The sequence below is a fragment of the Nocardioides ginkgobilobae genome (genome assembly GCF_054781275.1).
Window position 1 is genome coordinate 1 of record NZ_BAAGUS010000007.1, and the last position, 56,914, is coordinate 56,914.

55 protein-coding genes (1 of these 55 cut by a window edge) are annotated in these 56,914 nt (G+C 72.7%); 25 read left to right on the forward strand and 30 right to left on the reverse strand.

Annotated elements, in window-relative coordinates:
- Positions 1–254 precede the first annotated feature (254 nt).
- A complete protein-coding gene (locus tag ACYVID_RS08490; protein ID WP_460736282.1) occupies positions 255–1,328 on the reverse strand; it encodes a mannose-1-phosphate guanylyltransferase in 1,074 nt (357 codons plus the stop codon).
- Positions 1,329–1,362: 34 nt separating this feature from the next.
- Here ACYVID_RS08490 and ACYVID_RS08495 point away from each other — a divergent pair, with 34 nt between their 5' ends.
- A complete protein-coding gene (locus tag ACYVID_RS08495) occupies positions 1,363–2,055 on the forward strand; it encodes a TIGR03089 family protein (protein WP_460736283.1) in 693 nt (230 codons plus the stop codon).
- 8 nt (positions 2,056–2,063) lie between these two features.
- Here ACYVID_RS08495 and ACYVID_RS08500 read toward each other — a convergent pair whose 3' ends face one another.
- The 8 genes from ACYVID_RS08500 to ACYVID_RS08535 all read right to left on the reverse strand — a co-directional run bounded on the left by ACYVID_RS08500 (position 2,064) and on the right by ACYVID_RS08535 (position 12,352).
- Positions 2,064–4,847 carry an FG-GAP-like repeat-containing protein gene (locus ACYVID_RS08500; RefSeq protein WP_460736284.1) on the reverse strand — a complete coding sequence of 928 codons (2,784 nt, stop codon included), beginning with the start codon at positions 4,845–4,847 and terminating at the stop codon, positions 2,064–2,066.
- Positions 4,848–5,003: 156 nt separating this feature from the next.
- Positions 5,004–5,822, reverse strand: coding sequence for an ABC transporter ATP-binding protein (locus tag ACYVID_RS08505; protein ID WP_460736285.1), 819 nt, complete (start codon positions 5,820–5,822; stop codon positions 5,004–5,006).
- Positions 5,819–6,721 carry an ABC transporter permease gene (locus ACYVID_RS08510; RefSeq protein WP_460736286.1) on the reverse strand — a complete coding sequence of 301 codons (903 nt, stop codon included), beginning with the start codon at positions 6,719–6,721 and terminating at the stop codon, positions 5,819–5,821. The genes ACYVID_RS08505 and ACYVID_RS08510 overlap by 4 nt, the downstream gene beginning before the upstream one ends.
- Positions 6,714–8,744 carry a glycosyltransferase gene (locus tag ACYVID_RS08515; RefSeq protein WP_460736287.1) on the reverse strand — a complete coding sequence of 677 codons (2,031 nt, stop codon included), beginning with the start codon at positions 8,742–8,744 and terminating at the stop codon, positions 6,714–6,716. The genes ACYVID_RS08510 and ACYVID_RS08515 overlap by 8 nt, the downstream gene beginning before the upstream one ends.
- A complete protein-coding gene (gene glf / locus ACYVID_RS08520) occupies positions 8,741–9,925 on the reverse strand; it encodes a UDP-galactopyranose mutase (protein ID WP_460736288.1) in 1,185 nt (394 codons plus the stop codon). The genes ACYVID_RS08515 and glf overlap by 4 nt, the downstream gene beginning before the upstream one ends.
- Before the next feature lie 6 nt (positions 9,926–9,931).
- Positions 9,932–10,843, reverse strand: coding sequence for a glycosyltransferase family 2 protein (locus ACYVID_RS08525; RefSeq protein ID WP_460736289.1), 912 nt, complete (start codon positions 10,841–10,843; stop codon positions 9,932–9,934).
- The gene (locus tag ACYVID_RS08530; RefSeq protein ID WP_460736290.1) at positions 10,840–11,766 is read right to left on the reverse strand and encodes a glycosyltransferase family 2 protein; all 927 of its coding nucleotides are present in this window, start codon (positions 11,764–11,766) and stop codon (positions 10,840–10,842) included. The genes ACYVID_RS08525 and ACYVID_RS08530 overlap by 4 nt, the downstream gene beginning before the upstream one ends.
- A 10-nt stretch (positions 11,767–11,776) precedes the next feature.
- A complete protein-coding gene (locus ACYVID_RS08535; protein ID WP_460736291.1) occupies positions 11,777–12,352 on the reverse strand; it encodes a GNAT family N-acetyltransferase in 576 nt (191 codons plus the stop codon).
- A 52-nt stretch (positions 12,353–12,404) separates the two neighbouring features.
- Here ACYVID_RS08535 and ACYVID_RS08540 point away from each other — a divergent pair, with 52 nt between their 5' ends.
- Entirely contained in the window at positions 12,405–12,977 is a 573-nt protein-coding gene (locus tag ACYVID_RS08540) for an isochorismatase family protein (protein ID WP_460736292.1), read from the forward strand.
- 127 nt (positions 12,978–13,104) lie between these two features.
- Here ACYVID_RS08540 and ACYVID_RS08545 read toward each other — a convergent pair whose 3' ends face one another.
- The 3 genes from ACYVID_RS08545 to ACYVID_RS08555 form a co-directional block, all read right to left on the reverse strand.
- A complete protein-coding gene (locus tag ACYVID_RS08545) occupies positions 13,105–14,577 on the reverse strand; it encodes an HNH endonuclease signature motif containing protein (protein ID WP_460736293.1) in 1,473 nt (490 codons plus the stop codon).
- A gap of 342 nt (positions 14,578–14,919) precedes the next feature.
- A complete protein-coding gene (locus ACYVID_RS08550; protein WP_460736294.1) occupies positions 14,920–16,368 on the reverse strand; it encodes an LCP family protein in 1,449 nt (482 codons plus the stop codon).
- Between the two features lie 118 nt (positions 16,369–16,486).
- Entirely contained in the window at positions 16,487–16,936 is a 450-nt protein-coding gene (locus tag ACYVID_RS08555) for an acyl-CoA thioesterase (protein WP_300639001.1), read from the reverse strand.
- Between the two features lie 80 nt (positions 16,937–17,016).
- On the opposite strand from ACYVID_RS08555, the gene ACYVID_RS08560 reads away from it, so the two are divergent.
- Both ACYVID_RS08560 and ACYVID_RS08565 read left to right on the forward strand, forming a co-directional pair.
- The gene (locus ACYVID_RS08560; RefSeq protein ID WP_460736295.1) at positions 17,017–18,249 is read left to right on the forward strand and encodes an LCP family protein; all 1,233 of its coding nucleotides are present in this window, start codon (positions 17,017–17,019) and stop codon (positions 18,247–18,249) included.
- 21 nt (positions 18,250–18,270) lie between these two features.
- Positions 18,271–19,143 carry a crotonase/enoyl-CoA hydratase family protein gene (locus ACYVID_RS08565; protein WP_300638996.1) on the forward strand — a complete coding sequence of 291 codons (873 nt, stop codon included), beginning with the start codon at positions 18,271–18,273 and terminating at the stop codon, positions 19,141–19,143.
- An 18-nt stretch (positions 19,144–19,161) separates the two neighbouring features.
- Here the strand turns inward: ACYVID_RS08565 and ACYVID_RS08570 are convergent, their stop codons facing one another.
- The 9 genes from ACYVID_RS08570 to ACYVID_RS08610 all read right to left on the reverse strand — a co-directional run bounded on the left by ACYVID_RS08570 (position 19,162) and on the right by ACYVID_RS08610 (position 26,742).
- Positions 19,162–19,947, reverse strand: coding sequence for a sigma-70 family RNA polymerase sigma factor (locus ACYVID_RS08570; RefSeq protein WP_460736296.1), 786 nt, complete (start codon positions 19,945–19,947; stop codon positions 19,162–19,164).
- Positions 19,948–20,011: 64 nt separating this feature from the next.
- A complete protein-coding gene (gene dps / locus ACYVID_RS08575) occupies positions 20,012–20,560 on the reverse strand; it encodes a DNA starvation/stationary phase protection protein Dps (protein WP_300638991.1) in 549 nt (182 codons plus the stop codon).
- Positions 20,561–20,757: 197 nt separating this feature from the next.
- Positions 20,758–21,963 (reverse strand): heparan-alpha-glucosaminide N-acetyltransferase domain-containing protein, encoded by a 1,206-nt coding sequence (locus ACYVID_RS08580; RefSeq protein WP_460736297.1) that lies wholly within the window; start codon positions 21,961–21,963, stop codon positions 20,758–20,760.
- A 24-nt stretch (positions 21,964–21,987) separates the two neighbouring features.
- Positions 21,988–22,503 (reverse strand): 5-(carboxyamino)imidazole ribonucleotide mutase, encoded by a 516-nt coding sequence (purE, locus tag ACYVID_RS08585; RefSeq protein ID WP_300638984.1) that lies wholly within the window; start codon positions 22,501–22,503, stop codon positions 21,988–21,990.
- 4 nt (positions 22,504–22,507) lie between these two features.
- Complete coding sequence (locus tag ACYVID_RS08590; RefSeq protein WP_460736298.1) at positions 22,508–23,665, reverse strand: 5-(carboxyamino)imidazole ribonucleotide synthase; 1,158 nt, start codon at positions 23,663–23,665, stop codon at positions 22,508–22,510.
- 49 nt (positions 23,666–23,714) lie between these two features.
- Entirely contained in the window at positions 23,715–24,026 is a 312-nt protein-coding gene (locus ACYVID_RS08595) for a winged helix-turn-helix domain-containing protein (RefSeq protein ID WP_460736299.1), read from the reverse strand.
- A 297-nt stretch (positions 24,027–24,323) separates the two neighbouring features.
- Complete coding sequence (locus tag ACYVID_RS08600) at positions 24,324–25,370, reverse strand: adenylate/guanylate cyclase domain-containing protein (protein ID WP_460736300.1); 1,047 nt, start codon at positions 25,368–25,370, stop codon at positions 24,324–24,326.
- On the reverse strand, positions 25,354–25,869 hold the full coding sequence (locus ACYVID_RS08605) for a PH domain-containing protein (protein WP_300638973.1): 516 nt from the start codon (positions 25,867–25,869) through the stop codon (positions 25,354–25,356). Before ACYVID_RS08605 ends, ACYVID_RS08600 begins: the two co-directional genes overlap by 17 nt.
- Before the next feature lie 57 nt (positions 25,870–25,926).
- Positions 25,927–26,742: a biotin--[acetyl-CoA-carboxylase] ligase gene (locus ACYVID_RS08610; RefSeq protein ID WP_460736301.1), complete on the reverse strand. Its 816-nt coding sequence runs from the start codon at positions 26,740–26,742 to the stop codon at positions 25,927–25,929.
- Between the two features lie 53 nt (positions 26,743–26,795).
- On the opposite strand from ACYVID_RS08610, the gene ACYVID_RS08615 reads away from it, so the two are divergent.
- The 4 genes from ACYVID_RS08615 (at position 26,796) to ACYVID_RS08630 (ending at position 31,037) form a co-directional block, all read left to right on the forward strand.
- Positions 26,796–28,403, forward strand: a complete 1,608-nt coding sequence (locus tag ACYVID_RS08615; protein WP_460736302.1) for an acyl-CoA carboxylase subunit beta — start codon at positions 26,796–26,798, stop codon at positions 28,401–28,403.
- Positions 28,403–28,642, forward strand: coding sequence for an acyl-CoA carboxylase subunit epsilon (locus ACYVID_RS08620; RefSeq protein ID WP_460736303.1), 240 nt, complete (start codon positions 28,403–28,405; stop codon positions 28,640–28,642). Before ACYVID_RS08615 ends, ACYVID_RS08620 begins: the two co-directional genes overlap by 1 nt.
- A gap of 164 nt (positions 28,643–28,806) precedes the next feature.
- Entirely contained in the window at positions 28,807–30,312 is a 1,506-nt protein-coding gene (locus tag ACYVID_RS08625) for a glycosyltransferase family 2 protein (RefSeq protein ID WP_460736304.1), read from the forward strand.
- On the forward strand, positions 30,309–31,037 hold the full coding sequence (locus tag ACYVID_RS08630) for a hypothetical protein (protein WP_460736305.1): 729 nt from the start codon (positions 30,309–30,311) through the stop codon (positions 31,035–31,037). The genes ACYVID_RS08625 and ACYVID_RS08630 overlap by 4 nt, the downstream gene beginning before the upstream one ends.
- A gap of 1 nt (position 31,038) precedes the next feature.
- Here the strand turns inward: ACYVID_RS08630 and ACYVID_RS08635 are convergent, their stop codons facing one another.
- The gene (locus ACYVID_RS08635; RefSeq protein WP_460736306.1) at positions 31,039–32,067 is read right to left on the reverse strand and encodes a response regulator transcription factor; all 1,029 of its coding nucleotides are present in this window, start codon (positions 32,065–32,067) and stop codon (positions 31,039–31,041) included.
- Positions 32,068–32,095: 28 nt separating this feature from the next.
- Complete coding sequence (locus ACYVID_RS08640) at positions 32,096–33,097, reverse strand: glycoside hydrolase family 6 protein (RefSeq protein ID WP_460736307.1); 1,002 nt, start codon at positions 33,095–33,097, stop codon at positions 32,096–32,098.
- Between the two features lie 17 nt (positions 33,098–33,114).
- On the opposite strand from ACYVID_RS08640, the gene ACYVID_RS08645 reads away from it, so the two are divergent.
- A complete protein-coding gene (locus ACYVID_RS08645; RefSeq protein WP_460736308.1) occupies positions 33,115–33,729 on the forward strand; it encodes a Maf family protein in 615 nt (204 codons plus the stop codon).
- Between the two features lie 18 nt (positions 33,730–33,747).
- On the opposite strand, the gene ACYVID_RS08650 is transcribed toward ACYVID_RS08645, so the two are convergent.
- Together ACYVID_RS08650 and ACYVID_RS08655 are read right to left on the reverse strand one after the other, a co-directional pair.
- Positions 33,748–34,944, reverse strand: a complete 1,197-nt coding sequence (locus ACYVID_RS08650; protein WP_460736309.1) for an acyl-CoA dehydrogenase family protein — start codon at positions 34,942–34,944, stop codon at positions 33,748–33,750.
- Positions 34,945–34,976: 32 nt separating this feature from the next.
- The gene (locus ACYVID_RS08655) at positions 34,977–35,477 is read right to left on the reverse strand and encodes a hypothetical protein (RefSeq protein ID WP_460736310.1); all 501 of its coding nucleotides are present in this window, start codon (positions 35,475–35,477) and stop codon (positions 34,977–34,979) included.
- A 186-nt stretch (positions 35,478–35,663) separates the two neighbouring features.
- Here ACYVID_RS08655 and ACYVID_RS08660 point away from each other — a divergent pair, with 186 nt between their 5' ends.
- The 8 genes from ACYVID_RS08660 (at position 35,664) to ACYVID_RS08695 (ending at position 43,972) form a co-directional block, all read left to right on the forward strand.
- Positions 35,664–37,457, forward strand: a complete 1,794-nt coding sequence (locus tag ACYVID_RS08660) for an acetyl/propionyl/methylcrotonyl-CoA carboxylase subunit alpha (protein WP_460736311.1) — start codon at positions 35,664–35,666, stop codon at positions 37,455–37,457.
- Positions 37,458–37,568: 111 nt separating this feature from the next.
- The gene (locus tag ACYVID_RS08665) at positions 37,569–38,711 is read left to right on the forward strand and encodes a hypothetical protein (protein ID WP_460736312.1); all 1,143 of its coding nucleotides are present in this window, start codon (positions 37,569–37,571) and stop codon (positions 38,709–38,711) included.
- Positions 38,708–39,361, forward strand: a complete 654-nt coding sequence (locus tag ACYVID_RS08670) for a hypothetical protein (protein WP_460736313.1) — start codon at positions 38,708–38,710, stop codon at positions 39,359–39,361. The genes ACYVID_RS08665 and ACYVID_RS08670 overlap by 4 nt, the downstream gene beginning before the upstream one ends.
- Complete coding sequence (locus ACYVID_RS08675) at positions 39,358–40,551, forward strand: hypothetical protein (RefSeq protein ID WP_460736314.1); 1,194 nt, start codon at positions 39,358–39,360, stop codon at positions 40,549–40,551. Before ACYVID_RS08670 ends, ACYVID_RS08675 begins: the two co-directional genes overlap by 4 nt.
- Positions 40,552–40,561: 10 nt before the next feature.
- The gene (locus ACYVID_RS08680; RefSeq protein ID WP_460736315.1) at positions 40,562–41,044 is read left to right on the forward strand and encodes a PH domain-containing protein; all 483 of its coding nucleotides are present in this window, start codon (positions 40,562–40,564) and stop codon (positions 41,042–41,044) included.
- Positions 41,041–42,543 (forward strand): PH domain-containing protein, encoded by a 1,503-nt coding sequence (locus tag ACYVID_RS08685; RefSeq protein ID WP_460736316.1) that lies wholly within the window; start codon positions 41,041–41,043, stop codon positions 42,541–42,543. The genes ACYVID_RS08680 and ACYVID_RS08685 overlap by 4 nt, the downstream gene beginning before the upstream one ends.
- Positions 42,544–42,554: 11 nt before the next feature.
- Positions 42,555–42,797 carry a biotin/lipoyl-containing protein gene (locus ACYVID_RS08690; protein WP_460736317.1) on the forward strand — a complete coding sequence of 81 codons (243 nt, stop codon included), beginning with the start codon at positions 42,555–42,557 and terminating at the stop codon, positions 42,795–42,797.
- Positions 42,798–42,808: 11 nt separating this feature from the next.
- Entirely contained in the window at positions 42,809–43,972 is a 1,164-nt protein-coding gene (locus ACYVID_RS08695; protein ID WP_460736432.1) for a benzoate/H(+) symporter BenE family transporter, read from the forward strand.
- Here the strand turns inward: ACYVID_RS08695 and ACYVID_RS08700 are convergent.
- Both ACYVID_RS08700 and ACYVID_RS08705 read right to left on the reverse strand, forming a co-directional pair.
- Positions 43,953–45,182, reverse strand: a complete 1,230-nt coding sequence (locus ACYVID_RS08700) for a SpoIID/LytB domain-containing protein (protein ID WP_460736318.1) — start codon at positions 45,180–45,182, stop codon at positions 43,953–43,955. The genes ACYVID_RS08695 and ACYVID_RS08700 overlap by 20 nt on opposite strands.
- An 88-nt stretch (positions 45,183–45,270) precedes the next feature.
- A complete protein-coding gene (locus tag ACYVID_RS08705; RefSeq protein WP_460736319.1) occupies positions 45,271–46,413 on the reverse strand; it encodes a SpoIID/LytB domain-containing protein in 1,143 nt (380 codons plus the stop codon).
- Positions 46,414–46,420: 7 nt separating this feature from the next.
- Here ACYVID_RS08705 and ACYVID_RS08710 point away from each other — a divergent pair, with 7 nt between their 5' ends.
- Entirely contained in the window at positions 46,421–46,597 is a 177-nt protein-coding gene (locus tag ACYVID_RS08710; protein WP_460736320.1) for a hypothetical protein, read from the forward strand.
- A gap of 28 nt (positions 46,598–46,625) precedes the next feature.
- Here ACYVID_RS08710 and ACYVID_RS08715 read toward each other — a convergent pair whose 3' ends face one another.
- A complete protein-coding gene (locus ACYVID_RS08715) occupies positions 46,626–47,975 on the reverse strand; it encodes an MFS transporter (RefSeq protein WP_460736321.1) in 1,350 nt (449 codons plus the stop codon).
- Positions 47,976–48,052: 77 nt separating this feature from the next.
- Here ACYVID_RS08715 and ACYVID_RS08720 point away from each other — a divergent pair, with 77 nt between their 5' ends.
- A complete protein-coding gene (locus tag ACYVID_RS08720) occupies positions 48,053–48,700 on the forward strand; it encodes a hypothetical protein (RefSeq protein ID WP_460736322.1) in 648 nt (215 codons plus the stop codon).
- 81 nt (positions 48,701–48,781) lie between these two features.
- Here the strand turns inward: ACYVID_RS08720 and ACYVID_RS08725 are convergent, their stop codons facing one another.
- Together ACYVID_RS08725 and lpdA are read right to left on the reverse strand one after the other, a co-directional pair.
- The gene (locus tag ACYVID_RS08725) at positions 48,782–50,176 is read right to left on the reverse strand and encodes an NAD(P)H-quinone dehydrogenase (protein ID WP_460736323.1); all 1,395 of its coding nucleotides are present in this window, start codon (positions 50,174–50,176) and stop codon (positions 48,782–48,784) included.
- A gap of 127 nt (positions 50,177–50,303) precedes the next feature.
- The gene (lpdA, locus tag ACYVID_RS08730) at positions 50,304–51,704 is read right to left on the reverse strand and encodes a dihydrolipoyl dehydrogenase (RefSeq protein WP_300638907.1); all 1,401 of its coding nucleotides are present in this window, start codon (positions 51,702–51,704) and stop codon (positions 50,304–50,306) included.
- A 45-nt stretch (positions 51,705–51,749) separates the two neighbouring features.
- Between lpdA and ACYVID_RS08735 the strand changes: the two genes are divergently transcribed.
- The 6 genes from ACYVID_RS08735 to ACYVID_RS08760 all read left to right on the forward strand — a co-directional run.
- Positions 51,750–52,202 (forward strand): gamma-glutamylcyclotransferase, encoded by a 453-nt coding sequence (locus ACYVID_RS08735; RefSeq protein WP_460736324.1) that lies wholly within the window; start codon positions 51,750–51,752, stop codon positions 52,200–52,202.
- An 18-nt stretch (positions 52,203–52,220) separates the two neighbouring features.
- The gene (locus ACYVID_RS08740; protein WP_460736325.1) at positions 52,221–53,024 is read left to right on the forward strand and encodes a purine-nucleoside phosphorylase; all 804 of its coding nucleotides are present in this window, start codon (positions 52,221–52,223) and stop codon (positions 53,022–53,024) included.
- Positions 53,025–53,046: 22 nt separating this feature from the next.
- Positions 53,047–53,724, forward strand: coding sequence for a TetR family transcriptional regulator (locus tag ACYVID_RS08745; RefSeq protein WP_460736326.1), 678 nt, complete (start codon positions 53,047–53,049; stop codon positions 53,722–53,724).
- Complete coding sequence (locus ACYVID_RS08750; RefSeq protein WP_460736327.1) at positions 53,721–54,359, forward strand: biliverdin-producing heme oxygenase; 639 nt, start codon at positions 53,721–53,723, stop codon at positions 54,357–54,359. The genes ACYVID_RS08745 and ACYVID_RS08750 overlap by 4 nt, the downstream gene beginning before the upstream one ends.
- A 37-nt stretch (positions 54,360–54,396) precedes the next feature.
- Positions 54,397–56,067: a phospho-sugar mutase gene (locus tag ACYVID_RS08755; protein ID WP_460736328.1), complete on the forward strand. Its 1,671-nt coding sequence runs from the start codon at positions 54,397–54,399 to the stop codon at positions 56,065–56,067.
- Positions 56,068–56,461: 394 nt separating this feature from the next.
- On the forward strand, positions 56,462–56,914 hold the 5' end (the start) of the coding sequence (locus ACYVID_RS08760; RefSeq protein ID WP_460736329.1) for an HNH endonuclease signature motif containing protein. The gene runs 1,083 nt beyond the window's last position; the window shows 453 of its 1,536 coding nt (coding positions 1–453); the start codon lies at positions 56,462–56,464; its stop codon lies beyond the right edge, outside the window.

Here is a 56,914-nt window from a genome sequence, read left to right on the forward strand (position 1 = left end):
CTCGCAGCACCCCGGCGTCTCTGAACCTCCGCAAGAGCGCAGGCTTCATGTCCTGCAGCAGCGCCCATCGCGGATCAGTCACGAATCAACGGTATGTCCGAACCGCACCCACGTCCGCTCATCGGCAGATGAGTGCGTCGGCCGTGGCGCCCGCGACGTCGTCCACTCAGGTCGCGTGGATCGACGCGGAGCCTGTGGTCCACCAGGCGGACCACAGGCTCCGCGATCTCGAGCCGGCGCACCCTGACCGTCGCCTAGACGAGGTCGTCGCGCCCGGACTCCTTGAGCCCGGCGACGACGGCCTTGACGTCCTGGGCGCGGGCGCGGGTGGTGACGAGCAGCGCGTCGGGGGTGTCGACGACCACGACGTCCTGGAGGCCGACGACCGCGACGGTGCGTCCGCCGGTGACGACGAGGCCGGAGGCGTCGACGACACGGACCGCGTCGTCGTCGCCGAGGACGACGAGGGGCTGCTCGCCGTCACGGCCGAGCAGCTCGGCGAGGGAGTCGAAGTCGCCGATGTCGTCCCAGTCGAAGGCGGCGGGGACGGTCGCGACCCGGCCGGCCTCGGCGGCGGGCTCGGCGACGGCGTGGTCGAGGGCGATCCTCGGCAGCGACGGCCAGACCCGCTCGAGGGAGCCGGGGTCGGCGGCGATCGCGCGCAGGGACTCCGCGAAGCGGGGGTGCCACTGCGCCAGCAGGTCGAGCAGCACCTTGGGCCGGACGACGAACATGCCGGCGTTCCAGCGGTAGCCGCCCTCGGCGAGGTAGCCCGTGGCCACCTCGACGCTGGGCTTCTCCACGAACGCCGCGACGTGCTGGGCGCCCGGGTGGCCGGGCAGCGCGTCGCCGGAGCGGATGTAGCCGAACGCCGAGGAGGGGAAGGTCGGCTCGATGCCGAGCGTGACCAGCCAGCCCTCGCGGGCCACGTCGACGGCCGTGCGGACGGCCGCCCCGAACGCCTCGGCGTCCGTGATGACGTGGTCGGCGGCGAAGGAACCCATCACCGCGTCGGGGTCGCGGCGCTCCAGCAGCGCGGCGGCCAGCCCGATCGCGGCCATCGAGTCGCGGGCGGACGGCTCGGCGAGGATCGCCCCGTCGGGGAGGTCACCGAGCTGCTCGGCGACCGCGGCGGCGTGGGCGGCACCGGTCACGACCACGATCCGCTCCCCCGCGAGCGGCGCGAGCCGGTCGTGGGTCTCCTGCAGCAGCGAGCGGCCGGTCCCCCGCAGGTCGCGCAGGAACTTGGGCGAGCCGGCCCGCGACAGCGGCCACAGCCGGGTCCCCGCACCGCCCGCGGGCACCACGGCCCAGAAGTCCTCGATCACAGCCGTCACCCTAGGCGTGCATAGGGTCGAGCCCGTGACCACCTTCGCCGACCTGCTGGCCCAGGGACTGCGCCGCGACCCGGGCCGCCCGTTCGTGACGTTCTACGACGCCGCCACCGGCGAGCGGACCGAGCTCTCGCTGACGACGTACGCCAACTGGGTGGCCAAGGCCGCCAACCTGCTGGTCGAGGAGTTCGACCTCGAGCAGGACGACGTGCTGCTGGTGGACCTGCCGTGCCACTGGCTGGGTCCGGTGTTCCTGGGGGCGGCGTGGACCGTCGGTCTGGAGGTGGCGTACGCCGGTGACGACGGCGCGACGCCGGACGCGGTCGTCTGCGGTCCGCAGGGCCTGGCGGCCTGGGCGGACCGGGCCGACGAGGTCGCCGTCGTCGCCTCCGCGCTGCACCCGCTGGGCCTGCGCTTCCCCGATGGCGTGCCGCCGGGCGTGCACGACCTCGGGGTGGAGGTCTGGTCCCAGCCCGACACGTTCCTCGGCCTCCCGGCCGTCGGCCCCTCGGAGCCGGACTGGGAAGCGGCCGCCTCCGGGAGTCTCCTCACCGAGGGCGGCCGCCTCCTGTCGACGGTGAACCCGGCTTCCCCACCGGGACTCCCCATCCTCACCGAGCCGCTCGCACGCGGCGGCTCGCTGGTCCTGGTCGTCGGTGCCGACGAGGCCCGGCTCGAGTCGGTCGCGACCGACGAGCGCGTGACCGCGCGGCACCCGTAGCTCTTCCCCTAGTCGACCAGGTCGTAGGCCTCCGCTCCGTCGCCGATCACCCGCGGCGCCTTGAACCCCGTCGGCGTGCTCTCGACCAGCAGCAGCCGGCCGGTCGCCCGCTCGCGCACCACCAGATCGGGGCGGTCGGCGAGCTGGGCGTCGGAGATGCCGGTCACCAGGTCGTAGGCCGACAGGTCCAGCGACAGGCTGCGCGAGGAGGACAGCCCGCCCGGGCCGTTGCCGGTGTAGAGCAGCAGCGAGCTCCCACGCCGCACCAGCACGTCGGGGGCGCCGTCGCCGTCCCAGCGACCGACCCCGAGCTGCTGGGAGGCGTCGAGCGCGCTGTGGGCGACGTACGACGGTCCGAGCGGGGCGGTGCCGCGACCCGGGTAGATCCGCATGGGGCCGCCCGCGGGCTGCCCCATCAGGTCCGGCCAGCCGTCACCGGTCATGTCGCCGACCACCTCGAGCAGCCGGACGTCCCCCATGCCGCCGCCGATCCGCACGGCCTTCGCGAAGGTGCCCTGGCCGTCACCGGGGCGCACCTTGACCACGCCGGTCGTGCGCTGGCGCACCAGGAGGTCGCCGAGACCGTCGCCATCCCAGTCGCCGGCGTTGAGCACCAGGTCGGCCCCCTTGGCGCCGACGTTGGTCTCGACGACGGCACCGGTCTCCCAGGTGCCGGAGCCGGCGAGCACGAGGAGGTCGTCGCCGCGGCGGACCACGAGGTCGGGAGCGGTGGAACCGGTGAGGTCGCCGGCGCCGGAGAGGTCGGCGCGACCCTTGAGCCGCTTGACCGGGCCGCGCGCCGCACCGACCGTGCCGTCACCGCGGCCGGGGAGCACGAAGGCGTGGCCGCCCTCGAGTCGCACGAGCAGGTCGACGAGACCGTCGGCGTTCCAGTCCGCCGCGCCGGTGACGACGTCGTAACGCGGGCCGCCCTGCACCAGGACCGCGGGGGCGCCGGTGCCGCCGGCGGGCAGCAGCCAGAGCGTCCCGGCGGCGTCGCGGGCCACCAGGTCCGGGGTGCCGTCGGCGTCGAGGTCGCCGACGCCGGAGAGCAGGTCGTAGCCGGACCAGGAGGCGTCGGTGGCCAACGGCTGGGCGGCGAACCCGCCGGTGCCGCGCGAGGTGAAGAGGGTGGGCCGGCCGGTCGCCGCGTCCCGGCCGACCAGGTCGCCGAGGCCGTCGCCGGTGAGGTCGCCGGGGGCGGCGAGCAGGTCGTGGCCACGCGTCGCGGTCGCGGTGCGGAGCGCCGCGGACTCCCCGCGCACCTCGACCGAGCCGTCGGGCAGCCGGCCCAGGACGTCGAGTCGCCCGTCACCGGTCAGGTCGGGCGAGACCAGCGTTGCGGCGTACCCGCCGACGCCGGAGGCGAGGACGACCGGCTTGCGGACGCTGGTCAGGCCGCCCGTGGGGACGATGACGATCCGCTTGTCCGAGGCCCGGCGGGCCACCAGGTCGGGGTGCGGGGTGCCGACGAGGTCGGAGTCGAGCTCGCGGCCCTCCCAACCGACCTGGGCAGCGGCGGCGAGGCTGCGGATGTCGCCGAGCCGGGCGTAGAGGAACTTGCCGGGGCAGGCGGTGGAGCCGGCGTCGCGGTGGCCGTTGATCGCCGGGAAGGTCTTGCTGCCGACCTGCTGGCGGGGCGAGGAGGCGTCGACCCCGTGGAGCGAGAGCTTCCAGGCGAAGAGCGCGCCGTAGGCCTCGACCATCGCCTGGGTCGGCTGGACGACCTCGAAGTTGCCGATGGCCGACATGGCGAAGGAGTAGTCGTTGTACCCCAGGGTGTGAGCGCCGACGACGGGGCGGTCGATGCCGCCCGCGCGGCCCTCCCAGATGCGCCCGAAGCGGTCGACCAGGAAGTTGTAGCCGACGTCGGACCAGCCGCGCGAGCGCGTGTGGTAGGCGTAGATCGAGCGCAGGATGCCGGGCACCTGGTCGCGCGTGTAGTCGTTGGCGTTGACCGTGTGGTGCACGAAGCCGGCGTGCACCTCGAAGTAGCGCAGCGAGCCCTGGTCGCGCAGGCTCTCGTCGGCGCCCCACTGCGCGCGGGAGAAGATCTGCGGCTCGGGCGTGACGCCGGCGCGGGCCGCCGGCCCCTCGGTCGCGGTCCCGGCCGTCTCTGCGGCCTCGGCGGTGTCGAGCGCCGCACGCTGGGTGACCGTGCTCGTCGCGGTGCCGGGGTCGACGAGGGCCAGGCGGAGGTCACGGGGGGCGCCGTCCTCCGCAAGCACCGCCACCTGCACCCGGTCGACCTCGCCGACCAGGAGCGGCTCGGTGCCCGGACGCGCGCGACGTCCCTCGGGACTGTCGGGGTCGGGGCCGTGCTCGTCGTGGTACTCCACGTCGGTCCAGCCCGACCACACGCCGTCGGTCTCGGTGCGGGCGCGCACCACGAGGTCCTCGTCGTGGACCTCGACACCGTGGGCCCAGGTCACGCCGATCGCGGCGTACCCGGTCACCGCCTCGGGGCGGCTGGTCACCATCTCCCCGCCGGCGGCAGCGCGGCGCGCGACCCCGGCCGGCGCCTGGGCTCCGAGCAGCGGGACCTCGCGGACGCTCGCCTCGACGGGAGCCGCCGGCAGCGTCGCGGCACGCCGCGCCACCCGCTCGTACGCCGTCAGCGCACCGCTCCCCTGGCCCTGCCCGGCCTGGGTGCCGACGAAGCCGGACGCGGGCGGCTGGCGCACCACGTCGAGGCTGATCAGGCTGCTGGCGGGCGTGAGCACGGCGGCCACGACACCGAGCGCCAGCAGCTGCTGGCAGGCGGTGACGAACCGTGACCGGTGGGGGGACATCGAGGACCTCTTAGCGCGCGGGGAAGTTCACACTGCGCGCAACTTTCACACGAGTCACACCCGTCACGGAAGGTCTCGTGAGTAACTACAAACGTGTAATTTCCACTCGACACGCCGAGAAGGTCCGTTATTTTTCTGTGATCTGCGGCCGCCGCCTCAGACGTCGGCGCCGAGCTCCTCGTCGTCGTTGTTCTCGTCGTCGGAGTCGTAGTGGAGGTACTTGATCCCCTCGTCGACGTCGCCGTCGAAGGCGAGCCGACCGTTCTCCAGAACCAGCACGCGGTCGCACATGCGGCGCACCGAGCCGGCGGCGTGGCTGACGTAGAACAGGGTGCGACCGGAGTCGCGCACCTCCTCCATCTTCGCCATGCACTTGCGCTTGAACGGCTTGTCCCCCACCGCCAGCAGCTCGTCGGCCAGGAAGATGTCGCAGTCCACGTTGATGGCGATCGCGAACCCCAGCCGGGAGCTCATCCCCGAGGAGTAGTTGCCGACAGGCGAGTCGAGGTGGCGCCCGATGTCGGCGAAGCCGGCGATGTCGTCGAAGCGGTCCTTGGTCTCCTGCTCGGTGAGCCCGAAGACCGCGGCGTTGAGGTAGATGTTGTCCCGGCCGGAGAGCTGCGGGTGGAAGCCCGCCCCGGTCGCGATCAGCCCGGCGATCCGGCCACGCGTGAGGACCTGGCCGGTGTCGGGCTTCATCGTCCCGTTGATGAGCGTCAGCAGGGTCGACTTGCCCGAGCCGTTGAGGCCCATGAGGCCGATCGACTCCCCCTGCTTGACGGTGAAGGAGACGTCGTCGACGGCGTTGAACTCGTCCTTGGTCTTCTGGCCGCGGAACTTCGCCACCGTCACCTGCTTGAAGGTGCGGTGGTAGCGCAGGCTGAAGGTCTTGGTGACGTTCTCGACGACGATCGAGGTGTCGGGGCTGTAGTCGCCCGGCGCCGTGGGGGCGCTCGTGCTGCCGGCGGCGCTCACGTGAGCCGCTCCGGGATCTTGTTCTCGAACCGGCGGAAGACCAGCTGGGCGATGACCAGCAGCACCACGGAGACGGCCAGCATCAGCAGGCCGCGGCCGATGAGGTTGTCCGGGAGCTCGGTGGCGGCCGTGGCGGCGGGGTCCTCGGTCGTGCCGACCCAGAACGCGCGCTGCACCAGGAGCACCGCGTTGGAGAGCGGGTTCCACAGGTAGTACTCGGCCGCCGCGCCGAAGCGCTCGCTGACGATGGAGTAGGGGTAGATCATCGGCACGCCGAAGCGGACGAAGTTGGTCATGATGTTGACGACGCTGGCGAAGTCACGGAAGTAGACGTTGGCCACGCTGAACATGAGCGCCAGGGCCGTGCCCAGGACCATCACGATGCCCAGGGCCAGGACGAAGGCGCCCATCCCCACGGCACTCGGCGACCAGCCCACGATGAGCACGGTCACCGTCAGGATCACCAGCTGCGGGGCCACGTGGAACAGCGACACCATCATCGAGGCGACCGGGAACATCTCCTTCGGCAGCGCCATCTTCCGGATCAGTGCCTTGTTGCGCACGATCGAGCGGGTGCCGGCGTTGAAGGTCTCGACGAAGAAGTGCACGACGATCAGGCCGCAGAAGATGTGGATCGGGAACTGCTCGGTGCGCCCCCGGTCGAGCAGCTCGCCGAAGACCACGATGTAGATGAACAGCTGGCTCAGCGGGTTGATGTAGGACCAGATCAGGCCGAGGAACGACCCGGAGTAGCGGGCGTTGATCTCGCGCCGGACCAGCAGCTTGAGCAGGTAGCGGCGCCGGAAGACCTCGAGCAGCCCCTGGGTCGCCGCCGGCGGCGCGAGCGGTGCGTCGACGACGTACGTCGTGCCGCCCGCGTGCTGGGGGCGCTCAGTCATCCGTGCCCATCCACGGCGACAGCGTGCGCTCCCAGGTCTCCGGGGAGGTGATGTCGCCCAGCGCGTCGCGGTACTCCCGCGCGAGCCGCGGCCACTCCCGCTTGAGCTCCTCGTGCAACGTGAGCGTCTTGGCCAGCAGGTCGCGGAACTGCTCGGGGTCGCGCTGGTAGAACGCCGCCGACGTGCCGTCGTTCATGGAGACGACCGCGGAGTCGTAGGAGGCCAGGCGGTACCACTTGGCGTCCATCGCGCGGATGTCGGCCTCGGGGAACTCCCGCGACAGCGGGCGCGGCTTCTTCAGCTGCCGCAGCGGCTGCAGGCCGGCGCTGACCAGCTGGGAGAGCCGGCCGGGCACCTCCGCGTCGTCGCGGCCCTTGCGCGGCGGCTTCTCGCGGCGCACCGGGGGGAAGGCGTCACGGTCGACCTCGAGCCGCGCGTCGTCGTAGCCCGCGCGGATGCCGTTGACGTAGGGCAGCGTCTCGGGCAGGCGGTCGTGCAGGTGGCCGGGCCCGGACATGACGTCGAGCAGCGCCTGGTGCCGCATCGCGACGGTGGAGTACTGCATCGAGACCAGGTGCGCGATCTGGTGGTTGCGGCTCTCGCGCACCATCCGCCCGCCCTTGGGGTAGGTCGAGTGCAGCAGCGCGGCGACGAAGCGGTTGCGCTGGTGCAGGTAGGCCTGCCAGTCGACGGCGTCGTTCTTGTCGGTCCACGGCACGTGCCAGACGGCCGCGCCCGGGAGCACGACGGTCGGGAAGCCGGCGGCGCGGGCGCGCAGGCCGAACTCCGAGTCGTCCCACTTGAGGAACAGCGGCAGCGAGAGCCCCACCGTCTCCAGCGTCACCCGCGGGATGAGGCACATGAACCAGCCGTTGAAGTCGACGTCGACCCGCTTGTGCAGCCAGCGCGAGGAACGCAGGTTGCGGCTGGCGAAGTCCCAGTCGGCGAAGGTGTCGGTCGGCGACTGCCACCAGAACTTCCAGGGCTGGATGATCTCGCCGAAGCTGTGCATCCGCGACCGGCTGTAGATGTTGAACATGTGGCCGCCGACGACGGTCGGTCGCTTGGCCAGGTCGCCGAAGGTGACCGCCCGGATGATGCCCTCGGGCTCGCAGACGACGTCGTCGTCCATCATCATCGAGTACGTCGCCGTGCCCTTGCGCACGGACTCCAGCTGCCCGCGGGCGTAGCCGCCGGAGCCGCCGAGGTTGCCCTGCTCGATGACGCGCAGCTTGCCGGCGAGCAGCTTCTCCGCGGTCGGGAAGAACTCCGAGCCGGCGGCCTTGTCGGTGCCCTGCTCGATCACCATCACGGTGTCGAGGAAGGGGTGCAGCTCCGCGGCCTCACCGAGCTGCACGAGCAGCTTGGCGCAGAAGTCGGGGCGGTTCATCGTGGTGATGACCAGGTCGGTGGTGCCGTTGACCGCGCGGTCCTCGGGGACCTCCGCGGTCCACTCCGCGGACTCGACGACGACGTCGCCGTCACCGGCCACGACGTCGTACCAGTACCAGCCGCCGTCGATGAACGGCTTGAGGGTCAGGTCGAAGGAGAAGGTCTCCGGCTGGTCGGTCGTGGTCTCGGCGGCCTCGACGCGCTGGGCGTGGCCGCGGGCCATGGATTTGTAGACCAGCAGCGTGGCACCGGCACCGCGCAGGGTGACGGTCAGGCGCACCTGGTCCACGACGGTCCAGCGCCGCCAGTAGGAGGCGGGGAAGGCGTTGAAGTAGGTGCCGAAGGAGAGCCGCTCGCCCTGCTCGACGCGCAGCGCGGTGCGCGACTCGATCTGGTCGGGGTGCAGCGCCTTGCCGGTGCTCGTGGACTGCCGCACGGCGGCGTTGTTGAGGTCCTTGGCCGCCCGGCTGCCGCCGACCTCGTACTTGTCGGCGTCGAGGCGGGCCTCCTCGGGGTCGACGTAGAGCGCCAGCACGTCGAAGTCGCGGTCGACCGGCATGATCTGGCGCTGCAGGAGCCTGCGCGCCGTCTTCTGCGCCGTCGTCCGAGCCGTGTCCTGGACCGTGCTCATGCGACGCCTCCGCTGGTGAAAGGTGCACCCTCGGCGAAGTGCGGCTTGATCTTGTTGTCGTACATCGACAGCGCCGAGCCGATCGCCATGTGCATGTCGAGGTACTGGTAGGTGCCGAGGCGGCCGCCGAAGAGCACCATCTCCTCGGCCTTGGCCTTCTCCCGGTAGCGCATGAGGATCTCGCGGTCCGCGGCGGTGTTGACCGGGTAGTACGGCTCGTCGCCCTCCTCGGCGAAGCGGCTGTACTCGTGCACGACGATCGTCTTGCCCGGCAGGTAGGTGCGCTCGGGGTGCAGGTGCTTGAACTCCAGCACCCGCGTCCACGGGACGTCCTGGTCGTTGGCGTTGACCACACCGGTGCCCTGGTAGTCGTCGACGTCGACGGTCTCGGCTTCGAGGTCGATGGTGCGCCACGACAACCGGCCCTCGGAGTGGCCGAAGTACTCGTCGACGGGACCCGTGTAGACGACCGGGACCTTCCCGACGTACTCCTCGCGCACGTCCATGAAGTCGACGCCGAGGCGGACCTCGATGTTGGGGTGGTCGGCCATCCGCTCCAGCCACGCGGTGTAGCCGTCGACCGGCAGGCCCTCGTAGGTGTCGTTGAAGTAGCGGTTGTCGAAGGTGTAGCGGACCGGGAGACGCGTGATGATGTCCGCGCTCAGCTCCTGGGGGTCGGTCTGCCACTGCTTGGCGGTGTAGCCCTTGACGAACGCCTCGTAGAGCGGGCGGCCGATGAGGCTGATCGCCTTCTCCTCGAGGTTCGTGGCGTCCTCGGTGCGGATCTCGCTGGCCTGCTCGGCGATCAGCGCACGGGCCTCGTCGGGGGTGTGGGACTTGCCGAAGAACTGGTTGATGAGCCCGAGGTTCATCGGGAAGGAGTAGACCTGCCCCTGGTACTTCGCGAAGACCCGGTGCTGGTAGCTGGTGAAGGCCGTGAACCGGTTGACGTACTCCCACACCCGCTGGTTGGAGGTGTGGAAGAGGTGGGTGCCGTACTTGTGCACCTCGATCCCGGTCTCCTCGTCGAACTCGCTGTAGGCGTTGCCGCCGATGTGCGGGCGGCGCTCGAGGACCAGGACCCTCAGCCCCAGCTCGTCCGCGCAGCGCTCGGCGATCGTGAGTCCGAAGAAGCCGGAGCCGACGACGACCAGATCAGGGGTGGGGCCAGGAGCAGACACGGTCGGTCAGTCTACGGACGACGAGGGCTGCGAGCGCATCCCCCACGCTGCGCGCATGGCCCGGATCACGTTGCGCGCCTCGGCCCGTCCCCCGCGCAGCGGCGCCAGCAGCAGCACCGCCGCGACGATGAGCAGCGGCTTCATCCGCACCGCGAGGTTCTCCCCGTAGCGCAGGTGCACCACGAACAGGTTGCGGTACATGTAGAAGCCCTTCCAGCCCGCCAGGTCGTGCTGCTGGTCGAAGTCGAGCTGGCGCACGAGCACCGCGTCGCGCACCGCCCAGATGCGGCGACCGGCCCGCCGGGCACGGATGGCGAAGTCCACGTCGTCGTAGAAGATGAAGTACGACGGGTCCGGGAGCCCCACCTCGGCGACCACCGCGCGGCGGACCATGAACCCTTCGAAGGCGACGTTCTCGACCTTGACCAGCTCCGGCATCGCCTCGCGGGTGCCGAAGTCCTCGACCATGCCGGTCTTGGGCTTGACGACCCACGGGTGCGTGAGGTCGAAGCGGGTCGCCGCCTTCTCGCACAGCCGCCCGTGGCTGTCCTCGCGGACGCTGGTCAGGCAGTCCTCGTCGACGGCCATGAGGACCGAGAGGCAGTCGGGAGTCGGCACCACGTCGTCGTCCATGAGCCAGAACCGGTCCCAGCCCTGCTCGTAGGCGGTGCGCAGGCCGAGGTGGAAGCCACCGGCGCCACCGAGGTTCTCCTCGGTGCGGACCACCTGCAGCGGCAGCCGGCCCCGGGTCAGCTCGGCCGCCAGGACGTCGGGGGTGTGGTCGGAGCTGTGGTTGTCCACGACGACCACGGCGTCCGGCGCGCGGTCGAGGGCGGCCAGGCCGTCGAGCATGCCGGTGAGCAGGTCGGCGCGGTTGAAGGTGACGACGACGACCGCGACCGTCTCGGGCGCGCTCACCGCAGGTACCGCCGGTGGCCCGTGAAGTCGCCCCGGAGCCCGGCGTACACCGCCCGCGCGCTGAGCGCGAGGCGACGCGGGTCCGGGCGGGTCAGGAGGTAGAACCAGACGGTCTTGGCCCAGAACATCAGCACGTGCGGCCAGCCGCGGTAGTCACGCAGGTTGAGGGTGTTGTTGCGGGCCATGCAGTAGGCCTTGAGGTCGCTGGGGCTGTGGTTGTACGTCGTGCGGCCGGCCATCATCGGCGTGCCGAGCTCGCCCACGCTGGGGTGGTGGACGCGCGCGTCGGTGACCGTGGCGATCCGGGCGCCGGCCTGCTCGGCGCGCAGGCGGTACTCGTGGTCGTCGCCCCAGATGAAGAACTCCTCGCGCGGGTAGCCGATGCGCTCCGTCAGCTCCCGGGTCACCAGCACCCCGTTGAACGGGATGACGATCTCGTCGATCCGCTGCCGCGCACCACCTGCCCGCTCGACGTCGGCCAGGGCACGCACCACCCGGGTGCCGCCCGGCAGCCGGATCGGGAAGACCAGCCGCCCCAGGTCCACCTCGTCCACGACCAGCGGCCCCCAGAAGTCGAGGTCCTCCTCGCGCAGCAGCCGCTCGAGGCAGTCGACCTCGGGCAGGCCGTCGTCGTCCATCAGCCACACCAGGTCGGCGTCGGTCTCCTCGACCGCCCACCGCAGGCCCTCGTGGAACCCGCCCGCGCCGCCCCGGTTGTCGGGCAGCGTCCGGCCACGGACGTCGGTGCGCCCGGCCAGCCACTCCCCCGTGCCGTCGGTGCTCGCGTTGTCGACCACCAGCACGTCCACCAGGGCGGGCGTGCGCTCGCGGACCTGGGCCAGCCGGTCCACCAGGGTCGTCAGGAGGTCCAGCCGGTTGAACGTGACCACCACCGCCACGACGCTCCGCTCCGACCCACGCACGGCCGTCACCCTAGGGGACGGGCACCTCGACCCACTCCTCGGCGAGCAGGGCGTACCCCACCTCGTCCAGCCAGCCGAGCTCGTGGTGCCACAGCGCCTGGACCTCGTGCCGCTCCCGCCGCATGCCGGCCTTCTCCAGCACCCGCACGGAGGCGTGGTTGTCGAGATTGGCCGCGGCCGTGACGCGACGAAGGCCCAACACGCCGAAGGCCGCTTCCAGCAACGCGCGTGCCGTTGCGGTCGCGATGCCCACTCCCTCGTGGCCGGGCCGCACGACGTAGCCGATGAGCCCGTCGGTCCCTGTCGGGTGGCCGGGTTGGCCGGCACCGTCCACGACGTCGAGGAACCCCATGCCGACGACCTCGCCGTCACGCTCCACGACGCACGAGAAGTCGGTCGGGCTGTCCGGGATCGCCATGACCTCGCTCCGCAGCTGGTCCGGGTCGACGTGCGTGCGCACCATGAAGTGGTTGACGCCCGGGTCGTTGCGGAACTGCAGCAGGACCTCGACGTCTGCCTCCGTCGGCTCGCGGAAGAGCAGCCCGTCGCGGCGCGCTGGCCAGGGACTCGGCGCTTGCTCGGTCATCGGCTGCACTGTCTCAGGACGAGTCGGGACTCGCGACTCCTGTCGTGTCAGCGTGTCTGAGCGCGCCCGAGCAGAAGCGTTGGTCGTGGTGGATCTTCAACGCGGACTTGTCGAGGGGCCTGGGGCGATCCCGCGCGCTCAGGACGTTTGCCAGGCCATCACCACGTTGCTGGCGTCGGCTCGTTCCTCCGGAGCAACGGTCGTGCACCTGCAGAACGACGGAACCGTTGGCGCATCCGACGAGCCGGGCAGCGCGGGCTGGGACCTCTGGCTGCCACCGCGACCGGGAGAGCCCGTCCTGCGGAAGACGCAGGATGATCCTTTCCTCGAGACCAGCCTCGCGCAGGTCATGAGAGACGCCGGGGTGGGACGCGCCGCGGTGTGCGGGGTCCTCGCCGAGATGTGCGTGGCGGAAACTGCCAGAGGACTCCTGCAGCGCGGCGTGCGGGTGGTGCTGCCGCGGGACGCACGCGGGACGTACGACATCCCGCACCAGGGGCCGACCGCGCCGCGAGTTCCCCACGAGCTGGTCGCACGGGCCGCAGAGTGGTCCCTCGGGGACGAGGTCGTGCTGGTCGACCAGGCACAGGACGTCGTCTTCACTCGCTCTCGACCGACCACCTGAACTGGAGGTCCTGGGCGGCACCTACTTCGGTCCAGGACCTCCGGATCGGCAGACGAGCCGGTGGGGTCGGGTCGAGGGCGTGCCGATAGCCCGGCAACGTGGTGGTCGGGCTGCGAGCGGGTGGTGCTCAGAGTGGGGTGGTGCCGTCGGGGTGGACGAGGTACTGCTGGCTGTGGGGGCTGGTCCAGAGCCAGTGGCCTGGACTGAGTCCGCGGACTCGCCATGGTGTGCCTGCTGGTGAGGGGTGGGTCTTGGCGCGGTGGTCGTGCCGACAGAGCGGGGCGAGGTTCTCTGTGCTGGTCTGGCCGGGTGGTCCGCCTCGGTCGGGTGGGACGTACTCGACGGTGTGGTCGAGGTCGGCGGACTCCGCGGGCCTACGGCAATGCGGGAACGAGCACGTCGTCCTGGTGAGCTTCACGCGGGCCGCGATCCGGTCGGGGACCTCGTAGGAGTCCACCGCGACGGTGTCGGCCAGGTCGATGACGGGCTTGACGATGACCTGGGTGCCGGGGACCCCGCACCACTCGCGTACGGCGTCGGCGGTGAGGAGCTGGCGGTGGTTGTCGAGTCGGGCGAGGTTGAGGCCGAGCTTGCCGGTGACGGGGTCGACCTGCGGGGCGCCGGTCAGCGCAGCGTCGGAGAGGTGGACGGTGAGGACCACGGTGCGGCGGGGAGCCGTGCGTTTGCTGGGGGCGTTGCTGCCGGGGCCGGTCGCCTTGTCGGTCGCGGGGTCTCGACGACGCTCGCTGGCGCTCGCTGCTCGACCATCCCGCTTCACTTCGCCGTCTGATTCGGGGAGGAGGTCTTGGCCGCGGGCGATGTAGCCGAGGGCCCTGGCGCGGCGGACGGCCAGGTCGTCGGTGGAGCCGTCGAGGAGCAGCTGGTGGGCGATCTGCCTGATGGCTGCTTCGAGGTCTTCGGCGTCGGCGCGGTCGAGCAGCCCGTCGGCGGACACGGCGGAGGCCGCACCGACTGAGGTGGCGTGGGTGGCGAGGTCGAGGTCGAAGAACAGGTTCGACTTCTTGTCGCACTCCTCGACCTCGGCGGATTCGGGGTCGAAGCGGGCGGTGGCTTCGAGGATCAGTCGGTCCACGGTGATGGGGCCGGCGGTGTGGACGACATGGGCGACCTGGGCGTCCACGAACGCCACGGCCGCTTCGGACAGGGCCTTCGTGGTCTGGGCGAGGCGGCGGACCCGCCAGGCGGTGACCTGTCCTGCGACGAGTCGGGCCCACACGCGGGGGAGGCGGTGCTTGGCCTCCACGACGTCACCTACGAGCAGGCGCCCGGACTCACGCGTGCGGCCCAACGCGGTGGACAGCTCGGTGACGGCGAAGTCCGACACCTCCGGCGCACCTGCGCCGGCCAGATCGAGCATGGTGTCGGCACCGGGCATCCCGAACCGCTGCATCCACGCGGACTCCGCAGCGTCGTACGCCTCCTCGTCGGGGTGGCTGTAGGTGCCGTACAGGTCCGGCATCAACGCACCCGTGGTGTGCGCATCTGCCCACTCAGCAACCCCGATCAACAGCTCCCGCGCCGCGTCGTCCTCACGCGCCTTCGCGGCGCGGATCGCGTCGAGGAGAGCGCTGGTGGACATGGTGAAAGCATAGTCGAACACACGTTCGAAAAACAGCGTTTCCCCAGGTCAGATCCACTTTTCTGCATCGACCGGAGCGAGCGATCGAAGCCCAGCCGAGGCGAGCAGCCCAGCGCAGGGCGACCGAGCAGCGGACCGTCACCAGGTAGCGCGAGCGGGCACCCAGGGCGACCACGCTTTCCCGAAATTCAGGGCCTGCTGCGGCGCGAACGCGCCACGACCCGCCGAGGGCGACCGCGGGAGCAACCACGGGGGCAGGGCAGGGCGACCGGCGGACGGGGTCTCGACGACGGCTCGCTGGCGCTCGCCTGCTCGACCAGCGGTGGGGGCCGCTGACGCCTCTCAGCAGGCGGCAGCCAGGTCCCCGGCCTTGTTGGCGGCGTACCCCTCGGCGAGCGAGCCGACGGAGCCGCCGGTGACGGGCGCCTCGGAGACCTTCTTGCCGGCCTTGTCCGAGGGGGCCTCGGCGGTGCCCTCGGCCTTCTCGATCGCGGCGGCGACCTTCTCGTGCACCAGGTCGATGTCGGGGTCGGCGGTGTTCACCAGCGGCGGGACGATCGAGAGGGTCGAAATCTTCTGGCCGCGGGCCTTGAGGGCCAGCTCGAGGAAGGTGTCGACCTCGGAGGCCGGGACGTTGGTGGAGATCAGCTCGGAGGAGGCCTGGGCGATCGACTGGAAGTTGCGCAGGGCGACGCTGGGGCTGACCTGCTGCAGCATCGCGTTCATGACGCACTTCTGGCGGGCCATGCGGGAGTAGTCGTCGGAGTCGTAGCGGGCCCGGGCGTACCAGAGCGTCTCGAAGCCGGAGAGCTCGCGCACACCGGGCTCGATGTAATGGAAGAAGTCGTCGTGCGGCAGCCCGACGGGGATCGCCTGGCGCACGTTCATGGTGATCCCGCCAACCGCGTCGACGAGGTCCTTGAAGCCCTCGAGGTTGACCATCGCCCAGTAGTTGATCGACAGCCCGGTGATGCCCTCGACGGCCGAGACGGTGGCGTCCACGCCCGGGGTCTCGGAGTCGCCGAAGAGCTCGGCGTGGTCCTCGGCCCAGGTGCTGACCCCGTTGAGGTAGTCGGCGTCGAAGCCGTCGGGGAACTGCTCGGCCATGACCGAGCCCTCCGCGAAGGGGAAGTTCTGCATGTTGCGCGGCAGCGAGACCAGGACCGTACGGCCCGTGACGGCGTCGACGGAGGCGACCGTGAGCGAGTCCGGGCGCAGGCCCCAGCGGCCGGCGCCCGAGTCACCGCCGAGCAGCAGGACGTTGAAGCGGCCGTGGTGGGCCCCGACGACCTCGTCGGAGGAGAACATCGTGAGCATCAGGTCGCGCTGCACGCCGACGACGTGCGCGCCGAAGAGCAGGCCACCGGCGACGGACAGGCACAGCACGCCGTTGACGCCGACGACGGCGCGGCGGTGCGCCAGGCCCAGGCTCAGGGGCTGGCCGAGGCGCCAGGCGTCCATGAAGAGCAGCGCCCAGCCGACGGCGCCGACGAGCAGCGCCAGGCGCAGCAGGAGCAGGAACCAGGTGGTCGAGCCGAGGGTGAGCGCCAGCCCGTGGTCGAGGGCGACCGCCACCGTCCCGACGAGGACCGCGGCCCAGGTGCCGAGCCAGACCCGCAGCGCGAGCAGCCCGACGCGGCGGTTGCCGCCGGCGACCAGCTGGGCCGAGCCGGGGGCGAGCAGCGTCATCGCCATCAGCGACAGGGCGCGGCGGAAGCGGATGCGCGCGGCCCGCTCCGCCACGCTCGCGCGGGGAGCGGCCTGCGACCCGGGGGAAGTGACGGGTGGCATGACTGGGAGTATCACCAGTCACAGGCGTCACAGGGGTCTCGACACGCGGGTCGCGCCTTCGTGCCTCAGCCGCGCCGCTCGCTCGACCACCACCAGCAGGTCCGCTGGCGCGTCCCTGCTAGGCGCGCCGACCCGCGTCGATCTCGGTCTTGCGGGCCAACCGGTGCGCCCGGCGGATCTCGGCCTCGCGGTAGCGGCGCAGGTCGTCCTTGGTCTCGGGGACCAGCGGTGGGACCTCCCGCGGGCGGCCCTCCTCGTCGATGGCCACGAAGACGAAGTACGCCGACGCCACGTGCAGCCCGTCGGCGCTGGGGTCGTTCCAAGGCTGGGCCTCCACGCGCACCCCGACCTCCATCGAGGAGCGGCCCGCCCAGTTCACCCGCCCCATCGTGCGGACGATGTCACCGACGTGCACGGGCGCCAGGAAGACCATCTCGTCCAGCGCGGCCGTGACGGCCGGCCCTCCGCTGTGCCGCTGGGCGACCGCGCCGGCGGTGGAGTCGGCCAGCTTCACGACCTCGCCGCCGTGGACGTTGCCCAGCAGGTTGGCCATGGGGGCGTGGGCCATGACGGCGAGCGAGACGCTCGAGAAGGCCGGGGACCGAGGATCGAGTGTGGCCACAGCCAGGCACGGTAGCGTCCCGCAGCATGACGGAGCGTCCCCCCACCGGTGGTGCCGGCGGAGAGAGCAGCAAGCCCCCCTACGACTGGCTGTACGGGCAGGGCGGTGCGTCCGGCGCTGCGGACGACCCCGACGCGACCCGGCGGATGCCGGTGCAGCCGCGCTCGGGCTCCTCGGTCCGCCCGCCGGGCCAGGGCCGTACGCCGTCGCCCGCACCGACCCCCGCACCCGCGCCGACCCCCGGCCCGACGCCCGCGCCCGGTCCCGGCCGCTCCCTCCCGCGCCCGCGGCTGCGTCGTCCCCGCTTCCGGGTCCGCTACGTCTTCCTGCTGCTGGCGCTGTGGCTGGTCTTCCTGGTCGCGGTGCCGATCTACGCCTGGACCAAGATCTCCGACGTCGGCTTCGCGCCCGGCGGCGGCGACCGACCCGGTGAGCAGCCGGGCACGACGTACCTCATGGTCGGCAGCGACTCCCGCGCCGGCCTGACGCCCGCGGAGCGCAAGGAGTACGGCACCGGCAACGCCACGGGCCAGCGCACCGACACGATCATGCTGCTGCACACCGGGTCCGGCCCCAACCTGCTCATGTCGATCCCGCGCGACTCGCTGGTCGAGGTCCCGGGCTACGGCACCACCAAGATCAACGCCGCCTACGCCTTCGGCGGCCCGCAGCTGCTCACCCGCACCATCGAGAACAACACCGGTATCCGGGTCGACCACTACGTCGAGATCGGGATCGGTGGGTTCGTCGACCTCGTCGACGCCGTCGGCGGCATCGAGATCTGCCCCAAGATGGCCATGAAGGACCCGCTCGCCAACCTCGACGTGAAGAAGGGCTGCCAGGAGGCGGACGGCCCGACCGCGCTCGGCTACGCCCGCTCCCGCAAGCTCTACACCGGCCTGGGCGACGTGCAGCGAGCGCAGGCGCAGCGCGAGGTCGTCTCGGCCGTCGGCGACGAGGTGCTCTCGCCGTGGTCGGTGCTCAACCCCGTCCGCTACTGGAACCTCAACATGGCCGCGACCGAGACCGTCGAGTTCGGCAAGGGCATGTCCCCCCTCCGCGCCGGCATGTGGGCGATGGCGATGACCCGGGTCAACGGCGAGAACGGCCTGACCTGCGGGGTGCCGATCAGCGACCTGTCGGTGCGCTGGGACGCCGAGCGGGCGCCGCGGATGTTCCAGGCGATCATCGACGACGACACCGGGCGCCTGGACGAGCAGCTGTGCTCCCCGTCCGGACTGCTGAACCCGCCGTCATGACCCGGATGACACGATGACCGCGTGACCTACGAGACTCTCCGCTGGGAGGTCGACGCCGACGGCGTGGCCACCCTGACGCTGCACCGTCCCGACGCGCTCAACGCCTTCGACCTGACCATGGCCAGGGAGCTGGAGCAGGTCTTCCGCACCGACGCGCGCGCCGACGACGTCCGCGCCGTCGTCGTCACCGGGTCGGGTCGCGCGTTCTGCGCGGGCATGGACCTCTCCGCCGAGGGCAACGTGTTCGGCCTCGACGAGACGGTCCGCCCCACGCCCGAGGAGTTCCGGGCGTCCTACGACGAGCCGCCGTACGACGCCGGCGTCCGTGACACGGGCGGCAAGGTCGTGCTGGCGATCCACGCGCTGCCCAAGCCGGTGATCGCCGCCATCAACGGGCCGGCCGTCGGGATCGGCGCCACGATGACCCTGGGCATGGACCTGCGCCTGGCCTCCACCAAGGCCCGGATCGGGTTCGTCTTCGGTCGGCTCGGCATCGTGCCGGAGGCCTGCTCGACCTGGTTCCTCCCGCGGCTGGTCGGCCCCCAGCAGGCCCTGGAGTGGATCTACTCCGCCGACGTCCTCACCGCCGAGCAGGCGCACGCCGGAGGACTCCTGCGCTCGGTCCACGAGCCCGACGAGCTGCTGCCCGCCGCACTCGGGCTGGCCCGCTCGTTCGTGGTCGACCGCTCCCCCGTGGCGTTGGCACTGGCCAAGCAGATGGTCTACCGCAACGGAGCGGCGGCACACCCGCTCGAGGCGCACCTCTCCGACAGCCTGGCGATGTACTGGACCTCGATCGGCGACGGCAAGGAGGGCGTGGCGGCGTTCCTCGAGAAGCGCCCGCCCCGCTTCACCCGCAAGGCGTCGCAGGCACCACGGATCTACCCCTCCTGAGCAGGACGGGCGGTCGGCTCAGGCGGCGTCGAGCGCACGGCGCAGCCGGGCCAGCAGCCCGGCCAGGCTGCGCGAGACCTGCTCCTGGCTGAGACCGACGGCCGCACCGATCTCGGCCTGCGTGCGGTGCTCGAAGAAGCGCATGCGCAGCATCGTGCGATCGCGCTCGTCGAGGGCCTCGAGCAGCGGCTGCAGCGCCACTCGCGCCTCGGCGGAGGCGTACGCCGGGTCGTCGGCGCCCAGCGTCGAGGTCGGGGAGGTGTCCTGGACCGGGTGCGGCGCGTCCAGGGAGACCGGACGGAAGCACCCGGCGGCGTCCTGGCACTCGCGGACCAGCGACTCCGCGATGCCGAGGTGCGCGGCGATCTCGTCGCTGACCGGCTGGCGGCCCAGGAGCTGGAGCAGCTCGGCCTCGGCGACGACGACCTCGGCCTGCGCCTCCTGCACCGAGCGGGGCGGGCGCACCACCCAGCCGGCGTCGCGGAAGTGCCGGCGCAGCTCCCCGCGGACGGTCGGGACGGCGAAGCTGAGGAAGTCGTGGCCCAGCGTGGGGTCGAAGGCGCGCACGGCCTTGACCAGCCCGAGGCAGGCGACCTGGTCCAGGTCGTCGGCGGCGAGGCCGCGGCCGTGGTAGCGGCGGGCCAGGTCGAGGGCCACGTCGAGGTGCAGGCGCACGACCTCGTTCTCGTAGCGCTCGCGCACGGGGCCGGAGCTGGCTCGCGCACGCAGCAGGAGGCGAGCGGCGTGGGTACGCCGTCTCGCCTCGCTCATGGCCGGGGTGGCCCGCGGCCGCTCCTCCCCCATGCGCCGATCGTGGCACGACGGGGAGGAGCGGACGCGGGAATCCCGCAATCAGGTGCGCACCGGCTCAGCCAGCGGCGCGCGCGGCCTCCTGCTCGGTGGCGGCACCCTCCGTGGAGAGCGACCCCGAGGAGTCCTCGAGGTGGGCACGGACGAACCAGTGGAAGAGCTCGAGCTTGTCGGTCTGGGCGATGAACATGTCCTGGGTCACCAGGTCGAGGTCGTCGAGCTCCTTGATCGCCTCGCGGTAGCTCGTGATGACGCCCTGGTAGACGAGGTCCAGCGCGCCGAGGTGCTCCTGGGTCGTGGCCCGGCCCAGGCTGTACTCCGTCCAGCTGCGGTGCTCCACGAGGGCACCCGGGGTGCCGACGGGGGAACCGCCGAGGGTGGCGATCCGCTCGGCGAGGTCGTCGGCGAAGCCGCGGACCTCCTCCACATGCGGGTCGATCATCTCGTGGACGGAGATGAAGTGCGGGCCGACGACGTTCCAGTGCACGTGCTTCAGGGTCAGGTGCAGGTCGTTGGCGGCGTAGAGCCGGTCCTGGAGCAGCTCGACGACGCGCACGGCGTCCTTCTCGTCCAGGCCGGGGGTCGTGTACTTCAGCTTGGTCGTCATGCCAGGGGTGTTACCCCGCCGCACGCACAGCCTACCCACCCCTCCGGGGGGCGGGGCCGGCGCCGTGTGGGGGGCGGCACCGGCCTCGCCCGGTGGTGGTGCAGCAGGACCCGCCTACGTGGGGGGCAGGTCGACGGGTCCCGCCGTGGCCCCCGTACCCGACGGTCCCCCGCCCATGCGCCGGCTCCGGCAGCTGTCTAGACCCGGGACCGCGAGGAGGGTCGGTGCCCCGGCCGCACCGCCCGCTCGACCAGTCGCGCGGCCCCAGCCAGGGCAGCCTCCGCCGGCCCGCGACGCCCCACCAGCGCCAGCGCGGCGCCGAGCAGCACGACCACGGCGTACTGGACCGCCGTGCCTCGGTCGTCCGGGCCGGGTGGGAGCAGGTCGGAGGTCATGAGGACGTGCAGCGTGTAGAAGGTGAAGGTCGCCGCCCCCGCGCCGGTCAGCACGGCCAGGGCACGGGTCGTCCGCGGGCCGAGCAGGCGCACCAGGAGCAGGGCGGCGACGGTCACCGCGACGGCGCTGCCACCTGTGCGGAGCAGGTCCGGGGTGGTGCTGGAGTGGGGCGCGGAGACCAGCAACCACTGCCACGCACCGTCGACCGGCGTCTGGCCGAACATCCCGCCGTCGATCTGGCGACGGATCTCGACCAGCGTCGCCTCCTGGTCCCGGTCCAGGAAGCGGTAGAGGTCGCGGTCCAGCGCCCGCGCCACCCCGTCACGGGCCAGGAGCCGGTCGGAGACGACCTCGGCCAGGACGGCCGTGGCCGCCGCGGCCGAGCCGACCAGCGCCAGGGTGCGCGAGCGCATGCCGCGCAGGTCCGCCCGGCCCACGGCCATGCCGACCGCGAGGTAGGCGGTCCACACCAGGACCGGGTAGTAGCCGGTGAACAGGACCTCGGAGACCAGCAGGGAGGGCTGCTCGAGCTGCGAGACCGACGGACTGTCGAAGCCGCGCGGCGGGAGCCCGGGCCGCAGCCACCACAGGAGCACCGGCGTGACCAGCGCCAGGGCGGCGGCGAGCAGCGCGAGGGCACCCGCCGACCAGCCCACGACCAGCAGCCCGAGCGCCAGGAAAACGGCGTAGTTGACCAGGATGACCGCGAGGCCGGAGTCGACCTCCCCCAGCAGCAGCCCCACGGCGCCCAGGAGCAGGAACCGGGTCAGCAGCCCGGCGGAGCGGGCCAGGCGCTCCCCACCCTCCAGCGGCCGCGGACCACCCGTCGCGAGGGAGAGGCTGACCCCGGCCAGGACGGCGAAGAGGGCCGAGGCACGCCCGGAGAAGACCTCGGCGACCCACGTGGGATCGCCCGCCTCCGTGCGCGTGGCCAGCAGGTGCGTGGCCATCATCCCCAGCAGCGCACACCAGCGCGCGACGTCGATGCCGACCAGGCGCGGGGACACGGCGGGGACGAGGCTGCCCGGGGCCTAGAACCCGAGCCGGCGCTCGGGCACGGCCTCGCGCCGCACGACCTCGCCCTTGGCGTGCGCGGTGTCCTTGAGCGAGGCCTGGAACTCCACCATCCGCCGGCGCAGGTCCGGATCGGAAGCGGCCAGGATGCGTACGGCGAGCAGCCCGGCGTTGCGCGCGTTGCCGATCGCGACCGTGGCCACCGGCACGCCTGCCGGCATCTGGACGATCGAGAGCAGGGAGTCCATGCCATCGAGGTACTTCAGGGGCACCGGCACGCCGATGACCGGCAGCGGGGTGACCGCGGCGAGCATGCCCGGCAGGTGTGCCGCTCCCCCGGCACCGGCGACGATCACCGACAGCCCGCGCTCGGCCGCCTGCTCGCCGTAGGCGAGCATCTCGTGCGGCATCCGGTGCGCGGAGACCACGTCGGCCTCCACCTCGACGTCGAACTCGCGGCACGCCTCGGCCGCGGCACGCATCACGGGCCAGTCGGAGTCCGACCCCATCACGATGCCGACCTGCACTGTCATCAGTTCACTCGCTCTCGTCGCCGAGGTCGCCGCGGAACCACGCGGCGGCGTGCCGCGCGCGCTCCAGGCAGTCCTCGAGGTCCTCGCCGTAGGCGTTGACGTGGCCGACCTTCCGGCCGGGGCGCATCTGCTTGCCGTAGAGGTGCACGCGCAGGTGCGGGTCGCGCGCCAGGGCGTGCGGGAAGCCGTCGTAGAGCCGGCCGACCTCGGGGTGGGGGCCACCGAGGATGTTGACCATCACCGTCCACCGGGCGCGGGGCGCCGGGGAGCCGAGCGGCAGGTCCATCACCGCGCGGAGGTGGTTCTCGAACTGGGAGGTGACCGCGCCGTCCTGGGTCCAGTGCCCGGTGTTGTGCGGACGCATGGCCAGCTCGTTGACCAGGATCCGGCCGTCGGTGGTCTCGAAGAGCTCGACGGCGAGGATGCCGGTCACGCCGAGCTCGCCGGCGACCCGCAGCGCGAGCGCCTGCGCCTGCCCGGCCAGGTCCTCGTCGAGGTCGGGCGCCGGGGCGACGACCTCGTGGCAGATCCCGTCGAGCTGGGTCGAGGCCACGACGGGGTACGCCGCCGCCTGGCCGCTCGGCGAGCGCGCCACGAGCGCGGAGAGCTCGCGGCGGAAGTCGACGAGCTCCTCGGCCAGGATGCGCACGCCGGAGGCCGCCGCGGCCTCGAAGGCCTCGGCGCAGTCCTCGGGCGCGCGCACGACCCAGACCCCCTTGCCGTCGTACCCGCCGCGCGTGGTCTTGAGGACGCACGGGAAGCCGAAGGCGACCACCTCGTCGACGTCGGCCACCACGGCGTGGCGCGGGCAGGGCACGCCGAGCGCCGAGAGCCGCTCGCGCATGACCGCCTTGTCCTGGGCGTGGACCAGGGCCTCGGGACCCGGGCGCACCGCCAGGCCCTCGGCCTCCAGGGCGTGCAGGTGCTCGGTGGGGACGTGCTCGTGGTCGAAGGTGACCACGCTGGCGCCGGCGGTCGCCCGGCGCAGCACGTCGAGGTCGCGGTAGTCACCGACGGTCTGGTCGACGATCACCTGGGCCGCCGAGACGCCCTCGGCCTCGGCGAGCAGCCGCAGGGGCAGTCCCAGGGCGATGGCCGGTTGGGCCATCATGCGGGCGAGCTGACCTCCGCCGACGACGGCGAGCACGGGCGAGTCGGGCACGCGGCAAGCCTAGGGGTCCCGCGGGGGCGGGCGGGTGGGGGCTCAGCCCTCAGGCAGCGGGCGAGGACTTCTCGAAGCGCAGGCCCTTGCCCCGGATCGTGGTGATCAGGTGCGGGCGCCGCGAGTCGTCACCGAGCTTGCGGCGCACCCAGCCGAGGTGGACGTCGATGGTCTTGGAGGAGGTCCAGAACGAGGTGTGCCACACCTCGCGCATCAGCTCGTCACGGGTGACGACCTCGCCGGCCCGGGTGATCAGGGCGTGCACGAGGTCGAACTCCTTGCGCGATAGCGTGATCTCCTTACCTGCCCGCCACGCGCGACGGGTGGAGGGGTCGATGCTGATTTCCTGGACCTTGATCACCCGCACATCGTAAAAAGCAAAACCACCGAACGGGAGCAGTTGCCGCGATCTGACAGTGTCCTCTTCCTGTCAGTTGGCCTACGCGGGCGCAGGCACCACCCCACCCGGCGGCATGATCTGGACAGGAACGGTCCCCCTGCGTCGGTGGCCCGCCTGAGCTCCCCCGAGCGGCCGACGACGTCGTGACCACGTGGCGTGACAGCACGTGACAGGGGCCCCTCCCCCTTCCGGGTGGGGCACCGCGCCGGGGTGGGCTCCGACCGGTCCAGACCACCCCCGTGCCGGCCCGGGCTCGGCTCAGTGCCGGCGTACGGCGAGGGGCTCGACGATCCCGAACCCACGGACCGGCCGCGCGGCCATGCGGCGGGTCTCGAACTGGTCGGCGGGCAGCAGCCCCGCCGTGGCGGCGTCGATGATGATTCGGTTGCGACGGGCCACGTTGGTGAGCCGGGCCGCCATGTTCACCGGCGGGCCGAAGACGTCGCCCAACCGCATCACGACCGGGCCGCTGGCCAGGCCGACGCGCACGTCGGGCATCCGCTGGTCGCGTCCGATGACGTTGATGATCCCCTCGGCGGTGTCGTAGGCGCGGACGGGGTCGTCGTTCACGAAGAGCACCGAGTCCCCGATGCTCTTGATGATCCGGCCGCGCTGGGTGGCCACGACATCGGCGCAGCGCATCTCGAACAGCTCGACGAGGTCGCCGATCCGGTCTTCGGTGAGGGTGTTGGACAGGGCGGTGAACCCGACGATGTCGGCGAAGCCCACGGTCAGCTCGGTGACGTGCAGGTCCTCGTCGTCCTGGCCCGCGAGCGTCTCGATCCGGCCGGCCGCGGCCGCGAGGTGCCGACGCCAGGCGTAGATCAGCAGCTCCTCGAAGGGTCGGGAGAACTGCTCGACCAGCCGGAGGGCGGTCTCCACCCGGGTCACGCCCTCGGAGTCCGCGGTCATCTCCTCCACCCGCTGCACCAGCGAGGAGATCTCCCAGTCGGCGAGGCGCGCCATGGTCTGGCCCAGGGCCCGGGTGAGGTTGACAGCCAGGTCGAAGTCCAGCAGTCCCTCGTCCATCACTCCGCGCAGCAGCCTGATCGCGTCCGCGTCGGCGGTCAGGAACGCGGGGGTGTCGTCGGGGTACTCCGGGAAGCCCAGGGCACGCCACAGCCGACGCGCCTGGTCACGGGTGACGCCCGCGGCCTCGGCCATCTGCGGTGCGGTCAGCTCGGGCAGCCCCCCGAGGATCGCCCGCTCGAGGTCGCCGGGCTGGGGGTCGCCGGGCTGGGGGTCGCCGGGCTGGGGGTCGATGGGCGGCCCGCTCGCGGGCTCGGGCTCAAAGCCCTTCGTCACGACGCTCCCCCCGACCGTGGATCTCGTGCAGCAGGTCGCCCAGGCGGCGCTGGGCGTCGGCCACACGCGGGATGTCGGGCAGCGCCACCGAGCCGTGCGTGCTGGCGTCGCTGATGACCAGCGTCCCGCAGCCGAGCACCCGGTCCAGCAGGTGGAGCTCGATCGCCACGTCGCTGATCCGGGTCAGGGGGATGTCGTGGCCGCGGCGGGTGATGACCCCGGTGCGCGTGATGAGCCGCCGGTCGGTGAAGGCGTACACCGAGGTCAGCCAGTCCAGGAAGGGCCAGACCGAGAAGCGCAGGACCCCGACCGCGACGAGGGCCCACACGACCCAGGCCACGACCGCGCCCGCACCGTCCTCGGTGCGGGCGTCCACGAACGTGCCGAGCGCCAGCAGCAGCACGAGCAGCAGGACCGGTCCGATGAGGACCTTCGGGTGGGTCCGCGTGGACACCACGACCCGCTCACCGTCGTTGAGGAGCTTCTGCGAGATCGGCACGGCCCGATCATGGCACTGATCGACCCCTCCGGGCGCGGGTCGTGCGGCGCTGGTCCCTCAGGCAGGGCGCACGTGCACGACGTCGCCCGCCGCCACCGCCACCTCGGGTCCACCGCCGGGGGCCACGACCAACCGGCCGTGCTCGTCGATCCCCGTGGCGCGACCCGACAGTGTGCTGCCGTCGGGCATCGCCACGTCCACGTCGCGCCCGAGCGTGGAGCAGACCCGCGTCCAGGACTCGCGCAGGTGGGTCGTCGCCGGGCCCTCCTCGCCGACCTGCCAGGCGTCGTAGGCCTCCATCAGCCCCTGCACCAGCGAGGCCAGCAGGTCGGTGCGGTCGGGCACCGGCTGCCCCGGGCCCGACTCCACGAGCAGCGAGGTCGCGGTGGGGACGGGGAGCTGCTCGTCGGTGAGCAGGACGTTGAGCCCGATCCCCACGACCGCGGCAGGACCGGAGGGCCCCTCGACCCGCTCGACGAGGATCCCCGCGACCTTGCGCTCGCCCAGGAGCACGTCGTTGGGCCACTTCAGCGTGGCGGCGTACCCGGCCGCGCGCAGGACCTTGGCGACGGCGTACCCCGTCAGCAGCGGCAGCCAGGGCCAGCGCTGCGGCGCGACCTGCGGCCGGAGGAGGACCGATAAGGTGAGCGCCGAGCCGGCGGGCGTCTGCCAGCCACGGTCCAGGCGGCCGCGTCCGGCGGTCTGGTGCTCGGTGACGACCACCAGCCCCTCGGGCGCGCCGGCGAGGGCCCGCTCGGCCACGACGGCGTTGGTCGACGGGGTCGCGGGGAGCACCTCCACGCCCAGCGGCGCCAGCCTCGTGGGGTCGAGGGGGTTGTCGACAGGTGGGCGCTCGCCCGGGTGGTCGGTCACGGGCACTAGATTGACGCACCGACGTACCGACGGACCAGAGGAGAGCCGCACCCGTGAGCGCAGCGCCGGACGAGACCCCCGAGATCGACATCCACACCACGGCCGGCAAGCTCGCCGACCTGGAGCGCCGTCTCGACGAGGCGGTGCACGCCGGCTCGGCCAAGGCCGTCGAGAAGCAGCACGCGAAGGGTCGCAAGACCGCCCGCGAGCGGATCGAGATGCTCTTCGACGAGGGGTCGTTCGTCGAGCTCGACGAGCTGGCCCGCCACCGCTCGACGGCCTTCGGCCTGGAGAAGACCCGGCCCTACGGCGACGGCGTGGTCACCGGCTACGGCACCGTCGACGGCCGCCAGGTGTGCGTGTTCTCCCAGGACTTCACCGTCTTCGGCGGCTCGCTGGGCGAGGTCTACGGCGAGAAGATCGTCAAGGTCATGGACCTGGCGATCAAGACCGGCAGCCCGATCATCGGCATCAACGAGGGCGCGGGCGCCCGCATCCAGGAGGGCGTGGTCTCCCTCGGCCTCTACGGCGAGATCTTCCGCCGCAACGTGCACGCCTCGGGCGTCATCCCGCAGATCTCGATGATCATGGGCAACTGCGCCGGCGGCCACGTCTACTCCCCCGCCGTCACCGACTTCACCGTCATGGTCGACCAGACCTCGGCGATGTTCATCACCGGACCCGACGTCATCAAGACCGTCACCGGCGAGGACGTCTCGATGGAGGACCTCGGCGGTGCGCGCACCCACAACACCAAGTCGGGCAACGCCCACTACATGGCCTCCGACGAGGAGGACGCGTTCGAGTACGTCAAGGCGCTGCTGTCCTACCTCCCGCAGAACAACCTCGACGAGCTGCCCGTCTACCCCGAGGACCCGGTCCTCGAGATCACCGACGAGGACCGCGCCCTCGACACCCTCATCCCGGACGGGGCGAACCAGCCCTACGACATGCACGACGTGATCACCTCGATCCTCGACGACGGCGAGTTCCTCGAGGTCCAGGAGCTCTTCGCGCCCAACCTGATCATCGGCTACGGCCGGGTCGAGGGCTCGCCCGTGGGAGTCGTGGCCAACCAGCCGATGCAGTTCGCCGGCACCCTCGACATCGACGCCAGCGAGAAGGCCGCCCGCTTCGTGCGGTTCTGCGACGCCTTCAACATCCCGGTGCTGACCTTCGTCGACGTGCCCGGCTTCCTCCCCGGCACCGACCAGGAGTGGAACGGCATCATCCGCCGCGGCGCGAAGCTGATCTACGCCTACTGCGAGGCCACCGTCCCGCTGGTCACCGTCATCACGCGCAAGGCCTACGGCGGCGCTTACGACGTGATGGGCTCCAAGCACCTCGGCGCCGACATCAACGTCGCCTGGCCGACCGCCCAGATCGCGGTCATGGGCGCCCAGGGCGCGGCCAACATCATCCACCGCAAGACGCTGGCGAAGGTGGAGAAGGACGGCGGCGACGTCGAGGCCAAGCGCGCGGAGCTGATCGACGAGTACGAGACGACGCTGGCGAACCCCTACGTCGCCGCCGAGCGGGGCTACATCGACGCGGTCATCCAGCCGCACGAGACCCGGGTCGAGGTCATCCGGGCGCTGCGCCTGCTCAAGACCAAGCGGGCCAGCCTCCCGGCCAAGAAGCACGGGAACATCCCGCTCTGATGGCCGACGAGACCACCCCGGAGACCCCGCAGGACCCGCAGCAGCCGCTGCTGCGGGTCGTGAGCCCCGACGCCACGCCCGAGGAGGTCGCCGCGCTCGTCGCGGTCCTCTCGGCGCTCGGCGGCGCTGAGCCCGAGGCGCCGCGACCGCGGTCGCAGTGGGCAGCCCCGCACCGCGGCGTACGCCGGACGCTGCCGCACGGGCGCGGCGCCTGGCGGGCCAGCGGGCTGCCGCTCTGACCCCGGTCGTCGCCCCCGGAAGTCGCCCCGGGAGCCGCCGTCGCTCGGCTTGAGCAACACTTGCGGGAATCTTGAGGCAGGACGGCGACAGGTCTTGAGGTCGGCTCGCCACGATGGTCGACAGGTCCCGGCACTGGTCGGGTACCCGCCGACAGGAGCATGACGTGAGCGACGAGACCAGGCTCGACCAGCGCCCGGGAGCCGACCCCTGGGCGCCGGCCCCGCCCGCGCCGCGGGTCCCTGACTACGTCCAGCGGCCCGACCCCGGGCTCGAGGCGTACGCCGGGGAGTTCCTCGACGGCCTGGACTCCATCCCGACGTACCGCGCGACGGTCGGCTGCATCATCCCGGCCTACAACGAGGCCGAGACGATCGCGGGCGTGCTGGACAGCCTGCTGCAGCAGACCCGTCTCCCCGACGTGATCCACCTGGTCGTCAACAACACCACCGACGAGTCGGTCGAGATCGCCAGCCACTACGCCGGCCCGCACACCCGGATGACGCCCAGCGGTGAGCAGCACACCGTCGTCTACGTGCACGACATCGGCAAGAACCCCGAGAAGAAGGTCGGGGCGCTCAACTACGGCTACTCCCTGGTCGAGCACATGGACTACCTGCTCGGCGTCGACGGCGACACCACCCCCGAGCCCGACGCCATCGAGCACCTCGTCAACGAGATCGCCAGCGACGACCGGATCGGCGGCATCTCGGCGGTCTACTCGATCGACGACAGCGCCCTGGACAGCTGGTGGGAGAAGTTCCTCATCGCCGGCCAGCGTGCGCAGTTCTCCGCCTTCAACATGCAGAACCTGCTCAAGGGCCGCAACATGGCGGTCCTCGGCGGGCAGTTCTCGATCTTCTCCACGCAGGCGCTGCGCGACGTGATGCGCGACAGCCACCAGCGCACCCCGTGGGTCAGCGACTCCGAGGTCGAGGACTCCCTGCTCTCGCTGCAGATCAAGTCCGCCGGCTACCTCACCAAGATCTCCGCCCAGGCGCGGGCGCACGTCGGCGGCATGACCACGCTGCGCTCGCTGGACGCCCAGCAGGTGAAGTGGAACTTCGGTGCGATCGACCTGATGTGGCCCGGCCAGCGCGGCGACACCCGCGGGCAGCCGTTCCACCCCAACCTGCGCCTGCGCTGGTTCGAGCACATGTCGATGGTCCAGAACATGACCACGCGGTTCCTCTTCATGGTGCTGCTGGCGTGGTCGCTGATGTTCGACGCCTTCGTCTTCAGCCCGCTGTGGTTGATCCCGCCGCTCGCGGCGGTGTGGCTCAACGTCCGGGTCGCGCACTCCATGGCGTTCCGCAACAAGCGCGACTACCTCTTCGCGCTGCTGGTCGTGCCGGCCGAGCTCTACATGTTCACGCGGATGGGCCACTTCGTCCGTGCCTGGTACAAGTTCTTCAGCCGTCAGCAGACCGACAACTGGGCCGCGCAGGCCAAGGCCGAGCGGGGCAAGGGCATCGCCTGGGTCTACCCGTTCGTCATCGCGCTGGTGGTCTACGCCCTGCTCCTCGCCGGCTGGCAGCTCGGCCCGCTGGACGCCGCGGCGAAGTCCGACATCCTCTTCGTCGGGTGGCGCGTCCTCGGCGTCCTGACCGTGCTGCAGACTGCGTGGATGATCATCAAGGCCAGCAAGCGCTACCGGGGGTACCAGGCATGACATCCCGCACCCTGCGCGGCCGGCTGGCCGCGCGGACGACCGCGCTCGCCCTCGTCGGCGCGCTCAGCCTCACCGGCTGCGGCTTCTTCGACAGCGGCTCGGACCCGGTCCCCGCCGAGAGCGACCCCAGCCCGGCGGAGCGCGTCTACGACTCGCAGTTCACCCGCGACGGCACGTTCCAGAGCCACATCGAGGTCGACGGCGCCAAGGACGTGGACTTCGTCTACACGCTCTACCCCACGAAGTCGACGCCGCGCACCAACGAGTGGTACCCCCGCGGCAAGAAGTTCTTCTCCTTCACCTTCCAGGCCTACGACCTGGCCCAGGGGCTGCGCGACCCGTTCCGCACCAAGCGGAAGGTCTACCTGGAGAGGATCCGCGTGACCTCGCGGACGATCACCAGCGGCGGCGGCCGCACGGAGCGGCCCTACCAGCTCGACGCGGAGGCCCGCCGGATCACCTTCGACCCCGAACCGCTCTCCACCCAGTACGGCATGCTCATCACCTCGCCCAAGGGCGCCTTCGAGCTGCGCAACCAGGCGATCGAGGGCACCGACCCCGACACCCGCGGCATCGACCTGATGTTCACGGCGACCGTGTGGATCGAGACCGCCGCCGGCAGCGGGAAGTTCATCGAGCGCACCGTGGAGCAGACCGTCCCGATCGCGATCTTCGAGTCCGACGAGAAGACCGAGGTCGCGGAGATCCCCGTGAACGCGAACTGAGCTAGAGCGCCTCGGCCAGGCGGTAGCCCACGCCCCGCACGGTCTCGATGAACCGCGGGTTGGTGGAGTCGTCGCCGATCTTGCGGCGCAGGTTGGCGATGTGCACCTCGACCGAGCGCTTGTCGGCCTCGTTGACGAAGTACGACGTGACGTACTGCTGCCCGCGCATCGTGAGCACCAGGTCGGCCTTGGAGCGGACCCGCCGGCCGGTGCTCAGCAGCGAGGCCAGGAGGTCGAACTCGGTGCGGGTGAGCTCCACCGCGGCACCGCCGACCGTCACCAGCCGGGTCTCGGCGTTGAGCGCGAGTCCGTTGAACCGGACCCACGACCCGTCGGCGGACGGCCCGCCCGGGCTCGGGGGCACCGGCGGCACGGGCTGGCCGGGCACGGGCGCCGGAGCGGCGTACGTCGCCATGGGCTGGGCCGGCGGGACGGGCTGCACCGGCTCGGCGGCGGCCTGGACCGGCGGGGTCGTCGCCGCGCTCGGCGGCAGGTGGTCGGGGACCGCCCGGACGTGGGCGCCGCCGCTGCGCGGCGGGTGCCCCCCGGCCTCCTCGACGAGCTCGCGGGCCGCTCGCGCGGCCCAGGACTCCTGGACCGGGTCGGCGGTCGCCGGCGCCGCGGGCTCCGGGGCGCCACCGACGTCGGTCCGCTCGCGCGGGCGGCGCAGCATGGAGTCGGCGCGGGCACGCAGCTCGCGGGGCCGGAACGGCTTGACGAGGTAGTCGTCGGCTCCGGCCTCGAAGCCGGTGACGACGTCGATCTCCTCGGCCAGCGCGGTGATGAAGATGAGGTAGGTGCTGCTGAACTCCCGCAGCCGCTTGGCGACCGCGAAGCCGTCCATGCCGGGCATGTTCACGTCGAGGGTGGTGATGAGGGGGTTGTGCTCGCGCACCGCCTCCACGCCCTCGAAGCCGTCCTCGGCCAGCACCGTGCGGAACCCGGACTGGGTGAGAACGACGTCGATCAGGTCGCGGACGTCGGGATCATCCTCGATGATCACCGCGGTCCAGTCGGAGTCGCCCACCATGCGCGGGAGCCTATAGCAGCAGAGGGGCTCACCAACCGGCAGCACGAGCCATGGCGAGCGCCTGGTCGAGGTAGACCTCGCCGGCCTGGGGCCCGAGGTTGCAGGTGCCGTCGGACTCCGCCGGCGGCTTGACCCACAGGTAGGCGTCCAGCCCGGTGCCGTCGTCGACGAACCCGGGCAGCCGGCCCAGGGCCCGCCCCGGCGGGTTGCACCACTCCTCGGTGGAGCCGTTGCCGTTGCGACCGCGGTCGATCACCCAGTGCGTGCCACCGCCCAGCGCGCGGTCGAGGCGCTCGGCGTAGTCCAGCTCGGCCTCGTCGGTCTGGTAGTTGGACACGTTGGTGCTGAAGCCGCGCACGCGGTCGATCCCGACCTCCTGGAGCATCGAGGCCATCTCCCCCACGGGCACCCAGTCGGAGTGCCCGGCGTCGACGTACGTCGTGATGCCGGCCGAGGCCAGCACGTCGACCGCTTCCGCGATCAGCCGCACGCGCTCGTCGCGGTTGCCGCACTCGAGCGAGGAGGCCAGGGCGTCGGGCTCCAGGACGACCGCGGCGGTCGCCCCCACGGCGGCGACGGCGTCGGCGGCCTCCTCGACCCAGGAGCGGTAGCTGCCGGGCTCGAGGCCTCCGCTGGAGAAGCCGCCGGAGCAGTCCCGGTCGGGGATGCCGTAGAGCACCAGGACGGGCACCTCGTCGGCGGCCTCGGACTTCTGGACGATCGAGATGACGTACTGCTTCACCGAGCCGGGCGGGTACTCCTCCGGCGTCAGCCAGATGCCGGAGGGCACTGCGGCCATCTCCCGCAGGATCGCGGCGTCCTCGGGGCGACCCTCCGCCTCCATCCGCCCCGCCGCCTGCAGCGTGCGGTTGGCGGGGTCGGTGAAGAGCGCGCGCTCGGCGAAGACGTTGCCCCCGGGTGCGGGCCGGTCGAAGGGGCCGAGGTTGCGCGACGCGGCGACGGCGACGAGCCCCGCCGCGAGCGCCAGCACCGCCACCAGGGCCAGGAGGATCCGCATGTCCTTCATCATGCCGGTACGGTCCGAGCGTGCTGCCCTTCGTCCTGGCCTCCGCCTCGCCCGCACGCCTGTCCACGCTGCGCAACGCCGGCCTCGACCCGCTGGTCGTGGTGTCGGGCGTCGACGAGTCCGTACTCGACGGACTGCCCCCGGCCAAGCTGGCCGTGGGACTCGCCGAGCTGAAGTGCCGGGCGGTGGTCGACCGGCCCGAGGTCCCGGCCGGGGCGCTGGTGCTGGGCTGCGACTCCGTGCTCGAGCTGGACGGTCAGGCGCTCGGCAAGCCGGGCTCGCCCGAGGAGGCGGTGTCGCGCTGGGAGGCCATGCGTGGGCGCTCCGGGGTCCTGCACACCGGCCACTGCCTGCGCATCGCCGGCGACGCGCGGGAGCTCGCGACGCTGGCGTCCACCACGGTGCACTTCGCCGAGCCCAGCGACGCCGAGGTCGCGGCGTACGTCGCGACGGGCGAGCCGCTCCACGTCGCCGGGGCGTTCACCGTCGACGGGCTCGGGGGCGCGTTCGTGCGCGGCATCGAGGGCGACCACCACAACGTGGTGGGGGTCAGCCTCCCGGTGCTGCGCGAGCTGGTCCGCGAGCTGGGGCGCGAGTGGACCGACCTCTGGGCCCCGCGTGCCGACCGCGCCTGAGCGCCTGCGCAGCCGGGGCTACTCGACCGGCAGCCCGAGGCCCCGGGCGATGAGCATCCGCTGGACCTCCGAGGTGCCCTCGCCGATCTCGAGCACCTTGGCGTCGCGGTAGAACCGGGCGACGGGGTACTCCTCCATGAAGCCGTAGCCGCCGAAGACCTGGGTGGCGATCCGGGTCGCGGTCACCGCGGACTCGGTGGAGTAGAGCTTGGCGACCGCCGCGGCCTGCTTGAACTCCTGGTAGGTCGCCGAGCCGTCGCGGTCCATCGCGTCCTTGATGGCGGCCGCGCGGTAGGTCAGCATCCGGCTCGCATGCAGCATGACCTCGAGGTCGGCGATCTGGAAGGCCACGCCCTGCTTGCGGCCGATCGGGCCGCCGAAGGTCTGGCGCTCGCCGGCGTAGGCCACCGACATGTCCAGGCAGGCCTGGATGCAGCCGACCGACAGCGCCGAGATGGCGACGCGACCGTCGTCGAGGGTGGCCAGGAACTGGGCGTAGCCGCGGCCACGCTCGCCGAGCAGGTGGTCGGCCGGGACCCGGACGCCCTCGAAGGAGAGCGGGTGGGTGTCGGAGGCGTGCCAGCCGAGCTTGTCGTAGGCCTTCTCGGCGGTGAACCCGGGCGTGCCGGCCGGGACCATGATCGCGGAGATCTCCGGGCGGCCGTCCTCGCGGGTGCCCGTGCGCGCGGTCACCGTGACCAGGCTGGTGATCGAGGAGCCGGAATTGGTGATGAACTGCTTGGCGCCGTCGACGACCCACTCCTCGCCGTCGAGGACGGCCTTGGTGCGGGTGGCGCCCGCGTCGGAGCCGGCGCCCGGCTCGGTCAGGCCGAAGCCGGCCAGCCGCTCGCCCGCGACCAGGGCGGGGAGCCACTCCTTCTTCTGCGCCTCGGTGCCGTAGGTGAGGATCGGGTTGATGCCCAGGCCGACCCCGGCCTGCAGCGTGATGCCCATCGACTGGTCGATGCGCCCGATCTCCTCGATCGCCACGCAGAGGCTGGTGAAGTCGCCGTCCTCGCCCGCGCCGCCGAACTCCTCGGGGGCGGTCAGGCCGAAGAGGCCGAGCTGCCCCATCTTCTGCACCACGTCCACGGGGAAGTGGTGGTCCTTGTCCCACTGGGCGGCGTGGGGGGCGATCTCGGCCTCCGCGAACTCGCGGACGCTGCGGCGGAACTCCTCGTGCTCGCGGGAGAGCTCGAACGCGGTGCTGGTCATGGCGGCCAGCGTACCCCCGTGGTTAGCGGTTGTTAACCGGCCTGGCGGAGAGGCAGTCGGAGGCGGCCGCGGCGTCCCGCGGGCCCCCCGGTGCTCGCTCCCCCGGCACGCGGGGCGGGGACCGCGGGGGTGGGCAGGTCGGTGCCGACCAGGTGCAGCAGGCCGTCGCGCAGGCTGGTGTCGAGCTCGAGCAGGGCGACCACCGCGGAGGAGCAGGGCGCGCAGGACCCGCCGTGGATGGCGAGCGCACGCCGTTCCTGGCGGGCGAGCCGCTCGCCCGCGCTGTCGGCCAGGCGCAGGACGAGGGAGCCGCACTCGGCGTCGTACCCGGTGCCGAGGGCGAGGACGACCTCGCGCCGGAAGGCGAGGACGGTGGTGCGCACGAGGTCCTCGGTCTCGGACTCCGAGCGCCCCAGCCGGTCGGCGAGCGTGGCGAGGGGCTCGCGCTCCACGATCCGCGAGTGCAGGACCGTCCTGCGCAGCGGGCTCAGTGCCTGCCAGGCCTCGGCCCACGGGTGCTCGGTCGCGTCCATGTCCTCCTCAACGCCCGCGGCGTGCCGAGGTCACGCGTGGGCATCCGGAGTCTGGACCACGGACGTGCCGGTGTCCGCAGCGCGTACCCCGACCGACCGGGTACCCCGCTGGCGATACCCTGCGTCGCGGACCGGCGCCCGTCGGCCCCACAGCCCCTCGCACACCCCGCCAGTTCAGGAGTCAGCGTGCCGGAGATCAAGCCACTGCAGAAGGTCCTCATCGCCAACCGCGGTGAGATCGCGGTCCGCGTCATCCGGGCCTGCAAGGACGCCGGCATCGGGTCGGTGGCCGTGTACGCCGAGCCCGACCGGGACGCGATCTTCGTGCGGATGGCCGACGAGGCCCACTCCCTGGGTGGCGCGACGCCGGCCGACTCCTACCTCGACATCGAGAAGATCATCGCGGTGGCGCAGAAGTCCGGTGCCGACTCGGTGCACCCCGGCTACGGCTTCCTCGCCGAGAACGCCGACTTCGCCCAGGCCGTCATGGACGCCGGGCTGACCTGGATCGGCCCCCCGCCGGCCGCGATCGAGGCGCTGGGCGACAAGGCCAAGGCCAAGCACATCGCCGACCGCGCGAACGCCCCGCTCGCCCCCGGCACCAAGGACCCCGTCGCCGACGCCGACGAGGTCGTGGAGTTCGCCAAGGCCAACGGCCTGCCGGTCGCCATCAAGGCGGTCTTCGGCGGTGGTGGCCGCGGCCTCAAGGTCGCCCGCACGCTCGAGGAGATCCCCGACGCCTACGAGTCCGCGGTGCGCGAGGCGGTCACGGCCTTCGGTCGCGGCGAGTGCCTGGTCGAGAAGTTCCTCGACAAGCCGCGCCACGTCGAGACCCAGTGCCTGGCCGACCAGCACGGCAACGTCGTGGTGGTCTCCACCCGCGACTGCTCGCTCCAGCGCCGCAACCAGAAGCTGGTCGAGGAGGCCCCCGCGCCGTTCCTCACCGACGCCCAGCTGAGCGAGCTCTACGAGTCCTCCAAGCGGATCCTCAAGGAGGCCGGCTACTACGGCGCCGGCACGTGCGAGTTCCTCGTCGCCCAGGACGGCACCATCTCCTTCCTCGAGGTCAACACCCGCCTCCAGGTGGAGCACTGCGTCTCCGAGGAGGTCACCGGCATCGACCTGGTGCGCGAGATGTTCCGCATCGCCGCCGGCGAGGAGCTCGGCTACGACGACCCGGAGATCCGCGGCCACTCCATCGAGTTCCGCATCAACGCCGAGGACGGCGGCCGCAACTTCATGCCCGCCCCCGGCACCCTCTCGGCGTGGACCCCGCCGCAGGGCCCCGGCGTGCGCGTCGACGGCGGCTACGAGAACGGCCAGACGGTCCCCGGCTCCTTCGACTCCCTCATCGCCAAGCTCATCGTCACGGGTCGCGACCGCACGCAGGCGATCGAGCGCTCGCGCCGCGCGCTCTCGGAGTTCGTCGTCGACGGCATGCCCACGGTCATCCCCTTCCACGAGGCCGTGCTCCGCGACCCGGCGTACGTCGGCTCCTCCAACCCCACCGGCGAGGGCGAGTTCACCGTCTACACGCAGTGGATCGAGACCGAGTTCGACAACCAGATCCAGCCCTACTCCGGCGAGAACGCGGAGGCCGAGGAGGCCGGCGAGCGCCAGTCGGTCGTCGTCGAGGTCGGCGGCAAGCGGCTCGAGGTCGTCCTTCCCGCGGGCCTGGCCTCCATCGGCGGCGGCGCGGCCGCTGCGGGTGGCGCCAAGAAGCCCAAGCGTGCCGGCGGCAAGAAGGCCGGTGCGGCCGCCTCCGGCGACGCGGTCACCTCCCCGATGCAGGGCACCGTGGTGAAGGTCGTCGTCGAGGAGGGCGCGAGCGTCGCCGAGGGCGACACCGTGGTGGTCATCGAGGCGATGAAGATGGAGCAGCCGCTCAAGGCGCACAAGGCCGGCACCGTCACCGGTCTGTCCGCCGAGGTCGGCGCCACCGTCACGAACGGCCAGGTCATCTGCGAGCTGAAGGACTGACCCACGTCGCTCCTCTCGGGACTCGGCCTGCTCCTCGCCGCAGCGGGGACGCAGGCTGACGCCTACCCCGACACCGTCGACGAGCTCGCCGACCTGCTGCGCCGCGACCCCGTGCTCGTCCAGCAGACCTGGGGCTCCGGCGACGCCGCCGGCACCGACGAGCGCATCACCGCGCTGCTCCCGCAGGCACCCTTCGACGTCCGGGTCGCCGTCGTCGGGACGCCCGAGGACGCCCAGTCGGGCACGGATGCCTCGCGGTACCTCGCCAGCGCCCTGGCACGGCGCATCGGCGAGCCCGGTCTCTACGTCGTCGTGGCCGACGGCGCACCGGTCGCGATCAGGGCGGTCGACACCCCGTGGGACGAGACCCTGCTCAGCCTCCAGCGCTACCGGGACCTCGACGCGGTGGAGGCCGCGAGCGGTGAGGACGTGCTCTCCCCCGGGGTGCAGGCCGAGGTGGTGGTGCGCACGGCGGTGGAGGCGACCCCCACCAGCGAGGGCGAGTCGGCGACGACCACGAGCCTGTCCCCCGGGACGGTGCGCGACCTGGCCGAGCGCGAGGCCCAGCTGCAGCCCTTCGAGCTGCCCGACTACGACGACCGCCCCGATCCGTGGGGTGCCGGTGCTCGCTGGGCGGCCGGCACCACGGTCGGCGCCGGCCTCCTCGTGCTGCTCCTGCAGAGCCTCGCCGGCTGGCCCGGCTGGCGCCGCCGCACGTCGACGGCGGGGCCCGCCCGGCCTGCTCCACCGGATCCGGCGACCGCCCGCGCCGAGGCCGAGTCCTCGCTCGCGGCCCTCTCCCGGCAGCTGCCCTCCTCGACCGGCCACCCCCGGCACGAGCAGGCGGCACGAGCCCGGGACGCGGCGGACCTGCTGCTGGCCTCCGACGACGCAGTCGACCTCGTGGGTGCGCTCGTCCTGGCCCGTGCGGGACAGCGCGTGCTGCGGCGCCGGCCGGGTGCGCCCCTCGCCGCGTGCTTCTTCGACCCGCGGCACCCGGGCCCGCACCAGCAGGTCGAGGAGAGGTACGGCGACGCCGACCTCACCCTCACCGCCTGCCGGGTCTGCGCGCGCGACGTCGCCGCCGGGCTGGAGCCCGACGCCCTGCTCGAGCCCGGGCGCGGTGTGGTCCCCCGGTCCCGGCCGTACTACGAGGGGGACTCGGTCTGGGCCCGCACCGGCTTCGGCACCCTCTCCCCCGACCTGGACACCTTCGCCGGCGACGTCCTCGCGGACCTGGACCGGCGCCGGTGAACCGCCTGGGCGTCCGCTCGGCGGCACTGGCCCTGCTGGTGAGCGTGCTCGCCGGCCTCGCCGCCGGGCTGCTCCCGGGCCGGGCCGAGCGTCCCACCGACTACGACTCCGCCGGCCTGGCAGCGGCGGAGGCCAGCGCTCCCGGTGACCGGGTGCGCGCCGCGATCGAGGGCGTCCTCGAGGACGGGCTGCACGTCGCACCCGAGCTCGAGGGCGAGCTGGGCCCCAGCGAGCTCGCGGCCGTCGAGCAGGTGGTCGCCGACTCCCCCGTGCCGCTCTTCGTGGTCTGGTGGGAGCCCTCCTACGACGCCGGCTACAGCACCGACTACGCCGCCATGGCGCAGCTGCGTGTGGGCGTCGGCGAGCAGGGGTACTACGCCATCGTGAGTCGGGGCAGCGGCGTGCTGGTCGAGGCCAACGGGCTCAGCAGCCCCTTCGTCGACGCCAACGGCATGGGCCGACCCGGCGACGCGCTGCTGCGCCTGGTCCAGGAGCTGTCGCAGGTGCCTCCCGAGCCGCCGTACGACGGCGAGGGGTCCGACTACTGGGGCGGCCCAGGGGGCGGCCTGCTCGCCGGCGTCCTCTTCGTCGGGCTCGGGTACGCCGCGCTGGTGCCGGTGGTGTGGCTGGTCGGAAAGGTCGTGCGGTGAGCAGGATCGACGAGCCGACCCTGGCCGACCTCGAGGCCGAGCTGGGGCGCGACGGCGTGTGGGTCGCCCCCGCGCTGCGCGAGGTGGTCACCGCGCGGGACGAGGCCCGGATCGAGGAGGCGGTGGCGGACCAGCCGACGCCGACGTACGTCGCGCTCGTCGAGCTGTCCTACGACGACCCGCTCACCGGGGGCCGGCCCGAGGAGCTCGCGTTCCTCGTGCGCGACGACACCGGACGGGAGGGCACCTACCTCCTGCTCGGTCCCCGCTACGACCAGAGCACCTACGAGCTGCAGGTCCAGGCCTTCCCCGACGAGTACGACCTCTACCCGGCGCCCGCGGTCGCCGCCGCCGAGCTGCCACAGGACCTCCCGGGTCAGGTGCTGCGGACCCTGGAGCTGCTGCGCACCGAGGAGGCCGACACCCTCTACGACGAGCTGCGCGAGCAGGAGGCCTCCGACGGGTCGGGCGACGGCACGGGGACCGGCGTGCCCGCGCCCGGCGCCGCGGAGGACGCGGGGTCCGGTCCCGACGTCGGCCTGGTCCTGGCGGGCGTCGGGCTCGTGCTGGCCCTGCTGGCCGCCGTCCTGCTGCTGCGGCGCCGACGGCCCGTCCCGCGTGCGCGCGGGACGGCCTTCGTCCTCCCCGACACCGTCGTGCGGACCGTGCGGGAGGCCGAGGACAGGCGGCACGAGGCACTGGCCGAGGAGGCCGTGCTCGCGCTCGGCGAAGCCATCGACGCCGCCGATCTCGACCCGCGGCGCAGCGGCGGGCTGGCGGCGTGGCAGGCGGCGCTGGACCACTACGACGTGGCCAGCCGGATCCTGCACCGCCGGCACTCCGCCGCCGACGTGGTGGGGGCGCTCGTCCTGGCGCGGCGCGGCCGGGAGGCCCTGACCGCTGCCGTGCGCGGCCGCGACTGGCAACCGACGCCCTCGTGCTACTTCCACCCGCTGCACGGCGGGGCTCGCTCACGGGTGCGGTGGGACCACCTGGACACGTGGGTCGACGTCCCCGCCTGCCGCGACTGCGAGGTCGCCGTGGCGCGCGACAAGGAGCCGCGCGACGTGCTCGACTTCGTCGAGGGCGACCGGCCCGCGCACTACTTCCGCCTCGACCTCGGGGCGTGGAGCCGCACCGGCTACGGCTCGCTCGACACCGACCTGCTGGGCGCACTGCTGCGCCCGTAGGGTCGAGGGCGTGACGACGCTGCGCCCGCCCGCCCACCGCGTCGATCCCCGTGCCCGGCTCATGTGGCAGCTCGGCGCGGCCACCGAGGTGGTGGTGCTCGTCACCGCGCTGGTCGTCACCTCACCGGTGCTGGACCTCTATGACCTGCGCTGGTGGATGCCCGCCCTCCTCGCGACGTACGCCGTGGGGCGGGTCGGCCTGGTGCCGGTCTGGCGCTACCGGGTGCACCGCTGGGAGGTCACCGAGCACGCGGCGTACACCCAGACCGGGTGGTGGGCCCGCGAGCGCCGACTGGCCCCGATCAGCCGGATCCAGACCGTCGACTGGGACCAGGGGCCGGTCGAACGCCTCCTGGGGCTGGCCAACGTGACCATCACGACCGCATCGGCGGCCGGTGCGATCGCGATCGCGGGCCTGGACCAGGCGACCGCGGAGTCGCTCGTGGCCGAGCTGACCGTCCGCGCGGACGCTGCCCCCGGGGACGCCACGTGAGCGGGCCGCTCGACGACGCGACCTGGCACCGCCTCGACCGGCGGATGCTCGTGGTGCAGCCGGTGCAGGAGCTGCGCCGGTTCCTCCCGCTGCTCCTGGGGGCCTTCGTCGCCGGTGGCACCGCCCGCGGCGACGGGCTGGGCTGGGAGCTGGTGACGGTCGCGGTCCCCGTGCTGCTGGGCGTCGCGCGCTACCTCACCACCCGCTACCGCATCCACGACGGCCGCGTGGAGCTGCGGCGCGGCCTGCTGCAGCGCACCCTGCGCACCGCCCAGCTGGACCGCGTGCGGACCGTGGACCTGACCTCCGGGCCCGTGCACCGGGTCCTGGGGCTGGCGACCGTCCGGATCGGCACGGGCGCCGGTGCCGACCAGGACCTCGACCTCGACTCGCTCGGCCGCGACGAGGCCCATCGGTTGCGGGTCGCGCTGCTGGACCGCGCGGTCGCCGAGGGCGCGCCGCTGGCCGCCGAAGGCACGGAGCCGGGCACGGACGCGGGTGCCGCTCCCCCGGAGCCCGACCGGGTCGTGCTCCGCCTGGACCCCTCCTGGGCGCGCTACGCACCCCTCACCAGTGCCGGCGTGCTGGCTGCCGCGGCCCTGCTCGGCGTCGCCACGCAGGTCGCCCCGGACTCCGCCTGGCGCGTGGACCGGCTGCCCGACCTCGCCCCCGAGGGCTGGGGGTGGCTGGTGCTGCTGGGCGTGGGGCTCGTCGCCGCCGCTCTCGCCAGCGCCGTGCTCGCCGTCGCGGGCTACCTCGTCACGCACTGGGACCTCACGCTCACCCGCACCCCGCGCCAGTGGCGACTGGTCCGCGGCCTGCTCACCACCCGGGAGACGTCCGTGGAGGACGCCCGGCTGGCGGGCGTCGTCGTGCGCGAGCCGCTCGGGCTGCGCCTGGCCGGGGCCGCGGAGCTGGGAGCGGTCGTGACCGGGCTCGGCGGGGAGCAGAAGGGCACGCTGACCCTCGTGCCACCCGCGCCCGTCGCGACGGTCACCGGCGTCGCGGCAGAGGTGCTCGGGGCCCGCTCCCCGGCGTACGTCCCGCTGCGCGGGCACGGGCCGGTGGCGACCCGGCGACGGTGGCTGCGCGCGCTGTCCCCCGTGCTGGTCCTGCTCGTCGTGGCGACCTCGGCCGTGCTGCTGGCCGACGTCCCGGCGGCGGTGCTGCTGCCGGTCGCGCTCCTCCTCCTGCCCGCCGCGGCGCTGGCCCGCGACCGGTCCCGCTCGCTGGGCCACGCGCTCGTCGAGGGCCACGTGGTCGCCCGCTCGGGCAGCCTCGTACGCCGTCGCGAGGTGCTCGGGGTCGGCCACGTCATCGGCTGGACCGTGCGCGACACCTGGTTCCAGCGCCGGCAGGGCCTGGTGACCCTCGACGCGACGACCGCGGGCGGGCGGCAGCGCGTGACGGTGCTCGACGTCCCCGAGGACGTCGGCCTGGACCTGGCCGCCGGGTCCACCCCTGGGCTGCTGGCTGCGTTCGTGCTCGACGGTCGGTAGGTTCTGCAGCCATGTCCCCGCTGACGTCGACCGAGCGCGCGCGCCCCGGCCACGTCACCGCACCGTTCCAGGGCGTCGTGAGCGTCCTGGTCCGCGAGGGCCAGCAGGTCGGGGCCGGTGAGGTCCTGGCCACGATCGAGGCCATGAAGATGGAGGCGGCCATCACCGCCCCGCGCGCCGGCACGGTCGCCCGGGTGGCGCTCCGGGACGCCCAGGCCGTGGCCGGTGGCGACCTCGTGGTGGTCCTCTCCTGAACCGCACGCGCCTGGCGAGCGAGGCCGCCCTGGCCGGGGTGGTCGCCGCGGTCGTGGGGTTCTCCAGCAGCTTCGTCGTCGTGCTGGCGGGCCTGGTCGCCGTCGGCGCGACCCCGTCGCAGGCCGCCTCGGGCCTGGTGGCGCTGTGCGTCGCGCAGGCGCTCGGCATGCTGTGGCTGGCGCTGCGCCACCGCACGCCGGTCTCCCTGGCCTGGTCGACCCCGGGCGCCGCGCTGCTGGTCACGACCGGGACGGTCCAGGGCGGCTGGCCGGCGGCCGTCGGCGCCTTCGTGCTGACCGGGGTCCTCGTGGTGCTCACCGGCCTGGTGCCCCGCCTCGGGGACCTGGTCGCCGCCATCCCCGTGCCGCTGGCGCGGGCGATGCTCGCCGGGGTGCTGCTGCCGCTGTGCGTGCAGCCGGTGCTGGCCCTGGCCGACTCCCCGCTGCTCGTCGGCCCGGTCGTCCTCGCCTGGCTGGTGCTGGTCCGGCCGGCGCCCCGGTGGGCCGTGCCGGCGTCGCTGGTGGTCGCGCTGGTCGTCGTGGCCGTGGAGGCCGGTGACACGGTGGCCGCGCAGGACCTCCTGCCGACGCTGTCCCTCACGCTGCCGGCGTGGAGCACCTCGGCCGCCCTCGGCATCGCCCTCCCGCTGTACGTCGTCACGATGGCGTCGCAGAACGTGCCGGGCGTGGCCGTGATGGCGACCTTCGGCTACCGCGTGCCGTGGCGGGAGTCGCTCGGCGTCACCGGCCTGGGCACCCTGCTCGCGGCACCGTTCGGCGGGCACGCGATCAACCTGGCCGCGATCACCGCGGCGCTCATGGCCGGACCGGCCGCAGGGGCCGACCGGGCCCGCCGCTGGCAGGCCTCCGTCGCCGCCTCGCTGACCTACCTCGCGCTGGCCGTGGCCGCCGGCGCGCTCACCACCCTGGTGGCGGCCGCACCCGACGGCGTCGTCCAGTCGGCCGCGGGCCTGGCCCTGCTCGGCACCCTCGCCGCCTCCCTCGGTGACGCCCTGGCCGAGGAGCACGAGCGGCTGGCGGCCGCGGCCTGCCTGGTCGTGGCTGCCTCCGGCGTCACCGTCCTCGGCATCGGCGCGGCGTTCTGGGCGCTGGTGGCGGGATTGGTGCTGAGGCAGGTGCTGCGCACCGGGGAGGTCAGGGCAGGCGCAGCGTGACCCAGGTGGAGCGCAGGCCCAGCCCGAACCGGAAGGCGTCGCCCGTGACCGTGACGCTGCCGCCCGATCCGTTCAGCCGCAGCGAGCGGACCCGTCCGCCCCACTGGCCGTTGCCGTCGCGGGAGAGCACCTCGACCGAGCGCAGGTCGCCGACCTTCGGCCAGGTCGACTCGATCCGGTCGTCGGTCACGGTGACCGACCAGGAGTGGACGGTGTTGCCCTCGTACCCGTCGTAGGGGTCCTCCTGCGCGACGAGGTAGTCGACCGAGCCCTGCGAGGTCCAGCCGCCGCTGCTCGCGGAGAACTGGGTGAACGCGGGCTCGCCGTCGACGGTGCGCGCCTGCCCCTTGGTGGCGCGGATCGCCGCGTCGGAGGCCGGGTGCTCGGCGTCGGCGCCGCCGTAGACCTGGCAGGAGGTCGTGTCGCAGACCTGGTAGTGCTGCGCGCGGGGGTGCGCCCGCTCGTACGCCGCGTAGGTGCGGGCGGCGACCGACTGGGCCTGGACGGCCGCCGGGCTCCACAGCGCCGGCATCTCCAGCGGGACGACCCCGCGCAGGTAGTCCTCCAGCCGGACCCGGTTGACGGTGTCGCGCGCGGGGCTGCCCGGGGTGGGCGCCGCGGCGTGGAGACGACCGCGGTAGCTGCGCTCGGCGCCACCGGGCAGCACGAGGGTGACGGGGGCGTTGCGGGCATCGAAGGCCCCCTCGCCCTGGAGCACCAGGTGCTTGCGCCAGCCGCCGTCCTGGGCCGCGCCCGAGGGCAGCCAGGAGACGCGGTCGCGACCGGTGTGGTCGCGGCGGACCCGCCACAGGGCGGCGCCCTCCTCCTCCAGCGCGGTCACGGTGCCGCTGGCCAGGTCGCGCACCCGCAGGCCGGGCCGGGCGCGGACGACGAGGTCGTCGGTGGTGTCGGCGCTGACCAGCACGCTGATCCGACCGGCGGCGCGGCCGTCGTCGGTGCGCGGGTAGTAGAAGTCGAGGATCTCCTCGGCGCTCAGGCCGGCCCGCGCGGCTCCCTCCGCACCGTGCTGGGACATGCCGTGGCCGTGTCCGAAGCCGCGCCCGAGGATGCGGATGCTCGGCTCCCCGGCGACGTCCCAGCGGTCGCGGTCGGCACCCGCGGCGGCCACGGTGGGCGCCGACGACAGGCTCGCGCCGAGGCCCAGCGCGAGCACCGCGGCCAGGCCCGCGGCACCGCGGAGGGGGGACATGGTCCCTATGGCACCACGCGTCACAGGAGGTAACAATCGCCTCAGGAGAACTACAGATCTGTAGTTCTGGGAGGCCTGTCCCAGCCGGTCAGGACACCTCGTGGAAGAGGGTGCTGCGCAGCCCGAGGCGGATCCGGAAGGTGTCGCCGCTGACGGTGCTCGAGCCCTCGCTGCCGACCACGGTGACCCGCGTGACCCGGCCGCCCCAGGCGCCACGGCCGTCGCGCTCGACCACCTCGACGCGCTCGTAGTCGCCGATGGTGTCGAAGGCGGTCTCCAGGTCGGCGACCGAGACGGTCTGCTCCCACCTGTAGCGGTCCCACGAGTCCCGGCGCGCAGGGAGGTAGTCGAAGGAGCCACGGACGCTGTAGCCGCCGTTGCTCGCGGAGAACTGGGCGAAGATCGGGTCCCCGCCCTGGGTCACCGCACGCCCGCGGGTCGCCCGGATCGCGGCGTCGGACGCCTCGTGCTCGGCGCTCGCACCGCCGTAGACCTGGCACTGCGAGGTGTCGCAGATCTGGTAGTGCCTCGCCGCCCGGTCGGCGCGCTCGAACGCGGCGTAGGTGCGGGCGGCGACCGCCTGTGCCCGGACCGCGTCGGGGTCCCAGAGCGCCGGCACCTCCTGGGGCACGACCCCGCGCAGGTAGTTCTCCAGGGAGAGCCGGTTGACGGTGTCGCGCCGGGTCCCGTCGGCGGACGCCGCAGCCGAGCGGAGCACCCCGCGGTAGGCCGTCCGGCCCTCGGGGGTCACCAGCGTGATCGGGGCCGTGGCGCTGAACTCGGCGTCACCGGCGAACACCTGCTGCCGGCGCCAGGACCCGTCGCGGAGCGACTCCAGCACGCTGCGGCCGCGGCCGTCGGCGGAGACCCGCCACTGCTCGGCCCGCGGGTCCAGCTTCGCGAGCGACCAGCTCCTCGACGTACCGACCTTGGCCAGGCGCAGCCCGGGACGGTCCTCCACCCGGGTGTCACCGTCGTCGTCGCCGGAGATCCACACCGCCACCTGCCCGCCCACCCTGCCGAGTCGGGTCCCGGGGTAGTAGGTGCGCAGGATCCGTTGCCAGCCGACCCCCTGCGTGGCAGCACGTTGGGCGCCGTGCTGCGAGAGCCCGATGCCGTGGCCGAAGCCGCGGCCCTCGAGCCGCAGCGGCTCGGCCGCGGAGGCGGGCGCGACGGGCAGCAGCAATCCGAGGGCCAGGAGCAGGGCAGGGGCGAGGGTCCGAGTTCCCATGCCTCTTATGACATCACTCGTCGTAGGAAGGTTGCGACTGGGCGTTGAACGTGCCCATCCGCACCTTCTCGGCCTCGTCCAGGAGCGGGTCGTCGATGCTGAAGACCTCGAGCTGGCCGAGGACGCCAACGCCGGCCAGGCCGCCGAGGTCGTGCGGATGCAGCGGCTGCTGGCCGACCTCTGAGCCGTGCCGCCCCTGCCTTGGGGGGCGGTCAGGGGCGGGGGTCCATCACCGGCACCTCGGTGTCGATGAGGGACGGCGGACCGACTGCGATCGCCTCCTCGGCCTCGGGCGCGGAGGAGCGGGCGTCGGCCAGCACCTCGGCGGGGACGTGCTGCTCGAGCCACCGCCGTGCGTAGAGAGCCACGGGGTGGAGTGCGGCCGTGGCGAGCACGATGATCCCGGCGATCACCAGCCAGCCGTAGGAGCTCCAGGTGATCGCGAGGAAGGTGTAGACCGCCGGCGCCCACACGCGGCCGAACGTCCCGCTGAACTCCGCCACGCCCTGGTAGTTGCCACGCTGACGCGGGTCCATCAGCTCGGCCTCGAAGGTCCAGCTGGCGGCCGAGAGCTTGAGCTCGACGCCGGTCAACGTGACGTGCCCGAGCCAGATCAGCAGGATCGTGACCCAGCCGACCGTCGAGTGGGTCGCCATGGTGATCAAGCAGGAGAGCACGAAGAACGCCGAGGAGAGCCTCATCGCCTTCAGTGCCGTCGGCACGTCGGACACACCACGGGCCGCCGCCATCGGCAGCACGATGCACATCACCGTGTTGGTCCCGAGCAGCAGGGCGACCAGCTCACGGGGGGCGTCGGTCTCGCTGATCACCCACAGCGGGATGACCATGTGCAGCAGCACCTGGTTGGTCCACGCCACACCGACCAGGAACGTCGTGGCCAGCCAGCCGGGGTTGCGGAGCGGCCCCGGACCCGGCACCTTCACCTTCCGCTCCTCAGGCGTCTTGGAGTCGTGCGAGGCGTCGGGCAACCGGGTGATCGCGGCCGCGTTGACCAAGAAGGCCAGCGCCGTGAACCACGGCAGTCCCTGGAGCAGCAGGTCCCCCGGCATGGCGAGGGCAAGCGCGCCCACCGCGGCACCGATCGTGAAGCCGGCGTTGAGCGCGGAGTACATGTAGGCGCGCGACCGGACCCGTTCGCCCGGAGGGAGGACATCGATCGTGTAGGCGCCGTGAGCGGCGCCCCCGAGAACACCCACGACCTCCATGGCGACCGCCATGACGACGTACCCGGTGAAGTCATCGATGAACGGCCACAACGCGAACATCGAGGCCTGCCCGACCGCGGAGACCGCCCACATCCGACGCGGACCGAAGCGGTCGACGACCTTGCCCATCGGCAGGGCGGCCACGAACGCTGCGATGCCGGCGATCGTGAGACCGAGCCCGACCTCGACCGGCTCCAGACCGACGATGACCGTGAAGAACACCGCTGACCCGGCGAGGAACGCTCCATCGCCCAGCGCGAAGAGCAGCGACTGGCGAGCGAGCCGTCCGGCGAGCGGCGAGGGCGGGCGGGCGGCACGGAGCAGGGCGGCGATCATCGCCGCCGATCTTCCTCCTCGCCACCGGCGCTGCGCCAATCACTTTCGCCCCCGGCCGGTCGTGGGATGCTCGACGCATGTGGAACCCGCTGCGAGCTCGGCGCGAACGCCGGGAGGCCCACCTGCTGGAGCGCGAGGCCTTCCGCTCCGCGCGACGGCTGGCCCGGGAGGACGTGCTCGTCCTGGGCGAGGACCTCGCTGCGCTCGCGCTGCCCGCGGACGCCTCGCACGAGGTGCGCGAGCACCACCGGTTCGCCCTCGACGGCTACGAGGAGGCGTCGAGGATGCTCGATGCGGCTGACTCCGTGGACGAGGTGGACGCGCTGGACGAGGTGCTGCAGGCCGCCCGCTGGGAGCTGGCCGCCGTGCGGGCCCTGGAGGCGGGCGAGCCGGTGCCCGACCGGCGGGGCCCCTGCTTCTTCAACCCCCAGCACGGGCCCGCGGTCACGACGCTCGAGTGGACCCCACCGGGAGGCACGGCCCGACGGGTGGAGGTGTGCCGCAACGACGAGCTACGCCTGGAGACCGGGGCCGATCCCGCCCACCGGCTCGTGCGGGTGGGCGACCGCCACGTGCCCTGGTGGCAGGCGGCCAGCGCGTCCGCCGGGTCGTTCTCACGGACGCGGCACTCCCTCGACGGCCACGGCCCGCTCGTGCACGCCGCGATCGCGGAGGCGCACGTGCGCAGCGGCCTCGGCGGGGCCAGCATCGTGATCCACGGGTGAGGGCCGGCGCCGGACGCGTCCGGACCCGGTGCTGACACGCGCCTCAGACCCGGGTCTCGGACCGGGCCTCGGACCCGGTGCTCAGATGCGGTGCAGCCTCCGGGCGGCCTCGGCGATCGACCCGCTCATCGAGGGGTAGACCGTGAACGCCTGGGCCAGCTGGTCGGCGGTGAGCGACTCGGCCACCGCGATCGAGACCGGGTGGATCAGCTCGGAGGCGCGCGGGCCGACGACCACGCCACCGACGACGATGCCGGTGCCGGGACGGATGAAGAGCTTCACGAAGCCGTCGCGGACGCCCTGCATCTTCGCGCGCGGGTTGCCCGACAGCGGGAGCATGACGACCTCGGCCTGCATCTCGCCCGCGTCCACGGCCTCCTGCGAGCAGCCGACCGTGGCGATCTCCGGGGCGGTGAAGACGTTGGAGGAGACCTTCTTGAGATCCAGCGGGTGCACGGTGTCGCCGAGCAGGTGCCACATCGCGATCCGGCCCTGCATGGCGGCCACGGAGGCGAGCATGAGGACGCCGGTGCAGTCGCCGGCGGCGTACACCCCTCGCGCGGAGGTGCGCGAGACCCGGTCGACGTAGACGAAGCCACCGTCCTTGAGCAGCACGCCGGCCTCCTCGAGACCGAGGTCGGCGGTGTTGGGGACCGAGCCCAGCGCCAGGATGCAGTGCGAGGCCTGCACCTCGCGGCCGTCGGTGAGCGCGACGGTCACGACGTCGCCGGAGCGGGTCACCGACTCCATCCGCGACTTCGACAGCACGTTCATGCCGCGGCGCTTGGAGACCTCCTCCAGCACCATGGAGGCGTCCGCGTCCTCACCGGGCAGCACCCGGTCGCGGGAGGACACGAGCGTGACCGGGATGCCGAGGGCCTGGTACGCCGAGGCGAACTCCGCGCCCGTGACGCCGGAGCCCACCACGACCAGCTCCTCGGGCCGCTCGTCGAGGTCGTAGACCTGCTCCCAGGTCAGGATCCGCTCCCCGTCGGGCTGCGCGCTGGGCAGCGTCCGCGGGGCGGCGCCGGTGGCGACGAGGACCGCGTCGGCGTCGAGCACCGTCTCCGACCCGTCGGCGCCGGTGGCGACGACCCGGTTGGGGCCGTCGAGCCGGCCGCGGCCCTGCACCAGCCGCACGCCGTCACGGTCGATGCGGCGCGCGATGTCGCGGGACTGGTCGGCCGCGAGCTGCTTGACCCGCGCGTTGACGCGCTGCAGGTCGACGGTGATGCCGGAGGCGGCGTCGCCCTCCTTGTCCTGCATGGTGATGCCGAGCTCGCCGGCCTCGGCCACCTCGGTCATCACCTCGGCGGTCGCGATCAGCGTCTTGCTCGGCACGCAGTCGGTGAGCACCGCCGAGCCGCCGAGGCCGTCGGTGTCGACGATGGTCACCTCGGCCCCGAGCTGGGCGGCCACGTGGGCGGCCTCGTAGCCGCCGGGGCCTCCCCCGACGATGACGACGCGGTCGGTCATTGGACTGTCTCCTCGCTAGCGACTGGTGTCTCGACCCACCGGACCACGGCTTCGTCCCTCAGCCGTGCCGGCTGCTCGACCTTGACTCGCCCACGCGTCGAGCTCCTCCGTCGCTCGTCGCTGCTCGTCAAAAGTTGATCATGTGGCCGGTGATGCCGTGGACGGCTTCCTTCACGGCCTCCGACAGGGTCGGGTGGGCGAAGACGTTGCGGGCAACCTCGTCGGCGGTCAGGTCCCACTTCTGGGCCAGGGTCAGCACCGGGAGCTGCTCGGTGACGTCGGGGCCGATCATGGCCGCACCGAGGATCTCGTTGTGCTCGGCGTCGGCGATCACCTTCACGAACCCGACGGCCTCGCCGAGGCCCTGCGCCTTGCCGTTGGCCGAGAACGGGAACGTCGCGGTCTTGACGTCGTAGCCCTTCTCCTTGGCCTGCTCCTCGGAGTAGCCGAAGGAGCCGATCTGCGGCTGGCAGTAGGTCGCGCGCGGGACGAAGTCGTACTCCACGGGCATGGTCTCGGCGCCGGCGAGGGTCTCGGCGGCCACGATCCCCATGGCCTCGGCGACGTGGGCGAGCATGAGCTTCCCGGTGACGTCGCCGATGGCGTAGACGTGGTCGACGCCGGTGCGGCAGTAGTCGTCGATCTCGATCGCGCCGCGGTCGGAGACGGTCACGCCGGTGGCCTCGAGGCCGTAGCCGTCGACGCGGGGGGCGAAGCCGAAGGCGGCGAGGAACTTGTCGGCCTCCAGCACCTGGGAGTCGCCGCCGGACGCGGGGCTCACGGTGACCTTGACGCCCGAGCCGGTGTCCTCGACCTTCTCGACCTTGGTGGAGGTCATCACCTTCACGCCGAGCTTCTTGTAGTGCTTGGCCAGCTCCTTGGACACGTCGGCGTCCTCGGTGGGGACCATCCGGTCCAGGAACTCCACGATCGTCACGTCGACGCCGAAGTTCTTCATGACGTAGGCGAACTCGACGCCGATGGCGCCGGAGCCGCCGATGATGATCGAGCTCGGCAGGTTCTCGTCGAGGATCTGCTCCTCGTAGGTCACGACGTTCTCCGAGAGCTCCAGGCCCGGCAGCAGCCGCACCTTCGCGCCCGTGGCGATGATCAGGTCGTCGCAGGTGTAGGACGTCGTCGAGCCGTCCTTGCCCTTCACGTCGAGCGAGGTCGGACCGGTGAGGGTGCCCCAGCCGTCGATCTCGGTGATCTTGTTCTTCTTCATGAGGAAGTGGACGCCCTTGACGATCCCCTCGCTGACCTTGCGGCTGCGCGCGTGGGTCGGGCCGAAGGACATCGTGGCGTCGCCCTCGATGCCGTACTTGGCCTTGTCGTGGGTGAGCACGTGGGCCAGCTCGGCGTTCTTGAGCAGCGCCTTGGAGGGGATGCAGCCGACGTTGAGGCAGACACCACCCCAGTACTTCTCCTCCACCACGGCGACCGACTTGCCGAGCTGAGCCGCGCGGATGGCGGCGACGTAGCCGCCGGGGCCGGCGCCGAGGACCAGGACATCGAAGTGCGTCGTCACGTGTCCCACCCTAGTCCCGGTCCGCGGACGGTTAACCTTCGGCCTGTGACGCTGTACGCCGCCTACGGGACCAACCTCGATCCCGCGCGGATGGGCGAGCGGTGCCCGCACTCCCCGCTGCGCACCACCGGCTGGCTCGAGGGTTGGCGACTGACCTTCGGCGGCGAGGAGCACGGCTGGGACGGAGCGCTGTCCACGATCGTGCAGGACACCTTCGAGCGGGTCTTCGTGGCGGTCTACGACGTCACCCGCGAGGACGAGCGGCTGCTCGACGAATGGGAGTCGGCCGACAGCGGCCTCTACCGCAAGACCAAGGTGCGGGTCTCGACGATGACCGGCAGCCAGGTGGCCTGGACCTACGTCCTGGACGCGTACGAGGGGGGCATCCCCTCCGCGTCGTACCTCGGCGTGCTCGCCGACGCCGCCGAGGCGGCCTCGGCGCCCGACGACTACGTCGCCGCGCTACGTCGTCGGCCCTGTCGCTCGACCGGACTGTGACGCCGTAAGGTCCGGCTCGTGAACGAGGAGCCGACCCCCTACTCCCGTGCCGAGGACGCCGCCGCGCGCCTGGCCGACCTGACCGGCGTCGAGCGCCACGACGTCGCCCTCGTGCTGGGCTCCGGCTGGCTGCCGGCCGTCGACGCCCTGGGCGAGGCGACCGCGGAGATCGACACCACCGACCTGCCCGGCTTCTCGGCCGCAGCGGTGGCCGGGCACAGCGGGAAGATCCGCTCGGTCCGCGCCGGCGACCGCCAGCTGCTGGTCTTCCTCTCCCGCACCCACTACTACGAGGGCAAGGGCGTGGACGCCGTGGTGCACGGCGTGCGCACCGCCGCCGCGGCCGGCTGCCGCGCCATCGTGCTGACCAACGGCTGCGGTGGGCTGAAGCCGCACTGGACACCCGGCACGCCGGTGCTGATCAGCGACCACCTCAACCTCACGGGGCGCTCCCCCATCGTCGGCGCGCGCTTCGTCGACCTCACCGACCTCTACTCCAGCCGGCTGCGCGAGATGTGCCGCAGCGTGGACCCCTCCCTGGAGGAGGGCGTCTACGTCCAGTTCCCCGGACCCCACTACGAGACCCCTGCCGAGGTCCGGATGGCCGGCATCCTCGGCGGCCATCTCGTGGGCATGAGCACCACCCTCGAGGCGATCGCTGCCCGCGAGGCGGGCATGGAGGTGCTCGGCATCAGCCTGGTTACCAACCTGGCCGCCGGCATCAGCGACCAGCCCCTCGACCACGCCGAGGTCCTCGAGGCCGGCCGCGCAGCGGCGTCCCGGATGGGTGACCTGCTCAGCCGGGTCGTCCCGGGGATCTGACGGAGCACCAGGAGGCACGCTGATGGACCGGACCCCCGCCACCCAGCCCGTCCGTCCGGGCGGGACGGCTGCCAGCGGAGCCGAGACCCGCGAGCGGCTCCTGGTCGCCGCGACCCGCGCGTTCGCCGAGCACGGCGTCACCAACGCCTCCCTGCTCGACATCACCCGCCAGGCCGGCCAGCGCAACCGCGGTGCGGTGCACTACCACTTCGGCTCCCGCGAGGGCCTGCTCGCCGCCGTGCTCGAGCAGCACGCCGCCTTCCTGTCCGAGCGCGAGCACCGGCTGCTCGAGGTCGCCCAAGGGCGACCCGACGACGACCTGGCCGCGGCCCTGGAGGCGCTGGTCCGGCCCGCGACCGAGCTCTCCGAGACCGGCTGGAGCGGCCGCTGCTACCTCGTCATCGTCGCCGACCTGATCGCCGACGAGCAGCACGACAAGGACCCCGACGTGCAGGCGGCGCTGGAGCGCTCGGGCGGCGTCCCGGTCTACGAGCTGATCTCCGCCCGGATGCCGCAGATGCCCGACGACGTCCGCGCCGAGCGCCTGGCCCTGCTCACGTCGTTCATCCTGCGCTCCATCGGAGACCGGGCGCGGGCCGAGGAGCGCGGCTCCACGCAGCGCCTCGCCCTGGACACCGAGTTCTTCGTGCGCAACCTCGTCTCGATGTGCGCAGGCATGCTGCGCGCCCCCCTGCCTTGAGCCTGACCCTCGCGGTCAAGGAGGGCACCCGCTCCGAGCACGAGGCGGCCGAGCGCAGCCCCTTCCTGGTCGCCCTGCTCGGTGGCGGGGTCGACGCGAGCGGGTACGCCGCCTACCTGCGACGCCTCCGGCCGGTCTACGCCGCGCTCGAGTCGGTCGGGCGGGCGATGCGGGAGGACCGGTGGGTCGGCGCGGTCCACGACCCCGCACTGGAACGGCTCGGCGCCATCGACGCCGACCTCGCCCACTGGGCACCGGGCGCACCCGTCGAGGTGGAGTCCCCCGCCGCCGCGGCGTACGTCTCGCGGATCGAGGCCAGCACCGCCTCCGGCCCGCAGTACGTCGCGCACCACTACACCCGCTACCTCGGCGACCTCACGGGCGGGCGGGTCGTGCGCAAGGCGGTGCAGCGACACCTGGGCGCCACCGGACCGGGCCTGGCCTTCTTCGCCTTCGAGCTGCCGGAGAAGCCGAAGGCCTACAAGGGCTGGTACCACTCGCGCATCGACCAGCTCCCGACCTCGCCGCGCGACGTCGAGACCGTGGTCAACGAGGCGCGGGTCGCCTTCGAGCTCACCCGGGGCCTGCTCGACGAGCTCGCCGACAGCCCTGTCGGGGACCCGACGCCGCGCTGACGCACGGCCACGCGCCCGAGGCCGCTACCGTCGCGCCATGAGCACCGCCGCCTCGCCCGAGATCGCCGACCTCCTCGACCGCGCCCGGGCGTGGGCAGCAGCGGACCCCGACGCCACGACGCGCGCGGAGCTCGAGGCGATCGTGCGCGAGGTCGAGGCCGGGGGCGACCCCACCGACCTCGCCGACCGCTTCGACGGCACGCTGGAGTTCGGCACCGCAGGCCTGCGCGGCGCCCTCGGTGCCGGCCCCAACCGGATGAACCGGGCCGTCGTGCTCCGCGCGGCGGCCGGGCTGGCGGCGTACCTCCCCAGCCGGGGAGCGGTGGTCGTCGGGTACGACGCCCGCCACCTCTCCGACACCTTCGCCGAGGACACCGCGGCGGTCATGAGCGGCGCCGGGCTCGACGTGTGGCTGCTGCCGCGCCCGCTGCCGACGCCGGTCCTGGCCTACGCCGTCCGCGAGCTCGGCTGCGTGGCCGGAGTCATGGTCACCGCCAGCCACAACCCGCCCCAGGACAACGGCTACAAGGTCTACCTCGGGGACGGCAGCCAGATCGTCTCGCCCGCCGACGCGGAGATCGCCGCCAGGATCGCCGAGGTCGGGGACCTCGCCTCGGTCCCGCGCGGCACCGGGTGGAAGGTGCTCGGCGAGGACCTCCTGGACCGCTACCTCGACACGGTGGCCGGGCTGGCCGAGGACGGTCCGCGCGACCTCGACGTGGTCTACACCCCGCTGCACGGCGTCGGCGGCACCGCCGTCGCGCAGGTGCTGGAGACCGCCGGCTTCGAGCCCGCGCAGGTCGTGCCCGAGCAGGAGGAGCCCGACCCGGACTTCTCCACCGTCGCCTTCCCCAACCCCGAGGAGCCGGGTGCGATGGACCTCGCGCTCGCGTTGGCCCAGGAGCGTGGCGCCGACCTGGTCGTGGCCAACGACCCCGACGCCGACCGGTGCGCCGCCGCCGTGCCCACGCCCACGGGCTGGCGGATGCTGCGCGGCGACGAGGTGGGCGCGCTGCTCGCCACCCACCTGCTGCGCCGGGGCCGCACCGGAGTCCTGGCCACCACCATCGTGTCGTCCTCGCTGCTCTCGAAGATCGCGGCCGCTGCGGGGCAGCCCTACGAGGAGACCCTCACCGGCTTCAAGTGGATCGGCCGGGTCGAGGGGCTGGCCTTCGGCTACGAGGAGGCCCTGGGCTACTGCTGCGACCCCGAGCACGTGAAGGACAAGGACGGCGTCTCCGCCCTGCTGCTGCTCTGCGAGCTCGCCGCCTCGCTCAAGGCCGAGGGGCGCACCCTGCTCGACCTGCTCGACGACCTCGCCCGCGAGCACGGCCTCCACGCCACCGACCAGGTCTCCGTGCGGGTCTCGGACCTCTCGCTCATCAGCGACGCCATGCAGCGGCTGCGCACCTCACCGCCCACCTCGCTCGGCGGCCTGTCGGTGCTGGCGATCGACGACCTCGCGCTCGGCTCGGACGCCCTCCCGCCCACCGACGGCCTGCGGTTCCGCCTCGACTCCGGCGCCCGTGTCGTCGTCCGGCCCAGCGGCACCGAGCCGAAGATCAAGTGCTACCTCGAGGTCGTCGTCCCCGTGGAGCCGGCATCCGAGAACCCCGACCAGGTCGATGCCGTCGAGGCCGCCCGGATCTCCGCCGCCACGCGGCTCGACGCCCTCGGTGCGGACATCCGGCGGGCGGCGGGGCTGTAGGTCCGTCCATCCTCGGTCGAAGGCCCGTCGGGGGCGGACCCTGCGGTGGTCGAGGGGGCGCGCCAGCGCCAACTGCTGGTCGAGGTGCGAGGAGCGTCAGCGACGAGCCGCGAGACCCCGTACGCGGGTCGCTGCCCTGCCCCCGGGGTTGCTCCCTGGGTCACCCTCGGTTGGGTCGTGGCGGGTTCGCGCCGCAGCAGGTCCTGAATTCAGTGAAGGCGTGGTCGCTCTGGGTGCCGCCTGAGCTTCTTGGTTGCGCTCGACTCGACGGTCGCCCGCCGCTGGGGTGCTCGCTTCGGTCGGGCTTCGAGCAAGGCACCCAAGTGTCCCCGAAAAGTGGATCTGACCTGGGGAAACACTGTCGCTCGAACGTGTGTTCGACTACACTTTCACCATGCCCACCAGTTCCCTCCTCGAGGCGATCCGCGCCGCCAAGGCGCGTGAGGACGACGCAGCCCGCGAGCTGCTGATCGGGGTCGCGCAGTGGGCAGATGCGCACACCACCGGTGCGCTGATGCCGGACCTGTACGGCACCTACTCACACCCCGACGACGAGGCGTACGACGCCGCGGAGTCCGCGTGGATCCAGCGGTTCGGGATGCCCGGTGCCGACACCATGCTCGACCTCGCCGGCGCCGGCGCTCCCGAGGTCTCCGACTTCGCCGTCACCGAGCTGTCCACCGCCCTCGGCCGCACGCGCGAGTCCGGGCGCCTGCTCGTAGGTGACGCCATCGAGGCCAAGCACCGCCTCCCCCGCGTCTGGGCCCGACTCGTCGCAGGACAGGTCACCGCCTGGCGAGTACGCCGCCTCGCCCAAGCCACCCGCGGCCTCTCCGAAGCCGCAGCC

Coding starts and splice junctions, on each gene's coding strand:
- ACYVID_RS08500 (WP_460736284.1), bottom strand. CDS start 4,847: ATGTCCCCCCACCGGTCACGGTTCGTCACCGCCTGCCAGCAGCTGCTG.
- ACYVID_RS08510 (WP_460736286.1), bottom strand. CDS start 6,721: ATGACTGAGCGCCCCCAGCACGCGGGCGGCACGACGTACGTCGTCGAC.
- ACYVID_RS08515 (WP_460736287.1), bottom strand. CDS start 8,744: ATGAGCACGGTCCAGGACACGGCTCGGACGACGGCGCAGAAGACGGCG.
- ACYVID_RS08535 (WP_460736291.1), bottom strand. CDS start 12,352: ATGACCGAGCAAGCGCCGAGTCCCTGGCCAGCGCGCCGCGACGGGCTG.
- ACYVID_RS08545 (WP_460736293.1), bottom strand. CDS start 14,577: ATGTCCACCAGCGCTCTCCTCGACGCGATCCGCGCCGCGAAGGCGCGT.
- ACYVID_RS08550 (WP_460736294.1), bottom strand. CDS start 16,368: ATGCCACCCGTCACTTCCCCCGGGTCGCAGGCCGCTCCCCGCGCGAGC.
- ACYVID_RS08555 (WP_300639001.1), bottom strand. CDS start 16,936: ATGGCCCACGCCCCCATGGCCAACCTGCTGGGCAACGTCCACGGCGGC.
- ACYVID_RS08560 (WP_460736295.1), top strand. CDS start 17,017: ATGACGGAGCGTCCCCCCACCGGTGGTGCCGGCGGAGAGAGCAGCAAG.
- ACYVID_RS08570 (WP_460736296.1), bottom strand. CDS start 19,947: ATGGGGGAGGAGCGGCCGCGGGCCACCCCGGCCATGAGCGAGGCGAGA.
- dps (WP_300638991.1), bottom strand. CDS start 20,560: ATGACGACCAAGCTGAAGTACACGACCCCCGGCCTGGACGAGAAGGAC.
- purE (WP_300638984.1), bottom strand. CDS start 22,503: ATGACAGTGCAGGTCGGCATCGTGATGGGGTCGGACTCCGACTGGCCC.
- ACYVID_RS08620 (WP_460736303.1), top strand. CDS start 28,403: ATGGCCGACGAGACCACCCCGGAGACCCCGCAGGACCCGCAGCAGCCG.
- ACYVID_RS08630 (WP_460736305.1), top strand. CDS start 30,309: ATGACATCCCGCACCCTGCGCGGCCGGCTGGCCGCGCGGACGACCGCG.
- ACYVID_RS08635 (WP_460736306.1), bottom strand. CDS start 32,067: ATGGTGGGCGACTCCGACTGGACCGCGGTGATCATCGAGGATGATCCC.
- ACYVID_RS08640 (WP_460736307.1), bottom strand. CDS start 33,097: ATGATGAAGGACATGCGGATCCTCCTGGCCCTGGTGGCGGTGCTGGCG.
- ACYVID_RS08650 (WP_460736309.1), bottom strand. CDS start 34,944: ATGACCAGCACCGCGTTCGAGCTCTCCCGCGAGCACGAGGAGTTCCGC.
- ACYVID_RS08655 (WP_460736310.1), bottom strand. CDS start 35,477: ATGGACGCGACCGAGCACCCGTGGGCCGAGGCCTGGCAGGCACTGAGC.
- ACYVID_RS08690 (WP_460736317.1), top strand. CDS start 42,555: ATGTCCCCGCTGACGTCGACCGAGCGCGCGCGCCCCGGCCACGTCACC.
- ACYVID_RS08700 (WP_460736318.1), bottom strand. CDS start 45,182: ATGTCCCCCCTCCGCGGTGCCGCGGGCCTGGCCGCGGTGCTCGCGCTG.
- ACYVID_RS08705 (WP_460736319.1), bottom strand. CDS start 46,413: ATGGGAACTCGGACCCTCGCCCCTGCCCTGCTCCTGGCCCTCGGATTG.
- ACYVID_RS08710 (WP_460736320.1), top strand. CDS start 46,421: ATGACATCACTCGTCGTAGGAAGGTTGCGACTGGGCGTTGAACGTGCC.
- ACYVID_RS08715 (WP_460736321.1), bottom strand. CDS start 47,975: ATGATCGCCGCCCTGCTCCGTGCCGCCCGCCCGCCCTCGCCGCTCGCC.
- ACYVID_RS08720 (WP_460736322.1), top strand. CDS start 48,053: ATGTGGAACCCGCTGCGAGCTCGGCGCGAACGCCGGGAGGCCCACCTG.
- ACYVID_RS08725 (WP_460736323.1), bottom strand. CDS start 50,176: ATGACCGACCGCGTCGTCATCGTCGGGGGAGGCCCCGGCGGCTACGAG.
- ACYVID_RS08745 (WP_460736326.1), top strand. CDS start 53,047: ATGGACCGGACCCCCGCCACCCAGCCCGTCCGTCCGGGCGGGACGGCT.
- ACYVID_RS08755 (WP_460736328.1), top strand. CDS start 54,397: ATGAGCACCGCCGCCTCGCCCGAGATCGCCGACCTCCTCGACCGCGCC.